This window comes from Staphylococcus sp. HMSC36A10 (assembly GCF_001838845.1).
Lineage (GTDB): Bacteria > Bacillota > Bacilli > Staphylococcales > Staphylococcaceae > Staphylococcus > Staphylococcus aureus.
In genome coordinates this window covers 94,075-151,745 of record NZ_KV839117.1, presented here as the reverse complement: position 1 = coordinate 151,745, position 57,671 = coordinate 94,075, and the positions used below count along the sequence as shown (strand labels likewise).

General features: G+C 32.1%; 60 protein-coding genes, 2 tRNA genes and 1 riboswitch (1 of these 63 running past the window's edge). Of the genes, 35 read left to right on the top strand and 27 right to left on the bottom strand.

Annotated elements, in window-relative coordinates; genetic code table 11:
• From HMPREF3247_RS08470 to HMPREF3247_RS08460, 3 genes are all read left to right on the top strand, one after another.
• Positions 1 to 764 carry the 3' portion of a S1C family serine protease gene (locus HMPREF3247_RS08470; RefSeq protein ID WP_072467399.1) on the top strand. The gene continues 1,561 nt to the left of window position 1, outside the view, so the window shows 764 of its 2,325 coding nt (coding positions 1,562-2,325); its start codon lies off the left edge, out of view; its stop codon occupies positions 762 to 764.
• Positions 765 to 780: 16 nt separating this feature from the next.
• A complete protein-coding gene (locus HMPREF3247_RS08465; protein ID WP_000021865.1) occupies positions 781 to 2,139 on the top strand; it encodes a TrkH family potassium uptake protein in 1,359 nt (452 codons plus the stop codon).
• A 138-nt stretch (positions 2,140 to 2,277) separates the two neighbouring features.
• Entirely contained in the window at positions 2,278 to 3,789 is a 1,512-nt protein-coding gene (locus HMPREF3247_RS08460) for a bifunctional metallophosphatase/5'-nucleotidase (protein WP_031866180.1), read from the top strand.
• A gap of 179 nt (positions 3,790 to 3,968) precedes the next feature.
• Here HMPREF3247_RS08460 and HMPREF3247_RS08455 read toward each other — a convergent pair.
• From HMPREF3247_RS08455 to HMPREF3247_RS08445, 3 genes are all read right to left on the bottom strand, one after another.
• Positions 3,969 to 4,057, bottom strand: a tRNA-Ser gene (locus tag HMPREF3247_RS08455).
• Positions 4,058 to 4,059: 2 nt separating this feature from the next.
• Positions 4,060 to 4,134 (bottom strand) — tRNA-Asn (locus tag HMPREF3247_RS08450).
• 141 nt (positions 4,135 to 4,275) lie between these two features.
• Positions 4,276 to 4,845, bottom strand: a complete 570-nt coding sequence (locus tag HMPREF3247_RS08445) for a competence protein ComK (protein ID WP_064130007.1) — start codon at positions 4,843 to 4,845, stop codon at positions 4,276 to 4,278.
• 209 nt (positions 4,846 to 5,054) lie between these two features.
• Here HMPREF3247_RS08445 and HMPREF3247_RS08440 point away from each other — a divergent pair, with 209 nt between their 5' ends.
• A complete protein-coding gene (locus HMPREF3247_RS08440; RefSeq protein WP_000876826.1) occupies positions 5,055 to 5,273 on the top strand; it encodes an IDEAL domain-containing protein in 219 nt (72 codons plus the stop codon).
• 80 nt (positions 5,274 to 5,353) lie between these two features.
• Here HMPREF3247_RS08440 and HMPREF3247_RS08435 read toward each other — a convergent pair whose 3' ends face one another.
• Positions 5,354 to 6,340 (bottom strand): lipoate--protein ligase, encoded by a 987-nt coding sequence (locus HMPREF3247_RS08435; RefSeq protein WP_000668815.1) that lies wholly within the window; start codon positions 6,338 to 6,340, stop codon positions 5,354 to 5,356.
• A gap of 198 nt (positions 6,341 to 6,538) precedes the next feature.
• Between HMPREF3247_RS08435 and HMPREF3247_RS08430 the strand changes: the two genes are divergently transcribed.
• The 8 genes from HMPREF3247_RS08430 (at position 6,539) to HMPREF3247_RS08400 (ending at position 11,603) form a co-directional block, all read left to right on the top strand.
• Positions 6,539 to 6,715, top strand: coding sequence for a YkvS family protein (locus HMPREF3247_RS08430; RefSeq protein WP_000214898.1), 177 nt, complete (start codon positions 6,539 to 6,541; stop codon positions 6,713 to 6,715).
• A 14-nt stretch (positions 6,716 to 6,729) separates the two neighbouring features.
• Entirely contained in the window at positions 6,730 to 7,332 is a 603-nt protein-coding gene (locus HMPREF3247_RS08425; RefSeq protein ID WP_001033867.1) for a CPBP family glutamic-type intramembrane protease, read from the top strand.
• A 302-nt stretch (positions 7,333 to 7,634) separates the two neighbouring features.
• A complete protein-coding gene (locus HMPREF3247_RS15145) occupies positions 7,635 to 7,712 on the top strand; it encodes a putative holin-like toxin (RefSeq protein WP_099112139.1) in 78 nt (25 codons plus the stop codon).
• 538 nt (positions 7,713 to 8,250) lie between these two features.
• Positions 8,251 to 8,352 carry a hypothetical protein gene (locus tag HMPREF3247_RS08415; protein ID WP_001790623.1) on the top strand — a complete coding sequence of 34 codons (102 nt, stop codon included), beginning with the start codon at positions 8,251 to 8,253 and terminating at the stop codon, positions 8,350 to 8,352.
• Positions 8,353 to 8,361: 9 nt separating this feature from the next.
• The gene (locus HMPREF3247_RS14435) at positions 8,362 to 8,634 is read left to right on the top strand and encodes a lactococcin 972 family bacteriocin (protein ID WP_072470685.1); all 273 of its coding nucleotides are present in this window, start codon (positions 8,362 to 8,364) and stop codon (positions 8,632 to 8,634) included.
• Between the two features lie 43 nt (positions 8,635 to 8,677).
• On the top strand, positions 8,678 to 10,642 hold the full coding sequence (locus HMPREF3247_RS08410; protein ID WP_000870808.1) for a bacteriocin-associated integral membrane family protein: 1,965 nt from the start codon (positions 8,678 to 8,680) through the stop codon (positions 10,640 to 10,642).
• Between the two features lie 2 nt (positions 10,643 to 10,644).
• The gene (locus HMPREF3247_RS08405) at positions 10,645 to 10,965 is read left to right on the top strand and encodes a YxeA family protein (protein ID WP_000668628.1); all 321 of its coding nucleotides are present in this window, start codon (positions 10,645 to 10,647) and stop codon (positions 10,963 to 10,965) included.
• Positions 10,962 to 11,603 (top strand): ABC transporter ATP-binding protein, encoded by a 642-nt coding sequence (locus tag HMPREF3247_RS08400; protein ID WP_000571174.1) that lies wholly within the window; start codon positions 10,962 to 10,964, stop codon positions 11,601 to 11,603. Before HMPREF3247_RS08405 ends, HMPREF3247_RS08400 begins: the two co-directional genes overlap by 4 nt.
• An 87-nt stretch (positions 11,604 to 11,690) precedes the next feature.
• Here the strand turns inward: HMPREF3247_RS08400 and HMPREF3247_RS14430 are convergent, their stop codons facing one another.
• Positions 11,691 to 11,981 carry a hypothetical protein gene (locus tag HMPREF3247_RS14430; RefSeq protein ID WP_001795266.1) on the bottom strand — a complete coding sequence of 97 codons (291 nt, stop codon included), beginning with the start codon at positions 11,979 to 11,981 and terminating at the stop codon, positions 11,691 to 11,693.
• Between the two features lie 140 nt (positions 11,982 to 12,121).
• Here HMPREF3247_RS14430 and HMPREF3247_RS15090 point away from each other — a divergent pair, with 140 nt between their 5' ends.
• Entirely contained in the window at positions 12,122 to 12,259 is a 138-nt protein-coding gene (locus HMPREF3247_RS15090; RefSeq protein ID WP_001792054.1) for a poly(glycerol-phosphate) alpha-glucosyltransferase, read from the top strand.
• An 88-nt stretch (positions 12,260 to 12,347) separates the two neighbouring features.
• Here the strand turns inward: HMPREF3247_RS15090 and HMPREF3247_RS08390 are convergent, their stop codons facing one another.
• Entirely contained in the window at positions 12,348 to 12,704 is a 357-nt protein-coding gene (locus HMPREF3247_RS08390; RefSeq protein ID WP_000766009.1) for a DoxX family protein, read from the bottom strand.
• 487 nt (positions 12,705 to 13,191) lie between these two features.
• Here HMPREF3247_RS08390 and HMPREF3247_RS08385 point away from each other — a divergent pair, with 487 nt between their 5' ends.
• The gene (locus tag HMPREF3247_RS08385) at positions 13,192 to 14,151 is read left to right on the top strand and encodes an ABC transporter substrate-binding protein (RefSeq protein WP_001081351.1); all 960 of its coding nucleotides are present in this window, start codon (positions 13,192 to 13,194) and stop codon (positions 14,149 to 14,151) included.
• 45 nt (positions 14,152 to 14,196) lie between these two features.
• Here HMPREF3247_RS08385 and HMPREF3247_RS08380 read toward each other — a convergent pair whose 3' ends face one another.
• Both HMPREF3247_RS08380 and HMPREF3247_RS08375 read right to left on the bottom strand, forming a co-directional pair.
• Positions 14,197 to 14,328, bottom strand: a complete 132-nt coding sequence (locus HMPREF3247_RS08380) for an SAR1012 family small protein (RefSeq protein WP_020978112.1) — start codon at positions 14,326 to 14,328, stop codon at positions 14,197 to 14,199.
• 63 nt (positions 14,329 to 14,391) lie between these two features.
• A complete protein-coding gene (locus HMPREF3247_RS08375) occupies positions 14,392 to 14,607 on the bottom strand; it encodes a TM2 domain-containing protein (RefSeq protein WP_000867357.1) in 216 nt (71 codons plus the stop codon).
• A gap of 164 nt (positions 14,608 to 14,771) precedes the next feature.
• On the opposite strand from HMPREF3247_RS08375, the gene HMPREF3247_RS08370 reads away from it, so the two are divergent.
• Positions 14,772 to 15,323 carry a GNAT family N-acetyltransferase gene (locus tag HMPREF3247_RS08370; RefSeq protein ID WP_000620949.1) on the top strand — a complete coding sequence of 184 codons (552 nt, stop codon included), beginning with the start codon at positions 14,772 to 14,774 and terminating at the stop codon, positions 15,321 to 15,323.
• 51 nt (positions 15,324 to 15,374) lie between these two features.
• Here HMPREF3247_RS08370 and HMPREF3247_RS08365 read toward each other — a convergent pair whose 3' ends face one another.
• On the bottom strand, positions 15,375 to 16,313 hold the full coding sequence (locus HMPREF3247_RS08365) for a 1,4-dihydroxy-2-naphthoate polyprenyltransferase (protein WP_000070970.1): 939 nt from the start codon (positions 16,311 to 16,313) through the stop codon (positions 15,375 to 15,377).
• Positions 16,314 to 16,463: 150 nt separating this feature from the next.
• Between HMPREF3247_RS08365 and HMPREF3247_RS14950 the strand changes: the two genes are divergently transcribed.
• The 5 genes from HMPREF3247_RS14950 to menB are packed head-to-tail and all read left to right on the top strand — an operon-like array spanning position 16,464 to position 21,120.
• On the top strand, positions 16,464 to 16,568 hold the full coding sequence (locus tag HMPREF3247_RS14950; RefSeq protein WP_001791731.1) for a hypothetical protein: 105 nt from the start codon (positions 16,464 to 16,466) through the stop codon (positions 16,566 to 16,568).
• The gene (locus HMPREF3247_RS08360) at positions 16,522 to 17,856 is read left to right on the top strand and encodes an isochorismate synthase (protein ID WP_223223602.1); all 1,335 of its coding nucleotides are present in this window, start codon (positions 16,522 to 16,524) and stop codon (positions 17,854 to 17,856) included. The genes HMPREF3247_RS14950 and HMPREF3247_RS08360 overlap by 47 nt, the downstream gene beginning before the upstream one ends.
• Positions 17,843 to 19,516 (top strand): 2-succinyl-5-enolpyruvyl-6-hydroxy-3-cyclohexene-1-carboxylic-acid synthase, encoded by a 1,674-nt coding sequence (gene menD, locus HMPREF3247_RS08355; protein WP_000526688.1) that lies wholly within the window; start codon positions 17,843 to 17,845, stop codon positions 19,514 to 19,516. Before HMPREF3247_RS08360 ends, menD begins: the two co-directional genes overlap by 14 nt.
• Positions 19,503 to 20,306: a 2-succinyl-6-hydroxy-2,4-cyclohexadiene-1-carboxylate synthase gene (gene menH, locus HMPREF3247_RS08350; protein ID WP_000150222.1), complete on the top strand. Its 804-nt coding sequence runs from the start codon at positions 19,503 to 19,505 to the stop codon at positions 20,304 to 20,306. The genes menD and menH overlap by 14 nt, the downstream gene beginning before the upstream one ends.
• Positions 20,299 to 21,120 (top strand): 1,4-dihydroxy-2-naphthoyl-CoA synthase, encoded by an 822-nt coding sequence (menB, locus tag HMPREF3247_RS08345; protein ID WP_000184947.1) that lies wholly within the window; start codon positions 20,299 to 20,301, stop codon positions 21,118 to 21,120. Before menH ends, menB begins: the two co-directional genes overlap by 8 nt.
• A gap of 237 nt (positions 21,121 to 21,357) precedes the next feature.
• On the opposite strand, the gene sspC is transcribed toward menB, so the two are convergent.
• The 5 genes from sspC to HMPREF3247_RS08320 all read right to left on the bottom strand — a co-directional run bounded on the left by sspC (position 21,358) and on the right by HMPREF3247_RS08320 (position 26,886).
• Positions 21,358 to 21,687, bottom strand: coding sequence for a staphostatin B (sspC, locus tag HMPREF3247_RS08340; protein ID WP_000284457.1), 330 nt, complete (start codon positions 21,685 to 21,687; stop codon positions 21,358 to 21,360).
• 37 nt (positions 21,688 to 21,724) lie between these two features.
• On the bottom strand, positions 21,725 to 22,906 hold the full coding sequence (gene sspB / locus HMPREF3247_RS08335; RefSeq protein ID WP_001089095.1) for a cysteine protease staphopain B: 1,182 nt from the start codon (positions 22,904 to 22,906) through the stop codon (positions 21,725 to 21,727).
• Between the two features lie 81 nt (positions 22,907 to 22,987).
• Positions 22,988 to 23,998, bottom strand: coding sequence for a Glu-specific serine endopeptidase SspA (sspA, locus tag HMPREF3247_RS08330; protein WP_000676528.1), 1,011 nt, complete (start codon positions 23,996 to 23,998; stop codon positions 22,988 to 22,990).
• Positions 23,999 to 24,525: 527 nt separating this feature from the next.
• Entirely contained in the window at positions 24,526 to 25,680 is a 1,155-nt protein-coding gene (locus HMPREF3247_RS08325; protein ID WP_000777577.1) for an aminotransferase class I/II-fold pyridoxal phosphate-dependent enzyme, read from the bottom strand.
• A 195-nt stretch (positions 25,681 to 25,875) separates the two neighbouring features.
• The gene (locus HMPREF3247_RS08320) at positions 25,876 to 26,886 is read right to left on the bottom strand and encodes an acyltransferase family protein (RefSeq protein WP_000202433.1); all 1,011 of its coding nucleotides are present in this window, start codon (positions 26,884 to 26,886) and stop codon (positions 25,876 to 25,878) included.
• 152 nt (positions 26,887 to 27,038) lie between these two features.
• Here HMPREF3247_RS08320 and HMPREF3247_RS08315 point away from each other — a divergent pair, with 152 nt between their 5' ends.
• Both HMPREF3247_RS08315 and HMPREF3247_RS08310 read left to right on the top strand, forming a co-directional pair.
• The gene (locus HMPREF3247_RS08315) at positions 27,039 to 27,458 is read left to right on the top strand and encodes a MarR family transcriptional regulator (protein WP_000278012.1); all 420 of its coding nucleotides are present in this window, start codon (positions 27,039 to 27,041) and stop codon (positions 27,456 to 27,458) included.
• A gap of 26 nt (positions 27,459 to 27,484) precedes the next feature.
• Entirely contained in the window at positions 27,485 to 27,595 is a 111-nt protein-coding gene (locus HMPREF3247_RS08310) for a hypothetical protein (RefSeq protein ID WP_001788579.1), read from the top strand.
• A 69-nt stretch (positions 27,596 to 27,664) separates the two neighbouring features.
• Here HMPREF3247_RS08310 and atl read toward each other — a convergent pair whose 3' ends face one another.
• The 4 genes from atl to HMPREF3247_RS08290 form a co-directional block, all read right to left on the bottom strand.
• Positions 27,665 to 31,435 carry a bifunctional autolysin gene (atl, locus tag HMPREF3247_RS08305; RefSeq protein ID WP_001074561.1) on the bottom strand — a complete coding sequence of 1,257 codons (3,771 nt, stop codon included), beginning with the start codon at positions 31,433 to 31,435 and terminating at the stop codon, positions 27,665 to 27,667.
• 227 nt (positions 31,436 to 31,662) lie between these two features.
• On the bottom strand, positions 31,663 to 32,097 hold the full coding sequence (locus HMPREF3247_RS08300) for a GNAT family N-acetyltransferase (protein ID WP_000491985.1): 435 nt from the start codon (positions 32,095 to 32,097) through the stop codon (positions 31,663 to 31,665).
• A gap of 154 nt (positions 32,098 to 32,251) precedes the next feature.
• A complete protein-coding gene (locus HMPREF3247_RS08295) occupies positions 32,252 to 32,722 on the bottom strand; it encodes an osmotic stress response protein (protein ID WP_000088431.1) in 471 nt (156 codons plus the stop codon).
• A 47-nt stretch (positions 32,723 to 32,769) separates the two neighbouring features.
• Positions 32,770 to 33,987 (bottom strand): polyisoprenyl-teichoic acid--peptidoglycan teichoic acid transferase, encoded by a 1,218-nt coding sequence (locus HMPREF3247_RS08290; RefSeq protein ID WP_001031979.1) that lies wholly within the window; start codon positions 33,985 to 33,987, stop codon positions 32,770 to 32,772.
• Positions 33,988 to 34,437: 450 nt separating this feature from the next.
• Between HMPREF3247_RS08290 and fmtA the strand changes: the two genes are divergently transcribed.
• Positions 34,438 to 35,631 (top strand): teichoic acid D-Ala esterase FmtA, encoded by a 1,194-nt coding sequence (gene fmtA, locus HMPREF3247_RS08285; protein WP_000671245.1) that lies wholly within the window; start codon positions 34,438 to 34,440, stop codon positions 35,629 to 35,631.
• Between the two features lie 536 nt (positions 35,632 to 36,167).
• On the opposite strand, the gene qoxD is transcribed toward fmtA, so the two are convergent.
• The 4 genes from qoxD to qoxA are packed head-to-tail and all read right to left on the bottom strand — an operon-like array spanning position 36,168 to position 40,138.
• Positions 36,168 to 36,446, bottom strand: a complete 279-nt coding sequence (gene qoxD, locus HMPREF3247_RS08280) for a cytochrome aa3 quinol oxidase subunit IV (protein WP_001797236.1) — start codon at positions 36,444 to 36,446, stop codon at positions 36,168 to 36,170.
• An 8-nt stretch (positions 36,447 to 36,454) separates the two neighbouring features.
• Complete coding sequence (gene qoxC / locus HMPREF3247_RS08275) at positions 36,455 to 37,060, bottom strand: cytochrome aa3 quinol oxidase subunit III (protein ID WP_000017736.1); 606 nt, start codon at positions 37,058 to 37,060, stop codon at positions 36,455 to 36,457.
• A complete protein-coding gene (gene qoxB, locus HMPREF3247_RS08270) occupies positions 37,050 to 39,038 on the bottom strand; it encodes a cytochrome aa3 quinol oxidase subunit I (RefSeq protein ID WP_001010762.1) in 1,989 nt (662 codons plus the stop codon). Before qoxB ends, qoxC begins: the two co-directional genes overlap by 11 nt.
• On the bottom strand, positions 39,038 to 40,138 hold the full coding sequence (gene qoxA / locus HMPREF3247_RS08265; protein WP_000032836.1) for a cytochrome aa3 quinol oxidase subunit II: 1,101 nt from the start codon (positions 40,136 to 40,138) through the stop codon (positions 39,038 to 39,040). Before qoxA ends, qoxB begins: the two co-directional genes overlap by 1 nt.
• Before the next feature lie 304 nt (positions 40,139 to 40,442).
• On the opposite strand from qoxA, the gene HMPREF3247_RS08260 reads away from it, so the two are divergent.
• Positions 40,443 to 40,562: a hypothetical protein gene (locus tag HMPREF3247_RS08260; protein ID WP_031866211.1), complete on the top strand. Its 120-nt coding sequence runs from the start codon at positions 40,443 to 40,445 to the stop codon at positions 40,560 to 40,562.
• A gap of 147 nt (positions 40,563 to 40,709) precedes the next feature.
• On the opposite strand, the gene HMPREF3247_RS08255 is transcribed toward HMPREF3247_RS08260, so the two are convergent.
• Positions 40,710 to 41,027: a DUF5011 domain-containing protein gene (locus HMPREF3247_RS08255; RefSeq protein WP_001037831.1), complete on the bottom strand. Its 318-nt coding sequence runs from the start codon at positions 41,025 to 41,027 to the stop codon at positions 40,710 to 40,712.
• A gap of 808 nt (positions 41,028 to 41,835) precedes the next feature.
• Positions 41,836 to 42,696 (bottom strand): bifunctional methylenetetrahydrofolate dehydrogenase/methenyltetrahydrofolate cyclohydrolase FolD, encoded by an 861-nt coding sequence (gene folD, locus HMPREF3247_RS08250; RefSeq protein ID WP_000225837.1) that lies wholly within the window; start codon positions 42,694 to 42,696, stop codon positions 41,836 to 41,838.
• Positions 42,697 to 42,896: 200 nt separating this feature from the next.
• Here folD and purE point away from each other — a divergent pair, with 200 nt between their 5' ends.
• The 11 genes from purE to purD are packed head-to-tail and all read left to right on the top strand — an operon-like array spanning position 42,897 to position 54,131.
• Positions 42,897 to 43,379: a 5-(carboxyamino)imidazole ribonucleotide mutase gene (purE, locus tag HMPREF3247_RS08245; RefSeq protein ID WP_000861572.1), complete on the top strand. Its 483-nt coding sequence runs from the start codon at positions 42,897 to 42,899 to the stop codon at positions 43,377 to 43,379.
• Positions 43,366 to 44,490: a 5-(carboxyamino)imidazole ribonucleotide synthase gene (gene purK, locus HMPREF3247_RS08240; RefSeq protein WP_001010406.1), complete on the top strand. Its 1,125-nt coding sequence runs from the start codon at positions 43,366 to 43,368 to the stop codon at positions 44,488 to 44,490. Before purE ends, purK begins: the two co-directional genes overlap by 14 nt.
• Positions 44,491 to 44,493: 3 nt before the next feature.
• A complete protein-coding gene (purC, locus tag HMPREF3247_RS08235; protein WP_000174053.1) occupies positions 44,494 to 45,198 on the top strand; it encodes a phosphoribosylaminoimidazolesuccinocarboxamide synthase in 705 nt (234 codons plus the stop codon).
• The gene (purS, locus tag HMPREF3247_RS08230; protein WP_000848350.1) at positions 45,198 to 45,461 is read left to right on the top strand and encodes a phosphoribosylformylglycinamidine synthase subunit PurS; all 264 of its coding nucleotides are present in this window, start codon (positions 45,198 to 45,200) and stop codon (positions 45,459 to 45,461) included. Before purC ends, purS begins: the two co-directional genes overlap by 1 nt.
• A gap of 1 nt (position 45,462) precedes the next feature.
• Positions 45,463 to 46,134 (top strand): phosphoribosylformylglycinamidine synthase I, encoded by a 672-nt coding sequence (gene purQ / locus HMPREF3247_RS08225; protein ID WP_000666799.1) that lies wholly within the window; start codon positions 45,463 to 45,465, stop codon positions 46,132 to 46,134.
• Entirely contained in the window at positions 46,127 to 48,316 is a 2,190-nt protein-coding gene (gene purL, locus HMPREF3247_RS08220) for a phosphoribosylformylglycinamidine synthase subunit PurL (protein WP_070866227.1), read from the top strand. The genes purQ and purL overlap by 8 nt, the downstream gene beginning before the upstream one ends.
• Positions 48,295 to 49,779, top strand: coding sequence for an amidophosphoribosyltransferase (gene purF, locus HMPREF3247_RS08215; protein WP_000483712.1), 1,485 nt, complete (start codon positions 48,295 to 48,297; stop codon positions 49,777 to 49,779). Before purL ends, purF begins: the two co-directional genes overlap by 22 nt.
• A complete protein-coding gene (gene purM, locus HMPREF3247_RS08210; protein ID WP_000030811.1) occupies positions 49,772 to 50,800 on the top strand; it encodes a phosphoribosylformylglycinamidine cyclo-ligase in 1,029 nt (342 codons plus the stop codon). Before purF ends, purM begins: the two co-directional genes overlap by 8 nt.
• Before the next feature lie 2 nt (positions 50,801 to 50,802).
• Complete coding sequence (gene purN / locus HMPREF3247_RS08205) at positions 50,803 to 51,369, top strand: phosphoribosylglycinamide formyltransferase (RefSeq protein WP_000238670.1); 567 nt, start codon at positions 50,803 to 50,805, stop codon at positions 51,367 to 51,369.
• Between the two features lie 14 nt (positions 51,370 to 51,383).
• Positions 51,384 to 52,862: a bifunctional phosphoribosylaminoimidazolecarboxamide formyltransferase/IMP cyclohydrolase gene (gene purH / locus HMPREF3247_RS08200; protein WP_000709282.1), complete on the top strand. Its 1,479-nt coding sequence runs from the start codon at positions 51,384 to 51,386 to the stop codon at positions 52,860 to 52,862.
• A 21-nt stretch (positions 52,863 to 52,883) separates the two neighbouring features.
• Positions 52,884 to 54,131: a phosphoribosylamine--glycine ligase gene (gene purD, locus HMPREF3247_RS08195; RefSeq protein WP_001101920.1), complete on the top strand. Its 1,248-nt coding sequence runs from the start codon at positions 52,884 to 52,886 to the stop codon at positions 54,129 to 54,131.
• Between the two features lie 264 nt (positions 54,132 to 54,395).
• Here purD and HMPREF3247_RS08190 read toward each other — a convergent pair whose 3' ends face one another.
• Genes HMPREF3247_RS08190 through HMPREF3247_RS08180 form a run of 3 tightly spaced genes read right to left on the bottom strand, consistent with a single transcriptional unit; the run spans position 54,396 to position 57,185 of the window.
• A complete protein-coding gene (locus HMPREF3247_RS08190) occupies positions 54,396 to 55,202 on the bottom strand; it encodes an energy-coupling factor transporter transmembrane component T family protein (RefSeq protein WP_000273253.1) in 807 nt (268 codons plus the stop codon).
• Positions 55,195 to 56,595, bottom strand: a complete 1,401-nt coding sequence (locus tag HMPREF3247_RS08185; protein WP_000921973.1) for an ABC transporter ATP-binding protein — start codon at positions 56,593 to 56,595, stop codon at positions 55,195 to 55,197. The genes HMPREF3247_RS08190 and HMPREF3247_RS08185 overlap by 8 nt, the downstream gene beginning before the upstream one ends.
• A 14-nt stretch (positions 56,596 to 56,609) precedes the next feature.
• Positions 56,610 to 57,185, bottom strand: coding sequence for an ECF transporter S component (locus tag HMPREF3247_RS08180; RefSeq protein WP_000033477.1), 576 nt, complete (start codon positions 57,183 to 57,185; stop codon positions 56,610 to 56,612).
• A 76-nt stretch (positions 57,186 to 57,261) separates the two neighbouring features.
• Positions 57,262 to 57,362, bottom strand: a riboswitch (TPP riboswitch).
• Positions 57,363 to 57,671: the final 309 nt, after the last annotated feature.

Here is a 57,671-nt window from a genome sequence, read left to right as displayed (position 1 = left end):
TCTCGAATAATAAAAGTGTTGTTGGGAAAGTGCTTGGTAAAGATAAATGGTCAGATTTAGCTGTTGTTAAAGCAACTTCTTCAGACAGTTCAGTGAAAGAGATAGCTATTGGAGATTCAAATAATTTAGTGTTAGGAGAGCCAATATTAGTCGTAGGTAATCCACTTGGTGTAGACTTTAAAGGCACTGTAACAGAAGGTATTATTTCAGGTCTGAACAGAAATGTTCCTATTGATTTCGATAAAGATAATAAATATGATATGTTGATGAAAGCTTTCCAAATTGATGCATCAGTAAATCCAGGTAACTCGGGTGGTGCTGTCGTCAATAGAGAAGGAAAATTAATAGGTGTAGTTGCAGCTAAAATTAGTATGCCAAACGTTGAAAATATGTCATTTGCAATACCTGTTAATGAAGTACAAAAGATTGTAAAAGATTTAGAAACAAAAGGTAAAATTGACTATCCCGATGTAGGTGTTAAAATGAAGAATATTGCCAGTCTAAATAGTTTTGAAAGACAAGCAGTTAAATTGCCAGGAAAAGTTAAGAATGGTGTTGTTGTAGATCAAGTTGACAACAATGGTTTAGCAGATCAATCTGGTCTGAAAAAAGGTGATGTAATTACTGAATTAGATGGCAAACTTTTAGAAGATGATTTACGCTTTAGACAGATTATATTTAGTCATAAAGATGACTTGAAATCAATTACAGCGAAGATTTATAGAGATGGTAAAGAGAAAGAAATTAATATTAAACTAAAATAATGTTGAGGTGAACAACGTGTCAATTTTTAGCCAGTTTTTAAAAAGATCAAGCCCTCAACAAGGTATTGTATTGTACTATATCGTCGCAATTGTCATTGCATTTTTATTATTAAACTTACCGTATGTTCATAAACCAGGTGTAGAAGTAAATCCAATTGACACATTATTTGTTGCCGTATCCGGAATTAGTGTTACTGGATTGTCTCCGATAAGTATTGTCGATACCTATTCTACATTTGGACAATTAATTATCCTCGTGATATTAAATATTGGTGGAATTGGCGTCATGGCAATTGGTACGATGTTATGGGTGGTACTAGGTAAACATATTGGAATTAGAGAACGTCAGTTAATTATGTTAGATAATAACAAAAACACAATGAGTGGTACCGTCAAATTGATTATTGATATTGTAAAATCAATATTTGTAATCGAACTCGTAGGAGCCATGTTATTAGCATTTTACTTTTATCGAGATAATCCAGATTTAAAATATGCAATCATGCAAGGTGTTTTTGTTTCTATTTCTGCCACTACCAATGGTGGATTAGATATTACAGGTAAGTCATTAATTCCTTATGCACATGATTATTTTGTACAAGCGATAGTTATATTTTTAATAATTTTAGGATCAATCGGCTTCCCAGTATTATTAGAAGTTAAAGCTTATATTCAAAATAGGGTTACTAATTTTAGATTTTCATTATTTACTAAAATTACGACATCAACATATTTATTCCTATTTATTGTTGGGGTATTAGCCATTCTATTATTTGAACATAACCATGCGTTCAAAGGATTAAGTTGGCATCAATCGTTATTCTATTCGCTGTTTCAATCAGCGACTACAAGAAGTGCGGGTCTTCAAACAATTGATGTGACAACACTAAGTGACCCCACTAATATTATCATGGGTATTTTAATGTTTATAGGATCTTCGCCAAGTTCGGTTGGTGGCGGTATTCGTACAACAACTTTCGCTATTTTAATTTTGTTTTTAATTAACTTTAGTAATAATGCCGATAAAACATCCATTAAAGTTTACAATAGAGAAGTACACATTATGGATATTCAACGTTCATTTGCAGTATTTACAATGGCGACAATTTTAACATTTTTAGGAATGCTAATTATATCAGCTACTGAAAATGGTAAGCTTACATTTTTACAAGTATTTTTTGAAGTCATGTCTGCATTTGGAACTTGTGGACTATCGCTTGGTGTCACAAGTGATATTAGTGATATTTCTAAGGTCGTACTAATGGTACTCATGTTTATAGGACGTGTTGGCTTAATATCATTTATCATTATGATAGCAGGACGTCGAGAACCAGATAAATTCCATTATCCAAAAGAACGTATTCAAATAGGATAATATAATAGCAATCTAAGTTTAGTTAATGTAGATTTTAACTGGAACTTAGATTGCTTTTTTAGTTTGTATTTTTAACTTATTTTATAAGACGATTGGTTTTGAAAATGGTAAACTAGTAACAATGAGAGGTGTAACATGATGGAAAAAAATGAAAACATTAATGTAGAGATTTTAACTACGTCAGATATGCATAGTCATTTCTTAAATGGTGATTATGGTTCAAATATTTATAGAGCTGGTACTTATGTTAACCAAGTAAGAGCACAAAATCATCGCGTCATTTTATTAGATAGTGGCGGAAGTTTAGCTGGCTCGTTAGCGGCCTATTATTATGCTATTGTTGCACCTTATAAACGACATCCAATGATAAAGTTAATGAACAGAATGCATTATGATGCTAGCGGTGTGAGTCCAAGTGAATTCAAGTTTGGTTTATCATTTTTAACTCGTTCAATTGCTTTGGCACGTTTTCCATGGTTATCAGCAAATATTGAATACAATGTTACTAAGGAGCCTTATTTTTCAACTCCATATTGTATTAAACATTTTGGTGACTTAAAAATTGCTATCGTAGGCGTCACAGCAGATGGTTTAATGGAAAATGAGTATTCTGAAATGGAGCAAGATGTATCTATTGAAAAGACATTAGTGGCATCAAAACGTTGGATTAGATATATCCATGAAGTTGAAGAGCCAGATTTTTTGATTGTAATTTATCATGGTGGATTGAATAAAATTAGTAATAGTACGAAAAATAAAAAGGCAAGTTCGAATGAAGCTGAAAAATTAATGGAAGAACTCGGTGTTATAGATTTAATGATTACAGCTCATCAGCATCAAACAATAGTAGGTCAAGATCATGAAACGTATTATGTTCAGGCTGGTCAAGATGCAAAAGAGCTTGTACATCTTTCGATTAATTTTAAAAAGAGAACAACAACTTATGATGTTGAAAGCATTGATTCTAAAGTGATTGACTTAAATGAGTATGAAGAGGATCAAGAATTATTAGATTTAACATTCTATGATAGAAAAGCAGTAGCTTATTGGTCACAGGAAATCATAAGTGATAAAGGTTTGATGTTATCAGTAAATGGGTTACAAGATTTAGTCTGTCAAACACATCCATTTTCGCAATTATTACATGATGCAATTCACCTTGCATTTGATAATGATATAACATGTGTCCACGTGCCTATGAACGGAGAGAAGGGGTTGAGTGGACAGATTCGAAATGAAGATTTGTATCATGCATACCCATATCCAGATAAGCCAATGGATATGACAATTAGTGGTCAAAATATCAAAGATATATTGGAGTATAGTTATTCACATTTAGATTTTGTTAACGAGCAATTAAGCTTAACAATTATTGATGAAACGTTATGTACAATGTGGCAAGGATTCAATTATGAGATTGATATGAATCAAGAACCTGGGCAACGAGTAATGTTAGATCAAATTGATTTGACTAAGAGTTATAGAGTTACAATGACTGACTATTGTTATCGTAACTACAAGAATTATTTAAAAAATGCTATTATACATGAATCATACGATGAAACAATGAGTACATTAATTGCAGAGAAGTTAAGAGATCCGAATTATCGTATTTCATGTAGGGATAATTTTGTAGTTAAAAACAGGTAAATATTGCTATGTAATAAATTAATTAAAAGTTCAACAAGTATAAAAACCTTTCTTAGAGAAGATTATCTAGGAAAGGTTTTTAGAATTTTAAAATTTATATATAAGAACAGCGAAATACTCATTCATTATATATAAGTAAACAAAAAAGCTTAAATGGTATATACCATTTAAGCAAGTAACGGAAACGGAGGGATTCGAACCCTCGCGCCGCTTTCGCGACCTACACCCTTAGCAGGGGCGCCTCTTCAGCCAACTTGAGTACGTTTCCAATGGCTCCACAGGTAGGACTCGAACCTACGACCGATCGGTTAACAGCCGATAGCTCTACCACTGAGCTACTGTGGATTAATTTGTATGTGTTTGAATATCAAGCACAAATATTATTATAACAAGATTAAGTTAATTTGCAATAGATACCTTAAAAAAATATGCAGAACATTTACACTATATTTATAAAACATTCCGCATATTTTAAAAATAAACAATTTATTTATCTTCAAATAAAGAATAGCGTGTCAATGCTTCAAACACATTCAATGTGGCTTTATTATAATCTATTGGTTGGTCGGGATTTTTTGATATCATGCGAGATTGTTTATCTACCATGTAATAGTAAAAAATGGAATTGCTATATTGATGCCATAAACTGTGGTATGAAACATGAAGAATGATTGATTCATTATTAATAAATGTCACTTTACATTTACGATTTTTTAATTCTTTAATACTTTCGATATAATGCATATTTAACCAAATATTTTCATTTTGTCTGTCAGAATGTGTTGGGAAAAAATAAGTTGGAAATAATGGTGTTAGTAAAATAGGTGGTTTACTAGAAATGCCAGTAATGCGGTTTGTCTCTGCTTTCTTGCCAAGATAAGTATTACCATAAAATTTGCAAGAGCGTTCAATGATTTTCTGGACTTTAAAAGGATTTTGAATACGCGTTTTGTCAAACCGAATTATTTCACTACCATTTCTTTGATCGTCATCATCAAATGCTGGTCGAATAACCATGTCTCCTTTGCGTATCACATAAATATTTTGAGAATACATAAGCAAAACCTCGCTTTATTAAGTTTTAAACCATTAATATAAAAATACAATTAATGATATAGAGATATTTTATAATAAAATTCTGAGTTGTCAAGTTATTATTTTGGTGAAAATGTACAATATTTTTTAACTAATAGTCAGAATATTCATTGATTTCAAAATTAGAAAAATGTATACTTATTATAAATTAAAGAAAGGTAGTGGTTTCTATGAAATACAATACTAATGTCAAACATACAACTTTAGAAGCGTTTGTCACAACCGTCAATGATTTGGGTATTGAATTAATTATCAATGAAGCACTTCGAGAGGTAAGAAAACGACAGCTCATAGAACTTATAGATGACGCACTCGTCAATAAAGATGAAGCAGCATTTAATCAATATACGGCAGAATACAAAAATTTGGAGGCATTTCTCGGTGAATAACATTGATTCGAATTCCATAACGCAATCATAAAAGGACTATTCTTAACATCTCATACATGTAAGAATAGTCCTTTAATCGTTTATGACATTAATCTAATTAATTCATGTCTATCTATGTCACCGAAATAATGATATAAATCATATTCTGATAGTGCTTCTTCTATGTGCTCAAAGTCGTGTAGACAGCCAACTAATCCATTTTCAAGATCAGTGACATCTCCGACACCAAAGAAATCACCGAAAATTTTTGCATGTTCGATTTTACCTCGTTTAACATCAAACTTAATTTGTACAAATCCTTTTTCAAATTTTTCCTCGCGTTCAAAGTTATATTTAGGGTTTCTTCCATAATTCCATTCCCAAGTTCTATATTTGTCGTTACTTAACTTTTCAATATTTTTCCAATCTTCATCCGTTAATTTATATTCTTCTACTTCAGTTTCTCCAAAGATAGTTTTCAAGATGATTTTTTTAAATTCTTCAATTTCTAAAGGGGCATTTAAAAATTCTTGAATGTTTGCTACTCGTTTACGAACTGATTTAATACCTTTTGATTTAATCTTAGCTGGATTAACTTTTAGTGCATTCTGAACTTCGTCTAAATCACTATTTAACATCAACGTACCATGACTAAACATTCTATTTTTAACTTTAACCATGGCATTCCCTGAGATTTTCGCTTGTCCAACTTGAATATCGTTACGACCAGTTAATTCAGCATTTACGCCTAAAGATTGTAATGCTTGAACAATTGGTTCAGTGAATTTTTGGAAATTGTGGAAACTGTTACCATCATCATCTGTTATAAAACTAAAGTTTAAATTGCCAGTATCATGATAAACAGCGCCACCACCAGAAATTCTTCTAACTACATCGATGTTGTGAGCATCGATATATGTCTGATTTACTTCCTCAATCGTATTTTGATTCTTTCCAACAATGATAGATGGTCTATTTATGTAAAATAAAAAGTAACTTTCTTCTGCTGGTAAATTTTTTAAAACATATTCTTCCATTGCTAAGTTTAAAGTTGGATCTGTAATATTATTATTACTAATGAATTTCATTACAATCTCTCCCTTATATCTATATATATTCTCTACTTATTTATGCCTTAACTTTGCTCAAAATGCCAATTATATACTCACAAATCATTCTAAATATCGGCTTAAAGTTACATTTTATTATTTTTGATTGTTAATAGTTTATTTGTTAAGTGAATTTTAGTACAATATAATTTAGTTATGATTTAAGGAGGACTTAAAATGACTGTTGCAGAAGTGGGTAACATTGTTGAGTTTATGGATGGATTAAGAGGTCGTGTTGAAAAAATCAACGATAACTCTGTTATTGTTGACTTAACAATTATGGAAAATTTTAATGACCTTGATTTACCGGAAAAAACTGTTATCAATCATAAACGATATAAGATTGTTGAATAAGAAGGTAAGTTATAATGAATAAAATCTCGAAGGCTTTAACTTGGTTTATTATAAGTTTCATTATATTTCATCTCATATTATTTATTATGTGGGGCGAACACCAAGAATACTGGTATTTATATACAGGTATAATGCTAATTGCTGGTATCAGTTATGTATTTTATCAAAGAGATATTGAATCTAAGCGGTTGCTTACATCAATTGGTGTTGGTATTATTACGGCAATTATTTTAATTATGCTTCAACTTTTATTCTCACTTATAACTTCTAATTTAAGTTATAGTTCATTAATTAAAGAATTAGCAAGAACAGGTGTCAATTGGAAGTGGCAAATGTTAGTAACTTTACTTTTTGTCATTCCATGTCACGAGTTATATATGAGAACTGTTTTACAAAAAGAATTAACACATTTTTCAATACCGAAATGGGTAGCTATATTAATAACTGCAATTTGTTCTAGTTCATTATTTATTTATTTAGATAATTGGTGGATAGTAACATTTATATTTGTTGCACAAGTGATATTATCATTAAGTTATGAGTATACTCGACGTATAGCAACAACATCCGTTGCACAAATTGTAGCTATTATATTGTTATTAATTTTTAATGCTTAAATAAGCTTTTCTTAGACGTATGTGTTCTAAGAAAAGCTTTTTTGCTTAAGAATAGCAATACGAAGATTCGAGGCATGCTTCATTATAGTGGTAATATTTTTTAACAGCAAGCGGTTATTATTGAGATTAGGTTTTAGTCAGTTTTTATTACTAAATATTTTATAAAAATGGTATAATATTTTTTTGAGCAAGTTGAATTGATGGTGGCTATCTGAGTAAAGGGGGGTGGTGCCTATGGCATTACTTAACACTTTTGAAAGGAAAAGCCTATTGTGATATCTATTGCAAACGCATTACATTTAATGTTAAGTTTCGGTATGTTTATCGTCACTTTCATTGGTATAGTAGTAGCAATAATAAATTTAAGCAATAAAAAATAACCATCATTTCAAAACTTTGACATAGAATGATGGTTAAAGAAAATCTCATTTAGTCACCGTCTTTTTAACGGGCTCATTAGGCGACATGTTCCTGCATGTCGTCTTTTTACATTTTTATAGTAACATATCTTTTATTTAATTGTCTATTTTTATTAGATGTGTAACAAAATTTTGAAGTATTTTCCGTATATTGCCTGCTAAACATGTCAGATTTGAAAGGAAAATCATACTGTGGTAGAAATCAATTATGATTATATGGTAGTACTTATAAATAAGTGATTTCTATTGAATATGTAATGAAGTTCATATATTAATATAACTTTCATTGATATAGAAGTCGCAATGATTAATTTAAACAATATAAAACAACCATCATTTCCAAACTTTGACAAAGAATAATGGTTAAAGCAAATCTCATTTAGTCACCGTCTATTTAACGGGTTCAATAGGCGACATGTTCCTGCATATCGTCTATTTATGCACTGCGCAATTTAATAATAATACAATTATACTTTGATGTCCATTTAACATGAAGTAGTTGAAATTTGCAGCGAATAAATTAACCTTGACTATTTTCAGAAAATTCTGTATAAATAACGAAAAAGAGATATGGATTAAATATGAAGAGGTGTTTTTATAGAAGAACAAAATTTTTGGCGCTATATTATATTTATCTTTAGCACTTGGATTATCAACAGCAACTTATGCATCTACAGAATACGCAGAAGGAGGCACTTGGAGTCACGGTGTCGGCAGTAAGTATGTTTGGTCATATTATTATCATGGTCATAAAGGTCATGGTGCAACAGCTATTGGAAAATATAGATCATTTAGTGGTTATACAAGAGCTGGTGTAAAAGCAAAAGCATCAGCTACTAAACATAATTGCTGGGTCAATAGAGCGTATTATAACATTTATTAAATACTAAAAAATCATAGAAAATAAACAACGCAAGAGGTACAACATGAAATGGTTCAAATTAATACTTGATGTTACAATCTTCATTCTGATTGCTATATTGTTATTTGTTTATACATATAAAGAAAACGAAGAAATATTGCCTGATACTAAATACCCTATAGCGGTAACTGACTGGAATAAAAAATATAGTAAAAATGAGATTTATAAACGTATAGATCAATTCGCTAAAAATGAGAACGTAGCAATCTATAAATCAACTTCAAATTATACAAACAAAAACGTAGATAAAGATATATATGTATTTAATAAATCAAAAGCAACAACTATCACTCCTTTTAATGCTAAATATAACATTCATTATTTAAGTGATGACGAATTATTAAAAAAAGATATCAAAGGGAGTTATTTTGTAAAAGACAAAAATTTTGACGTATCTAAATTCATAAATTTTTTAAAAGAATATGGTGTTACTGCTGAATCATACAAAATAGATCATATGATGATTGCCGTTGGTGTCATTAAACAAATGAATATAGAAGTTCCGTTATCCGCACTTTTAATCGTTTATTTTATTTATTATATTTTCGAAAAGAACATTAATTTCAAAGCGTATGCGATTAAGTATTTAAATGGTTTTACATTAAGAAAAATAATTTTTGAAAATTTTTCAAAAAAATGCACGTATTGGGTAACGTTAATCATAAGTCAAATTCTTTTAACTACAAGTGTACTTTGGATATTAAATTACACGGGTAATTTAGATTTATTCATATTAAGATTAGTTCTGCTTTCATGTCTTTTCATTTTAACGATTAGTGTTATTAATTTATGGACTTTCTTAATGTTACTAAATTTAAATATTGCCAATATGATTAAAGGTAAGCAGCACTTTAAAACAATTCGTTTTATTAATACAGTTTGTAAAAGTATTCTCTTAGTACTAATAGCTAGTGTAATGATAGAAAATACTAGTGTTATTAAAGATTTGAATAAAATAAAGGAAACTGAGAAATATTGGAATGTATTAGATGATTATTACACGATTGAATTTGCACCTTATCACGAAACGAAACAAAGTTTGATTGATAATATGCTGCGATCAGAACAATTAGTAAAGGCTAGTGAAGCAGAAAATAATGCGATTTTATTCAAACCAAAGGGTGACTCCGTAGACAATGACAACTTTTCGCCTGATGAGGGGAATGTAATATTAGTAAATAATCAGTTCTGGTCGATTTATTACAAGCAGTTTCAACCTGATATTCCGATAAAAAATCAAAAAAATAATGTCGAAGTAATTATTCCACAAAAGTTTCATGCAATGCGTAATGAAATCAATCAAGCATATCATTCATGGTTTGAATTTGTACAAAATAAAAATAATAAAGAGAATAAGTTATCTATACAGTTTATCAACAAAAATGATTATCGAATTTTTACATTTGATGCACGAGATAGTCGCCATTTGTCATTTATAGAGGCGCCAATCATTGTGAATGTTCAGGCATCAGATTTATCGAATGATTTTTATTATGCCATGATCAGTCAAGGCGGGTATTTATTCAAAAATTATGACGCGCTAGTAAAAAATATTGAAAAGTATCATCTTGATGGGGAAATCAGTGGAATAACCAATTATAAAGATAGCGTGATGGAAATGTATCATGAAAACAATTTGAAATTAACAGTACTCAACTTTTCACAAATCATTATCGCAATCATTTTAATAATTATTATTTTATTTGATGTGAAATATTATTTTGAACAACATCGAAAATTACTCGTAATCAAAAAGCTATATGGTTATTCAACATTAAGAGCTAATTACCAATACTTATTAATAAATAATATAGTAGTTGTTTTTATTGGAATATTGACGAATGTAATTTTACATTCTCAGTATATAATGATGATATTTGCAACGATTATTGTCGTTCAAATATTATTGCAGATTTGCAGCCTATACTATCATGGCCGACGTTTTAATGAAGTTATCAAGGAGTTTTAACTATGAAATTTATCATTGCAATATTATTAGGATTAATCGTATCCATTACTATTGCTTTTACAATCATACATCATCCTATACTTGATCGTTTTAATCCTTTCTTAAAAACGGAGTATAGTTATGCCAAAGTGCCAAAAGGTACGCAACAATATGTTAATATTACGGCTTATAGTGAAAGAGGGGAAAAGCTTGATTATAAATTAACATTTAATGGATTTTCTCCTAGTAGAACGTATGTCGAAATAAAGCATAAAGGGCAATATGTCATATCGATCACATATGTTGAAAAAGAGGATACACCAAAAGAGGTAAGACAAGAATGATAGAATTAAAAGATTTAACCATACAAAAAGGTAATACACATATTTTGAAGAAACTTAATTTGAAATTTCAATGTGGAAAATCATATGCACTTATTGGTAAAAGTGGATGCGGTAAATCTACATTATTAAATACTATTGCTGGACTTGAAAAAACGGGGAAACAATATGTCTATTGTAATGGTCAATTAGAACAATTTAAATCTAATTTTTACAGAGATAAATTAGGATATTTATTTCAAAATTATGGATTAATCGATAATTTGACAGTAAATGAAAATTTAGATATTGGATTAGCATATAAAAAAATAAGTAAGAAAGAAAAAGAACAATTAAAGATACGTTATATAGAACAGTTTGGTCTGTCAAACAGTTTAAAAAGAAAAGTTCATACGCTAAGTGGAGGTGAACAACAACGTGTCGCTTTAATTAGAATGATGTTAAAAGATCCGATTGTTATGTTAGCTGATGAACCAACGGGTGCGTTAGATCCTAAAACAGGACAGATGATTATTCAATCATTATTTGATTTGGTCGATGAAAATAAAGTGCTGATTTTAGCAACACATGATATGGCTATTGCAAATCAATGTGACGAAATAATAGATTTAGAACAGTATAGTAAAGTAGCATCTATGTGATATCCAAAAGATAAAATTAAAAGCCAATCAATGGGAAATGTTGACTTCAACACTCCGTTTGATTGGCTTTTATAATGTGTTACTAAGTTATGAAAGTAACAACGGTAAACTGAAAAAAAGCAATATAATAATATTTAATACGATTAGTAATAAATGTAATTGATTTTTCGTTTTAATATAGCAAAAAACAATGACTAAAGATAACAACAATATCATGATTGCACCTGGGAAGAACCATAATGCTGAAGCTGTGTACCAAATCATTGGTAACGCCATAATAATAAAAGATATAAGACAAGAAAGGATACCAATAATATTATAAGTTCTAGTCAAAATTACACCTCCAATTTTCATTTTAAAATGACATGCGTAAAACAATCATTTTAAATACATCATACAATAAAATTAAATTGTGCGCTAGAAGAATTTGAAATTAAATTGAATTGGCTTGATTAAAAGGTGATTTTATAGAAGTTAATAAAAATGGTTATTTAATAGAAAAACATAATATTAAAGACATGGCTGATAAAATACTAAAGCTTGTTAATAATGATGTTTTAGCAGAGGAGTTTGGTTCGAAAGCGAGAGAAAACATTATAGAAAAATATTCAACGGAATCAATATTAGAAAAATGGTTAAATCTTTTCAATAGCTAAATGAAAAAATCCTAGGTATTCATGAGTACCTAGGATTTTTACGCATGATATATACAAAAAAAGAGAGGATAGTCCTCTCAAATAATAGTTAATAAAATTGTAGCCATTTCTTCCAGCTGTAACTACTAATACAAGCTAAGTTCATTACGATATGTATGATTTCAAATTCATAACCACTTACATATCCTCTTGTAAGTTTAAGTGTGAAGATTGAGCCTAACATAACACAAATATAAAAAACATTAACATAAGGCGTTAAAAAGCCGATAATAAGTGCTAAACCTCCAACAACTTCACCAATTGACATCAATACTGCGATGGTAGGTGGTAAACCTAAAGAGCCTAAGAAGTGAATTGTTCCATCTAAATCAACAAATTTCAAAGTACCATGCACTAAGAATGATGTTGCTAACATCCATCTAATTAAAAGCATACCTAATTTCATCATGTCACCTCCAACATTCATATTTTTAAAACATAGTCCAAATTATATTTGTAAACATGTGGAAAGTAAAGATTTTTTATAAGATTAATTATTAAATATTTATTAAATATTCTATTGTATTGAACAATTGTTGTAGAAAGATGTTTAAGTCATCAGTTACTTTTTGTATTTATAAATAAAGATTAGTACAGCATAGTGCAAAGATTATAGGGAAATGAATTAACTATTGCATCGCTATTTATGAATCGTAAACACTATTATGAAATTGCGAGAGTAGTATGGATAATTAGAATGATGGTTTGAGATAAATGAGTATTATTAACCAGTGCGTCATCTTCAAAATTAGAGGCCATTTGCTGTTTATAATAAGAAGATTTGATAATAAACTATGATAAGAAAAAATAATAGCATACCAAATATATCATAAACAAATTAAATGATAAAATAATAATGTAGTTTTCTATTAAAGTTGTTTGGAGGTAAATATGTGAATAGGAATATCGTTAAATTAGTTGTGTTTATGCTAATCTTAGTTGTAGCAGTAGCGGGTTGTGGTCAAAAAGATACTGAAGAGAAAACTGAAATGACGACAATAAAAGATGAATTAGGAACTGAAAAAATTAAGAAAAATCCTAAACGTGTTGTTGTATTAGAATATAGTTTTGCTGATTATTTAGCAGCATTAGATATGAAACCTGTTGGTATTGCAGATGATGGCAGCACTAAAAATATAACAAAGTCAGTAAGAGATAAGATTGGGGCATATGAATCGGTTGGATCTAGACCGCAACCGAATATGGAAGTGATAAGTAAATTAAAACCGGATTTGATCATTGCAGATGTTAGCAGACATAAGAAAATCAAATCAGAATTGAGCAAAATTGCTCCGACAATCATGTTAGTTAGCGGTACGGGAGATTATAATGCAAATATTGAAGCATTTAAAACAGTCGCTAAAGCAGTAGGCAAAGAGAAAGAAGGCGAGAAGCGTCTGGAAAAGCATGATAAAATATTAGCGGAGATTAGAAAGAAAATTGAACAGAGTACGTTAAAATCTGCATTTGCATTCGGTATCTCAAGAGCAGGTATGTTTATTAATAATGAAGATACATTTATGGGACAATTCTTAATTAAAATGGGTATTCAACCTGAAGTCACAAAAGACAAAACTACGCATGTTGGTGAACGCAAGGGTGGTCCTTATATATATTTAAATAATGAAGAACTTGCCAATATCAATCCAAAAGTTATGATTTTAGCCACTGACGGAAAAACGGACAAAAATAGAACGAAATTCATTGATCCTGCAGTTTGGAAATCATTAAAAGCTGTGAAAGATAACAAAGTTTATGACGTTGACCGAAATAAGTGGTTGAAATCAAGGGGGATTATCGCAAGTGAAAGTATGGCAGAAGATTTAGAAAAAATTGCAGAAAAAGCAAAATAAAAATACAGCGCTACTCGTAAATCATATAAGAGTGGCGCTGTATTTTTAATTATGTTTATTATCTGTCGGATGTGATGATTTACCTGAAAGTTTATTTCGAATAAATTTAATTACATAACCGACAAGGATTGTTTTAACAATTCTTTTAATGAATTGGCGCATCGTTACATACCTCATTTCTCTATATCTTACGAACTATATACCCATTCATATATGCTTTTTAAACGTCATTGTCACAATTTAATTTTTAGGGAATATAATATAACCATCTTTATCTGCTTTTTTAGTAAAAATGACAAAAATTGCATGTATTATTGAGATGATGGTAGGGATACCTGTCCAGAAAAATAATAAGTGAAAAAGACCTTGTCCAAATTTATCAGCATAAAATTTATGAATACCTAAACCTCCAAGAAATAATGCAACAATAACATAAATGGCTTTATTGACTTTCATTTGTAAATCCTCCTTAACTATAATTCTACTTAAATTCGTTGTGAAAACCAATATTTCTAACTTTAGAATTTTCAAACTTTCTAAAATTATAAGTATATCTTTTTAAAATAAGCTAGAATTTCTATATAATAAATGTTAATAACGTAAAAGGGAATGATGACATAGTGATACGTCAAGCACGTCCAGAGGACCGATTTGATATTGCGAAGTTAGTTTATATGGTTTGGGATGATATGGAATTAGAATTGGTAAAGCATCTACCTAAAGACATGGTATTAGATGCAATTGAAAAAAGCTGTGTTGATGCAACATATCGAACTTTTTATCAGCATATTTTAGTTTATGAAGTAGAAAATAAAGTAGCAGGTTGTATTATTAGCTATAGTGGTGAAAATGAATTGAAATACGAAAAAGCATGGGAACTACTTGACTTGCCAGAAGAAATAAAACAATATGGCACGCCATTACCTGTAAAAGAAGCTAAAGACGATGAGTATTATATAGAAACAATTGCGACATTTGCAGCATATAGAGGTAGAGGCATCGCGACAAAGTTATTAACGTCATTACTTGAATCAAATACACATGTTAAATGGAGTTTGAATTGCGATATTAATAATGAAGCAGCATTAAAGTTATATAAAAAAGTAGGCTTTATATCTGATGGACAGATTGAATTATACAAGCACATGTATCATCATTTAATTGTTAAATAAAAAAACTCGACAGTTCGATGTAAGTCGATTGCCGAGTAGTATCATTTTCTATTAAATGCCTGCAAATAATGCACTAATATAAATACCTAATGCATATAATAAACCGAAAAATGTATTTGTTTTACCAGCAGCAGCCATTGCTGGCATCATTGTAGGCGGTGTATCATTCTTCTTGAAACGTCTGATAACTTTAACAGGCATTGGGAATGATAACAACGCAAGTAAGTAAAATAATGAGCCACCAGGTTTAATAATGATCGTAAGTACAATAAAGGCATAAGCGATAAAGTACATGATTGCCATAAATGTTAAAGAAGCATTTTTACTTAATAGAATGGGTAAAGTTTTGCGACCACTTGCTTTATCTTTGACACGGTCGCGAATATTGTTAGCCATATTAATTAAACCGATAGTGATTACTATAGGTACACTTAACCAAATTACATAACTTTGAATATTGCCAGTTTGAATAAAGAATGCAATAACGATAATAAACATACCCATAAATACGCCTGAGAATAATTCACCGAAAGGCGTCCATGAAATAGGGAAAGGGCCACCTGTATATAGGTAACCAACAGCCATACATACTAATCCAACTGGTAATAACCAAAATGAAGAGTTAGCAGCTAAAAACAAACCTAATATTGCTGCTAAGATGTAAAATGCAATGGCTAATCGTAGCACAAGCTCTGGGCTCATACCGTTGCGAACAATGGCACCACCAATGCCTACAGATTCATGATCATCAAGGCCTTTTTTATAATCATAGTATTCATTAAACATATTAGTTGCTGCTTGAATAAGTAAGCATGCTAGTAACATGGCAATGAATAGGCTGATTTTAATATGATCTTCGCTACCAAGAAAATATATTTTAGATGCTGCTGTACCAACTAAAACGGGTACTACGGAAGCAGTTAATGTATGAGGACGCATTAAATGCCAATATTTCTTAACTGTAGAATATTGCTGATATTGATTACTCATTGAATACAAAACCTCTTTAAATCATATTTTTTATAACAAAGATATTTTAATAGAAAGTAGCATAAAGGTCAATTGACGTGAAAAATTGCAAGATAAGTTTAAGCAATTCTTGTAACACAATTATCCAAAAATGATACAATATAATAATGAGTGAAAAAAGACGAAGAAAGAAGTGAAATGGATGGCTACGGGCGTATTAGAGGACGATATTGTCAAAGAGATATATGGCAGCTCAAAGGAATGGGTTTCAGTTGAAGTGAAATTATCACAGTCACTAGACCCGAGCACATTATTTCATCTCACTGACAATGAGGCAGGAGATCGCTTTTATATGCGTTTGAATGATAATCGAACGTCATATTTTGGCTACAAAGCAATTCAATTATTCAAAAATAATTCTAAAAATAAACAATCTATTTTTAAAGACTGGGAAAAATTAAAACATAACATCACATTTATACATCCGCAATCTGAGAAACATCATCTTCGAGTTGTTGGAGGGTTCCAATTTTCAAGTCATAAATCAGATGATGAATGGCGAGAGTTTGGACTAAATCATTTTGTATTACCTGAAGTTTTAATTTCAACTGATAAAAATGGGACATTTTTAACTTATACAGTTAAAAGGGAAAGTTTTACTGTTGAGGCATTGAACGATTTAATGGATTTGTTCAACAATATATCGGACATAGATGTGGACGAGCAAATTGGGGAAATTACTAGAAATGAAGATATTTATAAAGATGACTGGCGTCAACTTGTAGTAGAAGCTATAGAATCTATTAATAATGAAGAAAAAATTGTACTAGCACGTAGACGGTTAATAAAGTTCGATAAAGATATCAGTATTCCATATATTCTAAAGCAAGCATATTCTAAAGAAAAAAACAGTTATATATTCTTGTTAGAATCACAAGATTCTATATTCTTTTCACAAACACCTGAACAATTAATAAAGGTCAATAATAAAATACTATCGACTAAAGCTGTAGCAGGTACAATTAAACGTTCACAAGATGAGGACGAAGATACAAAAAATGTTGAAGCATTTTTAAAAGATAATAAAAACTTAATCGAACATCGATTTGTTGTTGACAGTATTTTACATGATATTAAACCTTATATCACTGAATTACATTATGATAAGACGCCTAAAATTCTAAAAAATGATCATTTATATCACTTGTACACTGAAATAAAGGCGCCACTGAAGGATGATTCGTATATTAGTTTAATTGATAATTTACATCCAACACCTGCTTTAGGTGGCTATCCAAAAGAATTTGCGATGGATTTTATTGAACAGAAAGAATTTGGTACACGAGGATTATATGGTGCGCCGGTTGGCTATATAGATATATATGATGATTGTGAATTTATTGTTGCAATTCGTTCGATGCTTATTAAGAAAGCACAAGCAACTTTATTTGCAGGGTGTGGCATTGTTAAAGATTCTGATCCAGATAGTGAATTGGCAGAAACGAACCTTAAGTTCACACCAATGATGAATGCATTAGGAGTCGATATGAATGGGAAATCATAAAGCAGCTTTAACGAAGCAAGTTTTTACATTTGCATCTGAGTTATATGCGTACGGCGTAAGGGAAGTAGTTATCAGTCCGGGATCACGCTCAACGCCACTTGCACTTGCATTTGAAGCACATCCAAATATTAAAACATGGATACACCCCGATGAGCGAAGTGCAGCGTTTTTTGCAGTTGGGTTAATTAAAGGCAGTGAAAGACCTGTTGCTATATTATGTACGTCAGGTACAGCAGCAGCGAATTATACGCCTGCAATTGCTGAAAGCCAAATTAGTAGAATTCCATTAATCGTTTTAACAAGTGACCGTCCGCATGAATTAAGAAGTGTAGGCGCACCACAAGCGATTAATCAAGTAAATATGTTTAATAATTATGTAAGTTATGAGTTCGATATGCCTATTGCGGATGATAGTAAAGAGACCATTGATGCAATTTATTATCAAATGCAAATTGCTAGTCAATATTTATATGGACCACATAAAGGGCCAATTCATTTTAACTTGCCATTTAGAGATCCGTTAACACCTGATTTAAATGCAACAGAATTGTTAACTTCTGAGATGAAGATTTTACCGCACTATCAAAAAAGTATAGATGCATCGGCATTAAGACACATTTTAAATAAGAAAAAAGGTTTAATTATTGTAGGGGATATGCAGCACCAAGAAGTTGATCAAATACTGACGTATTCAACGATATATGATTTGCCTATTTTAGCTGATCCTTTAAGTCATTTAAGAAAATTTGATCATCCGAATGTTATCTGTACATATGATTTGCTGTTTAGAAGCGGCTTAGACTTAAATGTGGATTTCGTAATTCGTGTTGGAAAACCAGTGATTTCTAAAAAGTTGAATCAATGGTTAAAGAAAACTGATGCATTTCAAATATTAGTGCAAAACAATGATAAGATTGATGTCTTTCCGATAGCACCAGATATTTCATATGAGATTTCTGCGAATGATTTCTTTAGGTCATTAATGGAAGACACGACAGTTAATCGCGTAAGTTGGTTAGAAAAATGGCAACGCTTAGAGAAAAAAGGGCGTAAAGAAATTAAATGTTATTTGGAACAAGCTACAGATGAGAGTGCATTCGTTGGTGAATTGATTAAGAAAACATCTGAAAAAGATGCATTATTTATTAGTAATAGTATGCCTATCAGAGATGTAGATAACTTGTTATTGAATAAAAATATAGATGTCTATGCGAATCGTGGTGCGAATGGTATTGATGGTATCGTTTCAACTGCACTGGGTATGGCTGTGCATAAACGAATAACATTATTGATAGGTGATTTATCATTTTATCATGATATGAATGGACTATTAATGTCAAAATTAAATAATATTCAGATGAATATTGTATTATTGAACAACGATGGTGGCGGTATTTTTTCATATTTACCACAAAAAGAAAGTGCAACTGACTATTTTGAACGGTTGTTTGGCACACCGACGGGATTGGATTTCGAGTATACAGCTAAGTTATATCAATTCGATTTTAAACGTTTTAACAGTGTTTCAGAATTTAAAAATGCCACATTGTTATCTGAAACTTCGACGATTTATGAATTGATAACGAATCGCGAAGATAACTTTAAACAGCATCAAATTTTATATCAGAAATTGAGTGAAATGATTCATGACACATTATAATTACTATGAAGCAAACGTTGAGACCAATCAAGTTTTAGTATTACTGCATGGTTTTCTTAGCGACAGTCGTACTTATTATAATCACATCGATAAATATACTGATATCTGTCATGTCATCACTATAGACTTACCAGGACATGGCGAAGATCAGTCTTCAATGGATGAAACGTGGAATTTTGATTATATTACTACGTTGTTAGACCGAATTTTAGATAAATATAAAGATAAATCAATAACATTGTTTGGATATTCAATGGGTGGACGTGTTGCATTATATTATGCAATTAATGGTCACATCCCTATATCTAATTTGATATTAGAAAGTACGTCACCAGGTATTAAAGAAGAAGCAAATCAATTGGAACGCCGTCTTGTTGATGATGCACGTGCTAAAGTATTAGACATAGCAGGTATTGAATTATTTGTTAATGATTGGGAAAAGTTGCCATTATTTCAATCGCAACTAGAATTACCAGTTGAAATACAACATCAAATAAGACTACAACGATTGTCTCAATCGCCACAGAAAATGGCCAAAGCATTAAGAGATTATGGTACAGGTCAAATGCCAAACTTATGGCCGCGCCTGAAAGAAATTAAAGTACCAACATTAATATTAGCTGGAGAATATGATGAAAAATTTGTACAGATTGCGAAAAAAATGGCAAATTTAATTCCTAATAGTAAATGTAAATTAATTTCTGCTACAGGTCATACAATTCATGTGGAAGATAGTGATGAATTTGATACAATGATATTAGGATTTTTAAAGGAGGAGCAAAATGACTAACAGACAATGGGAAACACTTAGAGAATATGATGAAATCAAATATGAATTTTACGAAGGGATTGCTAAGGTAACAATAAATCGCCCTGAAGTACGCAATGCGTTTACACCTAAAACAGTTGCTGAAATGATTGACGCATTTTCACGTGCACGTGATGATCAAAACGTTTCAGTTATCGTATTAACTGGTGAAGGTGATTTAGCATTCTGTTCTGGTGGTGACCAGAAGAAACGTGGACATGGTGGTTATGTAGGTGAAGACCAAATCCCTCGCTTAAATGTATTAGATTTACAACGTTTAATTCGTATTATTCCAAAACCGGTTATCGCGATGGTAAAAGGTTATGCTGTAGGTGGCGGTAATGTACTAAATGTTGTTTGTGACTTAACGATTGCTGCTGATAATGCTATTTTTGGACAAACTGGTCCTAAAGTAGGTTCATTTGATGCGGGTTATGGTTCAGGATATTTAGCACGTATCGTTGGACATAAGAAAGCACGTGAAATTTGGTACTTATGTCGTCAATACAATGCACAAGAAGCTTTAGATATGGGTCTAGTAAATACAGTGGTACCTTTAGAGAAAGTTGAAGATGAAACTGTGCAATGGTGTAAAGAGATTATGAAACACTCACCAACAGCGTTACGATTCCTTAAAGCAGCTATGAATGCTGACACAGATGGTTTAGCTGGTTTACAACAAATGGCTGGGGATGCAACACTGCTTTATTACACAACTGATGAAGCGAAAGAAGGCCGTGATGCGTTTAAAGAAAAACGTGATCCTGACTTCGATCAATTCCCTAAATTCCCATAAGTTATTTTGAATATGATATTAAGTCACTTGCGTCGTTTATTAGCGACGATAGGTGGCTTTTTTATTTTATAAGAATTTAAAAGGGGCTTTTAATTAATTATCATAAATATAAGATAGTTTGAGAAAATTAATAGAGAAAAAATAAATGTTAAAGATTATTATTACAATCAAAAAACGAGCTGGTGAGAAATTGAATTCTCGCCAACCCGCTTTATGAAGTGAAATCATTTAAATTAGTTATACTAAGCGCTCATAAACGATTGGGCGCGAAGTGCCAATACCTTGTTTGGATGACGTTTGCATGAGGATATGCTGTGTATCATCATAATCAAGAATATAAATGATTTCTTCATTATCAATAGATGAAAATTTAATGCGTTGATGTGCCGTATCTATAAAAAGAATATGATATTGATTGTGACTTGTATCATCGCCATGACGTATACAAATTGATTTTTGTAATTGATGATTACTCCAATTACCAATGAATAAATTGATATTGGTTTGTTCTAGATGTGTGAGTTTGGTTGTGTCGTAAACTAAATTTATAAATTGTAGTTGATACATAGTTTTACCTGCCTTTAATCAATATCTATATTACTTTTTAGTAACCTATCATTGAACCATACCAGTTATAATCACGATTGAATGATAAATGTAATAGGCTTGAATCTGCATCTTGGATTGATAATTCTGTATCCCAAGGATTCCAGTAAATAAGTTTTTCTTGGTCATTAATTTTAGCATTACCAACAACTGCTAGGGCATGTCCTAAATGTGGATCATTAGGGTTTTGAGATACACTTTGTGCAAGAATCATAATTCCTACATTATCTTTTGTAAGTTGATCAACTTGTTCATATGATGGTACGCCTTCTTGATAATGAATATCTCTGCCTTGTGATTTACCGTATTCAATCATTTGATTAGGGAATGTTGAGCAATTAGGAAGGTCTTGCTCACTTACTTCAGGGTATAATGTACGCATAATATCATGTGCATTATAAGTGTCTGTATTTTTAGTTGCATTTAATAATGCTGCCATACTAAATCCTGCACACCATGAGTTATCGAATTGTTGTTCTCTAATTTTGAAGTTTTTTAATGTATTTTCATATTGAACTTGATCTTCTTGTATCGCTTCGTTTTCTTCAACTTTAGCAGGTGTTACTGTATTTTTTAACTCTTGTTTCAATTTTGATGAAACTGTTTTAGCACTTTCTTTTTCTTTTACATTACCAGGTAGTGGCGTAGCTTTTACTAATCTAACTTTGCCATCTTCTTCAAAATAAAATCCTTTTTCATCAGTAAGAACAGTGATATTTGAATTTTTATCTTTAATTTGGTCTAAATCTTTAGCGATGAAGTTTGAAATTTTAACACTGTAATTCATGTCTTCTTTTGATTTGTTTAAATCATCTTTATTTTTAGGGCTAAGTGTTAAAGTATAAACAATTTTACCGTCTTTTATAACTGGATAATAGTAACTATTATCTTCTTCACCATTAAATTTATAAATTTTAAAAGCTTCGCCAAGTTCATATTTACCAGTTTTTGCATTACTTTGTTTATCTAATGCTTTAGCATAACCAGCAAATTGTTGTTGTGCTAGATCTTTTACTTTTTGAGGTACTTTGTCACTCTTAACATTAATTTCTAGCTGTTTAGAGTGTGAATCGGCTTTGGCTTTATTGTTATTAGCAAATGCGCCTAGTGATAAAATAAGCATTGAAACCATTATGATGCTTATAATATTGAATACTCTAGATTTATATGAACTATTCATATAATACCCTCCATTTAAATCAAAATATTTTGCGTTGCTAAGACTTTGCTTCTATTTACTAAATCTAAATTAAGATGAAGTTTATGCAGCGTCAGGGTTGTCTGAATTATTGTTATCGCCATTGTCTGGATTATCAGGGTTGTTAGGGTTGTCCGGATTATTTGGTTCATCTGGGTTGTTAGGGTTATCAGGATTGTTAGGGTTATCAGGATTATCTGGGTTATTAGGTTGGTCATCGTTGGCAAAATGGATATCTTCAATATTTTGTTTTAAGAAGTTGCGTACATTTTCATTAATAAATACCGCACCATTAAATTCATTTGGTACACCGCCCCAATGAATTCCGATCACTTCATTTTTTTCATTAAATACAGGTGAACCTGAGTTACCACCAGTTGTACTTAAATCATATTGCATAGCTTCGCCTTTGAGGTAAGTGATTTTTCCTTTACTTTCCCACATTGTTGCTACAGGTTTATCACCAGGATATCCTGTTACAGTAATATTTTGGTTAACTTGTGTTTCAGCATTATTACTCATTGTTGCTGGTTTAACTACTTCACCAATATGTTTGTTTTGCTCATTAGGGGAGAATTTAACTATTGCTAAATCACCTTCGCCTGAATATTTAGTGATTTGTTCAGCAGTGAAACCACCATTTGGATAATTGTCTTGGTTAATTGCAGAAGGGAATGCTTTTAAAGCATGAGGATCACCGTGCGTAGCATCTACGACGTGTTTATTTGTTAAAAGAGTATCTTTACCTACAACTACACCGGAAGCAATAAATGTACCAGTAGGTGCTTCAACTTGAATATAAGTTACGGGTGCATAATGACCATTCGTTGTATCTGTGATTTGGTGACGATCGTTATTTGGTAATATAACATTTGCGTGTTCACGTTGTTCTAATGGTTTAAGGTTACCGCCTTTTTGAATCTTAGGTGTTTGCTGTTTGCTTGACTGTGATTGTTGCGGATGATTGTCCATAGCCTTTGAAGATAACGCGTTTGCTGCTGGAGAACTCACAAGTGTCGCTGTTGTCAAAGTTGCAACGAATAAAGAACTAACTTTTAAAAATTTACCTTTCATCTAAAAACCTCCAAAAAATTTATTTACAAGTTAAATATAACACTAAAAATTTTTAAGTCAATAAGAATATATAAATAAATTAAAAAGTTTTTGTAAAGATTAGAGTTTACAAAAACATTAAGGGAATTAAAATTGAATTGTATTATACTTTATTAAATTGAGTTAAATTGATAAGATCGTCAATTGTTTGCATTTATCTAAAAGAATAAATAAGAAAGGAATTGAGAGCGAATGGAAAGTATTTGTTTATAATAATAAATAGTAACTTTTGAATAATAATTGTTTGGCCAAAGGTAGATTAATATGAATGGTGATATATTATTTGAGTGCTTAAGTTTCGAAGAACAATTATAAGTTAGCATATTAAAACCTTTTGATAGAATCATTTTGAGTGAGGTGTTTAAAGGAGAGGAATATAACTCGGTAGTATTTACAGTCTCTATAGAGTATTATTTAAAACTTATAGAATATAAAAAACTGAACGTACTATGAATTTAGTTCACGACGTCCAGTTCAACATATCATTTTTATTTAGTATTTAAATATTTAGCAAGTCTCTTCATACCTTCTTTTAAAACATCCATTTCATAAGCATAGGAAATCCTTACAAATCCTTTACCGAATTCTGTAAAGGATGAGCCTGGAACGATTGCTAAATGTGTTGATTCAAGTAAATCGACACAAAATTCGAAATCGTCATCGGTGATATGTTTAATACTTGGGAAAATATAAAACGCGCCTTCAGGTTGAGCGGTAATCTCAAAACCTAATTTAGTTAATTCAGATACTAAATAATTTCTTCGTTCTACATAAGCTTCGTTCATATATTTAGGAGCTTCTAATCCTTCGTTAAGTGCTGTTATACATGCTATTTGAGCTGGAACATTGGCACAAATACAATTATAGGCGTGCATAAATGTTAATTTATCAATCAAATATTGAGGTCCTAATAGAAAACCAATTCTTATTCCGGTTGCTGAGTGTGATTTACTTAAACCACCAATTAATATTAATTGATCACGAATGTCTTCAAATTCAGCGAAGGATACATGTTTACCACTAAATGTATTTTCAGCATAAATCTCATCGCTAATAATAAATATCGGATATTTTTTTAATACATTTACGATATTTAAAACTTCATTTCTTTTTAAAACTACGCCAGTTGGATTAGTCGGATAATTTAACAAGACAGCTTTTGTCTTTGGAGAAATATGACTTTCTAATGCATCAGGTGTAATTTTAAATTGTGTTGCTGTTGTATCAATATAAATTGGTTTACCACCTAGTACTTCGATGAGTGGTATGTAGCCTGCATAAATTGGTCCCGGTATTATAATTTCATCTCCAGGCTCTATGATAGAACGTAACGTTGTGTCTATTGCTTCACTTGCTCCATTTGTCACAATAATTTCTTCAGGATCATAGGAAAAATGATAACGATTTTTGAAGTATTGACTAATTGCTTCGCGAGTTTCTAATAACCCTTTATTGTGAGAGTATGATGTCTTGTCATTGTTAATAGCATCAATATATGCCTTTTTCACAACATCAGGCATCGGGAAGTCTGGTTGGCCAATAGTTAAATTAACACAATCATCCAAATTATTCATACGATTTGAAAATTGGCGAATACTTGGTGCTCTTAAATATTTAGAATTAGAATTTAAAGAAAGTTTCATTTGTGACACCTCAAATATAAATCAAATATTGTCTAAAAATTTAGAAATTAATAATATCATAACATACTTTTAAAGCAAAAAAGGGTAAATTACTTAAGCTTTATTTGAAAAACGAAAAATGTCTAAATACACTGTAGTAACTACTTTTCAAAATGAATAAAGTGGTTACAGTTAATGTACTTAGACAGTATAAAATTAAGAATCTTTAAACTGTGATGGTCTTTGTAAATTAATTATTGGATTTGTCCATTTACAAACAAAGTTTGTAGATAATACATATACGATGATTACAGATATACTTATTAAATAAAGATAAGTCATTAATGATATAGGATTATCGAATGGGTACCATTCAAATCCTCTAACAATGCCAATAATTAAACCATGTAATAAATATACGTATAGCGTACGACTACCAATATAAGTATATAATTTTTTCTTTGTTGACATTAAATTTAGAAACGCAGTCATTGCGATTAATATAATTCCATATAATATAAGTCGTTTAAAAGGACTGAATATACTCTGTCCTTCATTTTCAAGTGAAGTATATGGTGAACTTCCCAATAACCAATCTGCATTGATAGGATGAATCACGTAAATGATAAAAAACAAAATAAAGGTAATGATAGATACTGGTATTAGTTTTTTATTTTTAAAAATAGCCGTATGTTTTTTGGTGAAAATGTAACCTAGGTAAAATATTGGGAAAAATACGATTGTCCTTGAAATGCTCAAGTAGCTATCGATGTTATCTGAAAAACCTGCTCCAATAGATATAATAATTGAAACTGATAGCACTTTATATGGATTAAATCTTCTAACTATTACTAAAATGACATGAAAGAAAAATAGCGTGATCAAAAACCATAACGCAAATACTGGGTTAAAAGGATCAAGTTGTAATTCGTCACTTTTACCTGTTAAGAAATAATATATTGAAAAGAATGCAAAAAATATCATATAAGGTACTATCAAACGTTTTGAAATTTTTTCTAAATAGTATGGTTTATCAATATTTTTCGCGAAATAACCAGATATAAACAAAAATGTTGGCATATGGAAACTATAAATAACTAGGTATAATGCTGATAAATATTTATCGCCACTAGTGTAGGGTTGTAACATATGTCCAAATACGACTAATAATATTAAAATTGCTCTTGCGTTGTCAAAAAAATAATCTCTCTCTTTTAATGAAGTCATATTTTATCTCCTTTATGTCCATAAGACTCTTACTAATTTATTATATTTTGTATTAGTTATGCAACAAATTTGTCTATTGTGTCGAATAGTATTGTAAAAATTATAAAAAAAGCATATAATATTATAAATAATATGTAGTGGAGTAGAACAACATGTATAAACAACTTGAAAAACTTATTACACTGACTAACAATGACTTAAACTTAGTGAATAGAAGATTTGGACAACGCACGGATATCACATCTGAACAGCTAGAACTTCTCCGTATTTTATTTAATTACGATCGCTTATCACAGTATGATTTGACGATGAAGATTAGCAGGGAACAATCTATAGTTTCAAGGTGGATTAAGAAATTAGTTTTGAAAGGGTACATCACAAGTCAACAATCTAGCGATGATTTAAGATGTAAAGAATTAATTTTGACTGATCAAGCACGTACATTAATTTCACAAATAAATAATGCACGTTGCGAATTGATTGAAGCAAGATGTCAATGTTTATCGGAAGTCGAATTAGACAATTTAAATCAATTACTTGATAAGTTAAATCAACGACGCATATCGTTGTAACACGGCAATAGCAAACACATAATTTAGTGTCATTGTGCACACAACAAAAATTGAATCATGAATTACAAGCAAAAGTAGCGGTGATTGTTAAAATTGATGGTAAACAATCACCGCTATTTTTGCTTGTGTATGTATAAAAAAGGGATCAAAGGTCATCCCCCATGATTGATAGTGGGGGATGACTTTTGATCCTATGTTCATGTTGCTTATTTATATTGTGGGATGTCGAAGTATTTGCCGACTTCGCCAATTTTATCATAGTAGCCTTTGATGATTTTAGCATTGATGTTAGCCCAATCTACATCTGTAGCATATTGGTGTGTTCCTGGATGTGCAGGATTCCATCTCATTTTGTAAAGTGTATTTTGACCAGCTTTTACATATGAGTTGCCGATGAATTTAGCACCACCAACGATTGCTTTTGATACTGTGTCCCAACCAGCTTGTTTAGCATATTTAATACCTTCACGTAAAGGATCGTTATCATATGCAGCAATACCAAATACGTTATGGTATTTCGTGTTTGAGTTAGTTACAACTTTGTTGTTCACTACATCTGCACCTTTCGCTAATTGAGAAGTACCGTTACCTGTTTCTAATAGGGCATGTGAGATAAGATAAACTTCATTAATGCCATACATTTGAGCAGCTTTGTTAAATGCAGCACCTTGGTTTTCTAATACACCTTTACCTTTTAAGAATTGATTAATTTTATCAATAGAAATATTTTGTGGTTGGTCTAAGCGTAAGAATTGATATTTTAATGCTGGATCTTGAGCTAAACGCTTCGTATCCATTGCATGCTTAACATCATTAAAGTTAGCATCTGTCCACTTACCTGGTACACGTTGTACTTGTGGTTTATATTGTAAACCAGCTTGTATTTGAGCAACTTGGTTTAATGTCATACCTGTTTGATTATACTTAATTAATTCTTTAGCTAAATCAGTTGATTTAATCCATGCTAATTTACCGTTAGATAATTTACCATAGTACCAAGTTTGTCCATTAATGACTTGTTCTTTAACAACTGCGAATGGTTGTTCATTAAATGCTTTTAATGAGTATTTAGCTGTATCAGAATTTGGTGTTACATAGTAATAACCATTACCATTTTTAATTACATAAGTGTAGTTATAATCTTTGGCAGCTGATGTAGTTGGTTTCACAGCAGTTGGTGCAGTTAAATCTTTTGCATTTACCCAACCAGTGCGGTTATTAATAGTACCGTATAAATAAACATCTTTGCCTACAGATACTTGTTTCGTTGCATTAAATGTACCTTGAGCAATGTTATTGCCTGTTAAAATGACTTGGTTTTTAGTACCCCAAGGAACCATTGATAAGCCGTTATTTGATTTATTAACAGTATATTTTTGAGTCGTTTTAACTTCTTTGCCTAAGTTTTGAACATTTAAGTCTTTTACATTGAACCAACCTAATGGGATGTTATGGCTTGTATTGTTTAATAATACATACGTTTCATTACCATGAGCACGCTCTTTTGTTACATAGAACGTACGGTCTGCATATTTCGCACCGTTTTTCGCTGTTTTTTCATAAACAGAAGCACGAATACCAGTGTTGTTTGGTTTAACTTGAGCAATCTTGCTAACTGTTTGAGTCGTTTGTGGTTTAGTAACAGTATAAGCTTTTACAGCTGTTTTTGGTTGTGCTACTGCTTTTTTAGGTGCAGCAGGTACAGCTAAATATGCTTTACTTACCCAACCAGATTTACCATTTACAGTTCCAAATAAATAGATAGATTTATCAATTTGTTGTTGCTTAGTCGCTTTAAAAGTTTGGTTACCTGTACCAGAAACCGCACCAGCTTCTTGTTTATAAGTGCCCCAAGGTACTGAATATAATTTAGTGCCTGGTTTTACTGTATATGTTTGCATTACATTTACAGGTGATTTTGCATTGTTATAAATAACGTCACCTTGTTTAACCCAACCAATTAAAGTTGGACTATTGTAATCTTTAACTAAGTAGAATTTGTTTCCACCTAGACTTGCTTCTTTTGTTACAGCAAATGTTTTTTGAACTTCTTTCGTTGGCTTACCAGTTTTGTCATAAACTGTAGTGAATAAGCCATTGTTTTTAGCATTAATTTGAGCAACACCGTTTAATGATGAAACTGTTAATTTATTATTTGTTGTAGGTGTTGATGGCTTAGGTGTTGGTGTAGGCGTAGGTTTAGCAGTATCAACTAAATATGCTTTACTTACCCAACCAGATTTACCATTCACAGAGCCATATAAATAAATTGATTTATCAATTTGTTGTTGCTTTGAAGCCTTAAATGTTTGGTTTCCAGAGCCAGACACACTACCAGCAACTTGTTTAGATGTACCCCAAGGTACTGTATAAAGTTTCGTACCAGGTTTGATTGAATATGATTGATTTACATTTACAGGTGATTTAGCTGTGTTGTAAACCACATCGCCTTCTTTAACCCAACCAAATTTATTACCAGAATTGTAATCTTGAACAAGATAGAATTTTTGATTACCTAATGTAGCTGTTTTAGATACAGCAAATGTTTTTTGAACTTCATTAGTTGCTTTACCAGTTTTGTCGTATACAGTAGTATATAAACCACTATTTGTTGGTTTGATTTGTGCGACACCATTGTTTGCAGCAACTGTTAATTTACCAGTTGATGGTTTCGACGGTGTTGTTGGTTTTGATGGTGTAGTAGGGGTAGTTGTAGATTGCGTACCCCATGGCGCCACTTTACCCATTTTTATTAAATATTTTTCATTAATTAAGTCATATAATTGATCATAACTATAATTATGACTTCTTAAATATCCATGTGGATCGGCATGGTCAGTACCACCTAAATATTTACTTACAGCGTAGTGAGTCCATACTGTACCATTTCCATCATACTCAGCACTGTCTGGTTTTAAACCATAATATTGTAATTGTGTAGCTGCATAGTCAGCATAGTTATTCATTGAACGTGCAAATGAAGCATAGTCGTGTGTGTGTACGATTTCAACATTGATGAATCTAGGGTTACCGACTGCACCGACACCCCAAGATAAGTAATCCGTTGGTGCTGTTTCGATTATACGATCCCCATCAACAAATGCATGTACGAATGCGTTTTGATAGTTATTTTTCATATAACTAATTTCACCATTTATCGTCGAACGATCATTAGCTGTATCATGAACTACGATACCTTCAGGACGACCTACGCCGTTACGGTATGCGTATTTAGGGAAGTAAGATGTATAATCTTCTTCAATTTTAGGTGCTTTTAAGTTATTTTTACGAATGTAATCGTTAATTGAAGAGTTTACTTGTGGTTTATATTTTGGCAAACTCGTTTTTGGTGTTGCAGCAACTGATCTTGGTTGTGCTGAAGCGCTAAATGTAGTTACTTTAGGTGTCGCTTCAGTTTTAGCTTTAGGTGCTGTTGTAGTTGCAGCTTTAGGTGCTGCGGCTTTATATTGCGTTTCAAGAGCTACAGGTTTAGCAGCTGATTTAATTAATTCTGGATTAATTTGATTTTCTGAATTATCATCTTCATCATCAACTAAACTATAACCAGCATTTGTAACATTAGTGTTAGTTTTAGGTGCTGTAGTGCTTGTTGACTTTGCAACAGGCTGCGTATTATTTGTAGTCGCTGATTGATTAGCACGAGTGTCACCATTTACTTGTGCAGTATCAACTTTTTGACTTACTTGAGCATTGCCTGTTTTGTTATTTGCTGTTTTTGGTTGGACAATAGCAGGGTCTTGATATACTTGAGTGCCAGAAATGTTTTGCGTTGGATTTTTTACCTCAGCTTTTGCTTGTTCAGTAGTTGCTTTAACTTTATTACTATCTAAAACGTTTTTATTAGTAGTTTGATCTTGTGTCGTCTCAGCTGCTTGAACTTGATGTGCAGTGACTGCTGAACCTACAAGCGTTAATGCAACCATTGATGGTAGTTTGTAATTGAATTTTTTCGCCATTCTATTTATTACTCCTAACATTTATTAATTATTACTAACATTATAGTACCTGTTTTATATACCTGTGCGTATTTAACCAATTTGTAATATACTCTTAATTTACATTTTCACTGTAAAAAAATGAAAAAATTTTTGAATCTCAATGGTGACGTGACAAATCAAATAGAATTGATGTCAATTTAAGAATTGGTTTATTACAAATGTTTCTAAAATAGATACAACTTTTTTTAATTAAGCGAGGTTAACTTTTTTGTCATTTCAATATGCTCGATGCCTTCCTCAAGAAATATATTACCTCTCATTTTAAAGTTTAAACTTTCATAAAATGGGATAGCATGACATTGGGCATTCATAGTAGCTACGTAAAAACCTTCATCTTTAGCTAATGATTCTACAGCTTGCATAAGTATTCTACCCATTCCTTGTCCACGATGTGATTTCATCACAGCTACTCGTTCTATTTTGACAGTTGTTTCATTAATAGGGCGTATTCGAGCAGTGGCAACTGGCTGTCCATTATCATATCCAATGAGGTGAATAGATTCAGATTCATATTCATCAATTTCACTTTCCTCAGGGACGCCTTGTTCTTCTACAAACACTTTCTTTCTTATATAGAAGCAATCTTCTAACATCTTTTGATTGTTTACTTTTGAAAACATAAAATTCCTCCACATCCTAACAAAATCATTTACATTTAATTTACTAATAATAACATAGAATAACGATTGTTATTTTCCTCAAAAATAATTAGACATAAAAAAGCTATAAAGATGATTGTTGTGAATCATCTTTATAGCTAATTAATTATTAATGTTATAGTGCTTCTTTTCTAATAATTGCTGTATATTGCCAAAAGATTCGCATTTGAGCAATATTCCAATTATTCATTCCCATTGTAAATCCTGAAGGCTTAAATATATTCACATCAGTTACTTCTAATGCTGCTGCAACTAAATATTGTAATGGAATGCTTAGTGATTTCATTGTTTCGGTAATGCCATTTTCATCATATACCCATGAAAATGGTAACTCTGATTCGAAAACATCAACACTATTGAAAATTTCAGGTAGGGCTAAAATATAACATGCACCATCTACAATAGGATTGTCGATACTATTTTTGTAATAAATTAGGAGTGCTTCATAGTTTTCTCGATGCTCATGATTGACGTAAAAAAATTCACTTCTAAAATGAGCCATATCTTGGCTATGAATGATTTGTTGTTCTAACATATTAAACATGCCATTTATATTTGCAATCTTTTCGTATGTTTTTCTACTCATGTATGATGCTCCTTTCATAAATAGTAAATGTTAATCGTCATATAATATTAATTTACAACACCATTTTGGTTATTTGAAGCTTGTGGCGCTTGTTGTGTGCCACCTTGATTTTGATTTAAGTTTTGATCTGTAGCAGGTTGTTGTTGATTGCTGGAATCACTGTTATTAGTTGAATCATTGTTCTCGTAAGATGTCTTATCTTTATCTGTCGTATCATTTTGTTCTTTTCTCAATAAACTACTATCTAAAGGCGTTAACGGTATTAATGAACCATAATGATTAATGACACGTTGATCTAAGAAATCATTTTTATCATTAATAGGTGATAATTCTAAGTCTTTACGAAGTAAGTTTGCATATTTTTGAATGCTTTCAACACTTGGATGATAATAGTAAATACCATTTAACATATCATCTTTACCTTTTAATTGCGCAGTTTTAATTTCAACATCATTTGTTAAGTACATTTTTGCTAAAGCTTTAATTTCAGAGTTAGTTAAATTATGCTTTGCATTTTTACCTACAATTTGAATCACGTTATCAAGTTTATCAATAGAATCAACTTCCTGTGCTTTTTGGAATAAAATCTTAATTAATTCCATTTGACGTTGTCCACGTTTTAAGTCTGAATCATGATGTCTAGTTCTAGCAACTGCTAAAGCCTCATCACCATTTAATTTTTGGTACCCTTTTTTAATTTTAATCTTACCAGTATCATCTGTGTTAGGTTCATTTAAGTCGTATGGCACATCATAGTATATGCCACCAAGCTCATTTACAGCCTCGACAAATGCTTTCATATTGACTCTCACATAATAATCAACAGGTACATTCATGGTAGCTTCTACCGAATCCATTGCGGCAATTGGACCACCATATGCATGTGCATGGGTAATCTTATCGTAATAGCCAACTTTAGGAATGTAGCTGATAGTATCACGTGGAATACTAAGCATTCTAATTTGATGTTTTGATTGATTAAAAGTAGTTAAAATCATAGCGTCTGATCTAGAGTGTTCAGCATCCTGTCCTTTTTTTCTTCTTCCATCGTTATCATCGATACCTAAGAAAAGAATAGAGATAGGTTGTTCTTCGGGATTGACTTTATTATCTCTTAAGTTGGATTGACGATTAGCATTTTTGCTGTCTTGAGAAGATTCGAATGCATCTTGGGACGTTTTAAAAAGTAACGTAGCGAAGACTATTGGAACAACAATGAGAACCAATGCTAGAAGGATCAAAAAGTATTTTAAAAATTTATTCATGATTGATGCTCCTATATTAAATTTTTGTTAAATCATAATCATAATTTTAAAATATAATTAGTTGAACGATATTTATACAACTTCATTACTAATACATTATAGCCTTAAATTGTAGTACTTTATAGTAAAAAATACAAATGTTATGTCAAAGTTCCTTGTAATTTGAATGTTTTGTTAAAATCAAAAAGCATTTTTAAAAATATAATGCGACTTTAGTATGATGTCTTAAAAAATTTAAAGGCGTAATATAAATTCGAGTGATTTATACAAAGTGATAAGGTATAATTAATTTTGTTGTATAGATAACATATTAGAAAAACTTATTACTATGTAGCGTAAAGCATAAATGAATGATAAGTTAATTTTTGTAAGTTGTATTATTAGGCATCTAGGTTCAAATTTTTAACGATTTAAATATATAAAATGAATACATTGTGAGGCAATTATCAAATGAAATTTAATAAAGTAAAACTAGTTATTCATGCGTGTGTACTATTATTTATCATTATTTCTATAGCGTTAATTTTTCATCGATTACAGACGAAGACACATTCTATAGACCCAATACATAAGGAAACAAAATTATCAGACAATGAAAAATATTTAGTGGATCGTAATAAGGAAAAGGTTGCGCCGTCTAAACTAAAAGAGGTATATAATAGCAAGGATCCTAAATATAAGAAAATTGACAAGTATTTACAAAGTTCATTATTTAACGGTTCAGTAGCTATATATGAAAATGGCAAATTGAAAATGAGTAAAGGTTATGGATATCAAGATTTTGAAAAAGGTATTAAAAACACACCGAATACGATGTTTTTAATAGGTTCAGCTCAAAAATTTTCAACAGGGTTACTGTTAAAACAGTTAGAAGAAGAACATAAAATAAATATCAATGATCCAGTAAGTAAATACCTTCCATGGTTTAAAACATCTAAGCCTATCCCATTGAAAGATTTGATGTTGCATCAAAGTGGATTATATAAATATAAATCCTCAAAAGATTATAAAAACTTAGATCAAGCAGTTAAAGCGATTCAAAAACGTGGTATTGATCCTAAGAAATACAAAAAGCATATGTATAACGATGGGAATTATTTAGTACTTGCGAAAGTTATTGAAGAAGTTACAGGTAAATCTTATGCTGAGAATTATTATACAAAAATAGGAGATCCTTTAAAACTTCAGCACACAGCATTTTATGATGAACAACCTTTTAAAAAATATCTAGCAAAAGGTTATGCTTATAATAGTACAGGACTTTCATTCTTAAGACCTAATATTTTGGACCAATACTATGGTGCAGGTAATTTATATATGACACCAACAGATATGGGTAAATTAATTACTCAAATACAACAATATAAATTATTCAGTCCTAAAATAACCAATCCATTATTACATGAGTTTGGTACGAAACAGTATCCAGATGAATATCGATATGGTTTCTATGCTAAGCCAACATTGAATAGACTTAACGGGGGATTCTTTGGACAAGTCTTTACTGTTTACTATAATGATAAGTATGTAGTTGTACTTGCATTAAATGTAAAAGGAAACAATGAAGTTCGAATCAAACATATTTATAATGATATTTTAAAACAAAATAAACCTTACAATACGAAGGGTGTTATTGTTCAATAATTAATATAGAAGATATAACATGTATATGGCATTAAGGCATCGACCTTATCTTACCAGTATACGAGTTATATCTTCTTTTTTATAGTGGTAAAAAGTTTAAAGTATAATGTTGAAGAAGGATGAGTTTAAAAATATGTGTTAACTGATAAAAGGAGAAAACATTTGATGAGTTGGCATCAGACTAAAATAAATGAAGACGAATACGTTGGTCCATGCGTGGTCTGAATGTTTTCTAAATCTAACTGGAAATGATAATTTAATAATGTACATTTTTGATTGTTTAAACATGTACAATTTTTAAAAACCTAGGGATAATTTTATTGACGTGAACAACATTGAGATTATCTTTAGACATAAATATGGATTTTGAAGTTACTATATTTATTAGTTGTGGTTGTTAATGTATTAATTGAATTGATTATAATGATTGTCTTATAAGATATAGAAGGGGACTTAACCATTTAAAAATTGAAGGAAAATAAAAACCAGCTAACAAAAGTGTTAGCTGGTTAAACTTTACATTATTAAAATGTTGTTTATAAGTGTGAAGAGTGACCGCCTTGCATAACCCAATATGTTCCGACAACGAAACAAAGTGTAATTACAAGAGCAAAGATAACTTTGAATGTTTGTAAACGTCCATCTTTACCTTCAGTTAAATGCATGAACATTAATAATTGAAGTCCTGCTTGGACGAATGCAAAGCCAAAGATAATTGTCAACTTCGCGTGGAATGTTAATGACGTGTATAGTGTTACGTAAACTGCTAAAAGCGTTAATACGATAGATGCGATAAATCCTACAGTATGTTTCATTATTGTACTCATCCGCTATACACCATCCCTATCATATATACGGCAGTAAAGATGAAAACCCAAACAACATCTAAGAAGTGCCAGTATAAACTTACTATAAATAATTTTGGCGCATTATATTTGTCTAATCCGCGTCGTTGGATTTGGATTAATAAACAAATGGCCCAAACGATACCTAGCGATACGTGACAACCATGCGTTCCTAATAGGATAAAGAAACTAGACCAGTAAGAACCAATTGTTGGGTTAACGCCTTCTGATGCATAGTGTGCGAATTCATAAATTTCGAATCCAACAAAGACTAAACCTAAAAGTAACGTAATGATCATCCAAAACATCATTAACTTTTGTTTTTCTTGGCGCATGTAGTAAATAGCAATACCACATGTGTAAGAACTGAATAATAATGCAAACGTCATTATTAAAACAAGAGGCAATTCAAATAACTCAGTAGTCATTTTACCTGCATAATCGCCACCATGTTGCAAAGTTAATAGTGTCGCAAATAGGGTACCGAATAACGCAAATTCGGCTGTAATGAAAATCCAAAAGCCAAGCTTATTTAATTCGCCTTCATGTGTGCGTGAATCAATAGTGTTTGTATCATGACTCATGACTTACAGCCTCCCTTTCTTTAATACGCGCTTCTCTTAATCTAGCTTCAGTTTCAGCAACTTCAGCAGCAGGGATATGATATCCGTGATCGATTTGGAAACTGCGATAAATCATAGTACCAAAAATACCGAATAAACAAATTAATGCTGGAATTACAGTTTCGAATATTAAGAAGAAACCGCCGATAGTCATAAAGATACCAATCCAGAATCCAACAGGAGTATTGTTTGGCATATGAATGTCTTTGTAATTATGGTTGTCTAAGTAATGACGACCATGTTCTTTCATATCAACAAATGTGTCGTAGTCATTCCAATCTGGTGTAATGGCAAAGTTGTATTTAGGTGGAATTGCTGATGCAGTAGTCCACTCTAGAGTACGACCAAGGCCATCCCAGTTATCTCCAGTTGCTTCACGTGGAGATTTGAAGTGACTGTATACGATACTAACAACAAGGAATAAGAATCCGATTGCCATTAATAATGCACCGATAGTTGAAATTAAGTTTAATAAGAACCAACCATCTGATGGCATATAAGTGTATAAACGACGTGGCATACCATCTAATCCAAGAATGAATTGTGGTAAGAAACAAACGTTAAATCCGATCATGAAGAACCAGAAGCACCATTTGTTTAATGTTTCGTTTAATTTGTAACCCATCATCTTTGGATACCAGAAGATTAAACCAGCTAAGCAGGCAAATACAACACCAGTAACCAATGTATAGTGGAAGTGAGCTACTAAGAAGTACGTATTGTGATATTGATAGTCAGCAGATGCCATTGCTAACATTACACCCGTAACACCACCTAAAAGGAAGTTAGGGATAAATGCTAATGAGAATAACATTGGTGACTCAAATGTAATACGTCCTTTATATAATGTTAATAACCAGTTAAACAATTTCACACCAGTTGGAATACCAATCAGCATTGTTGAAATTGAGAAGAATGAGTTGATTAACGCACCATTACCCATTGTGAAGAAATGGTGAACCCAAACTAAGAAACTAAGGAACGCGATACCGGCAGTTGCCCATACCATACTTTGATGTCCGAATAAACGCTTACGAGCGAATGTCGGGATAATTTCTGAGTAAATACCAAATGCTGGAAGGATAACGATATAAACTTCAGGGTGCCCCCATACCCAGAAGAAGTTAGCCCAAAGCATTGGCATACCGCCATGTGCAACTGTGAAGAATGCTGTGTCAAATATTCTATCAGTTGTCATTAATGCTAACGCTACTGTTAAAGGAGGGAAAGCAAGAATAACAATTAATGTAGTAATAAATGTTGTTACTGTAAACATTGGCATTTGCATAAACTTCATAGTTGGTGTTTTACATCTTAAAATTGTTACAAAGAAGTTGATACCTGTAGCTAAGGTACCAAGCCCTGAAATTTGTATAGCTATTAAGTAATAGTTAACACCCGGACCAGGACTGAATTCACCTGCTAGTGGCGCATAGTTTGTCCAACCAGCTGCTGGTGAACCACCAATAATAAATGACAGGTTGAATAAAATCATACCTGCAAAGAATAGCCAGAAACTTACGTTGTTTAATACTGGGAATGCAACATCACGTGCTCCAATTTGTAATGGAACAACGATATTCCATAAACCAAAGATAAATGGCATTGCCATGAAGATAATCATGATTACACCATGTGTACTAAAAATTTCGTTATAGTGGTTAGATTCTAAAAATTTGTTATCAGGTACTGTTAATTGCGCACGAATAAGTAACGCATCAATACCACCACGGACGAACATTAATACGGCACAGATTAAATACATAATACCGATTTTCTTATGGTCTACAGATGTGAACCATTCTTTGTAAAGATATTTCCATAATTTAAAGTAAGTAATTACTGCGATTAAACCAATAACTAAGAATGGGGCACCAATTTGTGCCATTGTAATCATCCAGTTACCTTTAACTAGTAATTGATCCCATGGAAAATTCATTAATGTCCACCTCCATGATCATCATTGTCTTGATCTTGCGCATCTTTTGAAATTTTCTTCATTTCTTTCGCATTTTTCGATTCATCTTTCTTGAACTCATTGTTATATGGTTCGTCATTTCCAAGAATCATCAACTTCATACCATGTCGTTTATAGTTCGCATTTGTAATTTGAGCTTTACGAGCAGGTATTAATGGTTTGTCTGATACATCTTTAAACATATTTTCTTCACTAGTGAAGTTTGGATCTTTCAATTCGAAATTGAAACGTTTATATGCATAGAAGATGTATTCTGGATCGGCTGCTGGATCAACAAACGCCATATGTGTACCATTAAATTCTAAAGCTTTATTAGGTGTGCTTGGTAATAATTGTTTATCAAATGTATCTTGATCTAACGTTTTCTTACCTTTAACTTCTTTCACCCATTTGTCGTAGTCTTTTTGACTAACGGCATTTACTTTAAATGTTTGACGTGAGAATCCTTCACCATTGAAGTTAGAGTTACGACCTCTGAACGTACCAGTTTGAGATGCTTCTAACGTCCAATTCATTGTCATGCCAGTCATGGCATATTTTTGACCACCTAATTGTGGAATCCAGAAACTTGTCATTGTATCCATAGCTTGAAGCTTAAATACAACAGGACGATCTTTAGGGATTGTTAATGTATTAACAGTCTCTATATGTTCATCTGGATAAGCAAAGAACCATTTGTATCCTGCACTTACTGCATATACAACCATTGGATCTTTCTCACTCTTCGGTGGTTTTTCGTAATCGTATAAAGTTTTAACTGTAGGAATAGCTAAAGCAGCAACGATTATGATAGGTATTACAAACCATATTGTTTCAATGATGGCATTATGGTGCATCTTACCAGATTCGGCATTCTTATTATAACTATACTTGTAAATAAAAATGGCGAACATGCCAAGTACAACGAAACAAATAACAAGCATGAAGACGATTGAATAAAGAATCAAGAACTTCTGACTACTTGCTACTGGCCCTTTTGCGTTGAAAATTTCTATATTTGAACAACCACTAAGTAAAATTAGTGTGCCAAATAATAGAAGCAAAGACTTAAATTTTGACACTTTTTTGACCTCCTAATACTACAAATGTAGGGCTTAACATTAATTTTAAGTTATTACACAATATTTACAAGGGCTTATGGGAAAAAAATTAATAAAATTGTATCAAAAATGTTGATAAATCAAGGTGTGACGTGGGTTCACACATTTGTTAAAATTATGTGTACATTTTGTGACTAATAGCGTTTTTGAAAAAATTGCTTCATATTTAAAAGGAAAGTTGAGAATAGCTTTCAATTAAAGGTTAATTGAATGAAAATAAAAAAAGTTTGAAATTGTCTAATAAATTGAAAATGATGGCTAGTTCATTGAAAGGAAGCGCAAACATTTTAATAAGGAATTTGCCAAAAGTAATTTATCGTTAAACAATGAAAAGTGGAGATTTGTTTGTTCAAAATCAAAACATTCTTTTAAAAAGAGCAGTTAAGTTTTAATAATTTGATAGGTAGTTCTTTGGTATACAGAAAAAATACAATATTTGGGTTAAAGTTGCAGATGAAGTTAGAATAACAAATAAAATGGTAGCAAAACATGTTCGTTTGCTACCATTTTATTTGCAGTATAGTGATGAGGGCTATTTAACCTCAATATACCTAGTGGAAATTTTAATTGCACCATCTGAATCAGTGACATGATATTTAATTTGATATTTACCAGATTTAGATGTATCAATTTGGCCATCGACTTTAATTTTATCGGTTAAATCTCCATCTTCTTTATCAAATGCACTTATGCCGTTTAGAAGGTTATAATCTTGACCTTTCTTAATAACGATATCATTAGCGCCTTTAATTTGTGGTGTAGTATTCGTCGTTGCATCTGCATTTAAATTTGGTGTTACTAGTGTAGCAGAAACACCGAGGGCTGATAATGACTGTAATAGTTTATTCATAATGTAACCTCCGAATGATAAGTCATTTCTGAGTTAGCTTTACTATACCTTAATTTATATTATTTACACATCATACTATAGTCCTAATCTTACCCTATAAAGAATGAAATTTAAATATAAATTTATAAATAATGAGGAAATAATTATTATTTTGAAAATCTGCCACAATTGTAAAATTAATAATTCTGGGATAATTTGAAATCAAATATAACTTTATTCGACAGTTTGAACTTAAATTTTTGTGAATCAAAACAATAAGAAAAGGGAGGCGAAAATGATAAAGAACCACTAATGATTAATTATGTAGTAGTACTTTATCATAGTCACAGCTTCTGTGTTGGGGCCCATCCCCAACTTGCACATTATTGTAAGCTGACTTTTCGTCAGCTTCTTTGTTGGGGCCCCGGACTAAAATTGAAAAATGCTTGTTACAAGCTTATTTTCATTCAATTAACTACTGTCTATATAAAATTGTTGAGCCAAGAACAAAGTGAAATGCTCCCTTCAAAGACTTCATTTATTCAATGTCTACTTTGAAGGGAGCATTTGATTGATTAATGTCCCAGATTTTTCTTGTTATTCATTGCAATTGCAAAATAATATTTAATGTGGGTTAAAAGACTTCATTAAAACTCAGTTATTAGGGAGTGGGACAGAAATGATATTTTCGTAAAATTTATTTCGTCGTCCCACCCCGGCAAGGTTGACTAGAATTGAAAAAAGCTTGTTACAAGCGAATTTTCGTTCAGTCAACTACTGCCATTATAACTTTGTAGAGCATAGAACATTGATTTATGTCTCAGGCTCTTTACGAATCAATACCTCGACGCATTTTTTCTGCAAGCAAAGTATTATTTAATACCATAGTAATTGTTAATGGACCAACGCCACCAGGAACTGGTGTAATAGCTCCAGCAATTTCTTTAACCGCATCATAATCAACGTCACCTTTTAATTTGCCATTTTCATCTGGCGTATTGCCAACATCGATAATTACTGCTCCTTCTTTGACCACATCTTTTGTTACTAAACCAGGCTTACCAACTGCACTGACAATGACATCAGCATCCTTTAAATATGATGCCATATCTTTTGAACGAGAATGTAAGATTGTTACTGATGCATTTTTTTGAAGTAGTAACTTAGAAACTGGTTGTCCGACAATATGACTTCGTCCAATTACAACTGCATTTTTACCTTCTAAATCAATATCAGCATGTTTTAATATTTCCATGATGCCGAGCGGTGTGCAAGGTACAAAAGTTTGTTCATCGATATATAATTTCCCTATATTTATTGGATGAAATCCGTCCACATCTTTTTCAGGATTGATTGCTTCTAATATTTTCTGTTCACTAACTTGTTTTGGTAATGGTACTTGCACCAAAATACCACTTACAGAATCATCATTATTTAATCTATTTAGTTCGTTTAATACTTCTTCTTCAGTAGCTGTTTCTTCCAAATGTACGATTTCTGAAATCATACCAATTTTTTCAGCTGCTTTCTTTTTTGATCTAACATAACTTTGACTAGCGCCATCATTACCAACTAATATAACGGATAATTTAGGTGTAAAACCCTTTTCTTTTAGCGCTTCAACTTGATCTTGTAACCCCTGTCTGTAGTCTTTGGCAATTTGTTTACCATCTAAAATTTTAGCAACCATAAAAACTTCTCCTCCTATTGTCAATATCCTAACTTTGTTAGTTCATAAAACTAATTTACATAGCAAAAGACGTAAATTCAAACAAAAAATCAAAATAAAGTTCGATTTTTGATTGAAAAAGCAGAAATTGCTTGTTATGCTATATCTATAATATACAACTAAAGTAATTCACAATTCAAACTTTTGAAAGGGTGTACAAAGTGAAAGTAGCAGTCATTATGGGCAGTTCTTCCGATTGGAAAATTATGCAAGAGAGTTGTAACATGTTGGATTATTTTGAAATTCCGTACGAAAAACAAGTAGTATCCGCACATCGTACGCCAAAAATGATGGTTCAATTTGCTTCTGAAGCGAGAGAAAGAGGTATAAACATTATCATTGCAGGCGCTGGCGGTGCGGCACATTTACCAGGTATGGTTGCATCATTAACGACGCTACCAGTTATTGGAGTGCCGATTGAAACAAAAAGTTTAAAGGGTATAGATTCTTTATTATCAATTGTTCAAATGCCAGGAGGTATTCCGGTTGCAACGACTGCAATTGGTGCAGCAGGTGCTAAAAACGCAGGTATACTTGCAGCAAGAATGTTAAGTATTCAAAATCCTTCTTTAGTTGAAAAACTAAATCAGTATGAATCTTCGTTAATTCAAAAAGTGGAGGACATGCAAAATGAACTTCAATAAATTAAAGTTTGGTGCGACTATTGGCATTATTGGTGGTGGTCAGCTTGGAAAGATGATGGCACAATCAGCTCAAAAAATGGGTTATAAAGTGGTTGTATTGGATCCTGCTGAAGATTGTCCATGTAGATACGTTGCACACGAATTTATACAAGCCAAGTATGACGATGAAAAGGCACTCAATCAATTAGGACAAAAATGTGATGTGATTACTTATGAATTTGAAAACATTTCAGCCCAACAATTAAAACTATTATGTGAAAAGTACAATATTCCGCAAGGTTACCAAGCTATACAGTTATTACAAGACCGCTTAACTGAAAAAGAAACATTAAAAAGTGCTGGTACCAAAGTTGTCCCGTTCATTTCAGTAAAAGAATCTACAGATATTGACAAAGCAATTGAAACATTAGGATATCCTTTTATTGTAAAAACTAGATTTGGTGGCTACGATGGCAAAGGTCAAGTTTTAATTAACAACGAAAAAGACTTACAAGAAGGTTTTAAATTAATTGAAACTAGTGAATGCGTAGCTGAAAAATATTTGAATATCAAGAAAGAAGTATCTCTTACTGTTACAAGAGGAAACAACAATCAAATCACTTTTTTCCCATTACAAGAAAATGAGCATAGAAATCAAATACTTTTCAAAACAATTGTTCCAGCGAGAATAGATAAAACAGCTGAGGCGAAAGAGCAAGTTAATAAAATTATCCAATCGATTCATTTCATTGGAACATTTACAGTGGAATTTTTTATAGATAGTAACAACCAATTGTATGTGAACGAGATTGCACCAAGGCCTCACAATTCCGGACATTATTCAATTGAAGCATGTGATTATTCACAATTTGATACTCATATTTTAGCAGTTACCGGACAATCATTACCAAATTCAATTGAATTATTAAAGCCTGCAGTCATGATGAACTTACTAGGTAAAGACTTAGATTTATTGGAAAATGAATTTAATGAACATCCAGAGTGGCACTTACATATTTATGGTAAGTCTGAGCGTAAAGATAGCAGAAAAATGGGGCATATGACTGTACTAACGAATGATGTAAACCAAACTGAACAAGATATGTACGCTAAATTTGAGGGGAGTAATTAAAGCATGACATTATTATATGAAGGAAAAGCGAAGCGCATTTTCTCAACAAATCAAGAAAATGAATTAAGAGTTGAATATAAAGATGAAGTTACTGCTGGAAACGGGGCTAAGAAAGACACAATGGCAGGTAAGGGGCGATTAAATAATCAAATTACTTCTATTATATTTAAATATTTACAAGAAAATGGAATAGAAAGTCACTTTATTAAACAATTATCTGAAACAGAACAATTAGTTAAGCCTGTGAAAATAATTCCATTAGAAGTAGTTGTTCGTAATATTGCTAGTGGATCTATTACAAAGCGTTTAGGTTTTGAAAATGGTGAAGTTTTTAGAGAACCACTTGTGGAATTTTTCTATAAAAATGATGCGTTAAATGATCCGTTGATAACGGATGACCATGTTAAATTGCTCAATATAGCATCAGATGAAGATATTGAAATACTAAAATCCAAAGCATTAAAGATTAATAATGTGTTGAAACAATTAATGGATGCTATGAATTTAAAATTAGTAGATTTTAAAATCGAATTTGGAAAGACTGAGACTGGTCAAATTTTGTTAGCGGATGAAATATCTCCAGATACATGTCGAATTTGGGATAAAGCTACCAATGCAAACTTTGATAAAGATGTATATAGAAATAACACTGGATCACTGATTGAAACATATCAAATATTTTTAAACAAATTGGAGGATTTAAAATAATGAAAACAATTGAACTACATATCACATTACAACCACAAGTATTAGATACGCAAGGACAAACGCTTACTCGAGCTGTACATGACTTAGGTTATGCACAAGTGAATGATATTCGTGTAGGAAAAGTATTATATATGACAGTGGATGAGGTTAGTGATGAAAAGGTACACAACATTATTACAACTCTAAGTGAAAAATTGTTTGCAAATACAGTGATTGAAGAATATAGCTATAAAGTGTTAGATGATGAAAAGGAGAATGCATAAAATGAAATTTGCGGTTCTTGTTTTTCCAGGTTCGAATTGTGATAGAGACATGTTTAATGCTGCTATTAAAAGTGGTGTTGAAGCGGAATATGTAGATTATAGAGAAACATCACTAAGTGGATTTGATGGCGTACTTATTCCTGGTGGATTTTCATTCGGGGATTACTTAAGATCTGGGGCAATGGCTAGTGTAGCGCCGATTATTTCGGAAGTTAAACGTCTTGCAGCAGAAGGTAAGCCAGTATTAGGTGTTTGTAATGGGTTTCAAATTTTAACTGAAATAGGCTTATTACCTGGTGCATTATTGCATAACGATTCACATTTATTTATTAGTAGAAATGAAGAGTTAGAAATAGTGAATAATCAAACGGCATTTACAAATCTTTATGAACAAGGTGAAAAAGTTATATATCCTGTAGCTCACGGTGAAGGTCATTATTATTGTACTGATGAAATATATCAACAATTAAAAGCTAACAATCAAATTATTCTGAAATATGTGAATAATCCGAACGGTTCATATGATGATATTGCAGGAATTGTTAACGAAAAAGGCAATGTATGTGGCATGATGCCACATCCTGAAAGAGCTTTAGAAACGTTGTTAGGTACTGATAGTGGTGTGAAATTATTTGAAGCGATGGTAAAAAGTTGGAGGGAACAACATGTCTAAATTTATCGAACCAAGCGTTGAAGAAATTAAACTTGAAAAAGTATATCAAGATATGGGATTAAGTGATCAAGAATATGAAAAAGTTTGCGATATTTTAGGCAGACAACCTAACTTTACAGAAACAGGTATCTTTTCTGTTATGTGGAGTGAACATTGCTCTTATAAACATTCTAAACCGTTTTTAAAGCAATTTCCTACATCAGGTGACCATGTGCTTATGGGGCCTGGTGAAGGTGCAGGGGTAGTCGATATAGGTGATAATCAAGCCGTAGTATTTAAAGTAGAGTCTCACAATCATCCATCAGCAATTGAACCATATCAAGGGGCTGCTACAGGCGTTGGTGGAATCATTCGTGACATTGTCTCTATTGGGGCTAGACCTATTAATTTGTTAAACAGTCTTAGATTTGGAGAATTAGATAATAAACAAAACCAAAGATTACTTAAAGGTGTTGTAAAGGGTATCGGAGGTTATGGTAACTGCATTGGTATTCCAACAACTGCTGGTGAAATCGAATTTGATGAACGTTATGATGGCAATCCACTTGTTAATGCAATGTGTGTTGGTGTTATCAATCACGACATGATTCAAAAAGGCACAGCAAAAGGTGTAGGTAATTCGGTCATTTATGTTGGTTTGAAAACTGGTCGAGATGGTATTCATGGTGCTACTTTTGCATCTGAAGAATTGACGGAAGAAAGCGAAAGTAAACGACCTTCTGTACAAATCGGTGATCCATTTGTAGGTAAAAAATTAATGGAAGCAACACTTGAAGCAATTACATTTGATGAATTAGTTGGTATTCAAGATATGGGTGCTGCTGGTTTAACATCTTCATCGTCTGAAATGGCGGCAAAAGGTGGTAGTGGGTTACATTTGAGATTAGAACAAGTGCCAACACGTGAGCCAGGTATTTCTCCTTATGAAATGATGCTTTCAGAAACTCAAGAACGTATGTTACTAGTTGTTGAAAAAGGTACTGAACAAAAATTCTTAGATTTATTTGATAAGCACGAATTTGATAGTGCTGTTATAGGTGAAGTTACAGATACAAATCGTTTTGTTTTAACATATGATGACGAAGTTTATGCTGACATTCCAGTTGAACCACTAGCTGATGAAGCACCTGTATATATTTTAGAAGGAGAAGAAAAAGATTATAATACTTCTAAAAATGATTATACACACATCGATGTTAAAGATACTTTCTTTAAATTACTTAAGCATCCGACTATAGCATCTAAACACTATTTATATGATCAATACGACCAACAAGTTGGTGCCAATACGATAATTAAGCCAGGACTTCAAGCATCGGTAGTACGTGTGGAAGGCACAAATAAGGCAATTGCTTCAACAATTGATGGTGAAGCGCGTTATGTATATAACAATCCATATGAAGGTGGAAAGATGGTAGTAGCTGAAGCTTATCGAAATTTAATTGCCGTGGGTGCAACACCATTAGCAATGACAGATTGTTTAAATTATGGTTCTCCTGAAAAGAAAGAAATCTATCAACAGTTGATAGATTCAACGAAAGGTATGGCAGAAGCATGCGACATTCTTAAGACACCAGTAGTTTCTGGTAATGTATCTTTATATAACGAAACGAAAGGTACTTCTATTTTCCCAACACCAGTTGTTGGAATGGTAGGTTTGATTGAAAATGTAAATTATTTAAATGATTTTGAACCTCAAGTTGGAGATAAATTATATTTAATCGGTGATACTAAGGACGACTTTGGTGGTAGTCAACTTGAAAAGTTAATTTATGGCAAAGTTAATCATGAATTTGAGTCATTAGATTTGAGTTCAGAAGTTGAAAAAGGTGAATCAATCAAGACCGCTATTCGTGAAGGACTATTATCACATGTTCAAACAGTTGGTAAAGGTGGCTTACTGATTACCTTAGCTAAACTAAGTGCGCATTACGGTTTAGGATTAAAATCTTCAATAGATATAACAAATGCACAATTGTTTAGTGAGACGCAAGGCCGATATGTTGTTTCTGTTAAATCAGGTAAAACTTTAAATATTGATAATGCAATAGAAATTGGACTTTTAACAGATAGTGATAATTTCAAGGTAACAACACCATATACAGAGATTAGTGAAAATGTTTCAGATATTAAACAAATATGGGAAGGGGCAATTGCTCAATGTTTAACTACTCAGGATTAAACGAAGAATGTGGCGTGTTTGGTATTTGGAATCATCCTGAAGCAGCGCAACTAACATATATGGGACTTCATAGTTTGCAACATCGTGGTCAAGAAGGTGCAGGTATAGTTGTTTCTGATCAAAATGAATTAAAAGGCGAGCGAGGATTAGGCTTACTAACTGAAGCGATTAAAGATGATCAAATGGAACGATTAAAAGGATATCAACATGCAATTGGTCACGTCCGTTATGCTACTTCAGGTAATAAAGGTATTGAAAATATTCAACCGTTTCTGTATCACTTTTATGATATGAGTGTAGGTATTTGTCATAATGGTAACCTCATTAATGCTAAATCATTGCGTCAGAATTTAGAAAAACAAGGTGCTATCTTCCATTCGTCTTCTGATACTGAAGTCATTATGCATTTGATACGTCGAAGTAAAGCTCCTACTTTTGAGGAAGCGTTGAAAGAAAGTTTGCGAAAAGTTAAAGGCGGTTTTACATTTGCGATTTTAACTAAAGATGCGTTATATGGCGCAGTAGATCCAAATGCTATCAGACCACTTGTTGTAGGTAAAATGAAAGATGGGACATACATCCTTGCAAGTGAAACATGTGCAATAGATGTGTTAGGTGCAGAATTTGTTCAAGATATTCATGCAGGTGAATATGTCGTGATTAACGATAAAGGTATTACAGTTAAATCTTATACACATCATACGACAACTGCAATTTCTGCGATGGAATATATTTATTTTGCTAGACCAGACTCAACAATAGCTGGTAAAAATGTCCATGCAGTACGTAAAGCTTCTGGTAAAAAATTAGCCCAAGAAAGCCCTGTAAATGCTGATATGGTCATCGGTGTACCCAATTCATCGCTATCAGCTGCGAGTGGTTATGCTGAAGAAATAGGTTTGCCATATGAAATGGGACTAGTTAAAAATCAATATGTTGCAAGAACATTTATTCAACCAACTCAAGAATTACGTGAGCAAGGTGTGAGAGTGAAGTTATCTGCGGTAAAAGATATAGTAGATGGGAAAAATATCATTCTTGTTGATGATTCCATTGTTCGCGGTACGACAATTCGACGCATTGTGAAAATGTTAAAAGATTCTGGTGCAAATAAAGTGCATGTGCGTATAGCATCACCGGAATTTATGTTTCCAAGTTTTTACGGAATCGATGTTTCAACTACGGCAGAATTAATTTCTGCAAGCAAATCACCTGAAGAAATTAAAGATTATATTGGCGCTGATTCATTAGCATATCTATCTCTAGATGGGTTAATTGAATCAATTGGTTTAGATTATGACGCGCCATATAGTGGCTTATGTGTAGAAAGTTTCACTGGAGATTATCCTGCAGGGTTATATGATTATGAAGCAAATTATAAAGCGCATTTAAGTCATCGACAAAAGCAATATATTTCTAAAAACAAACACTTTTTTGATAGCGAGGGAAATTTAAATGTCTAAAGCATATGAACAATCTGGTGTAAATATTCATGCTGGTTATGAAGCTGTAGAAAGAATGTCTAGTCATGTTAAACGTACGATGCGTAAAGAAGTTATCGGTGGTTTAGGTGGATTCGGTGCTACATTTGATTTATCACAATTAAATATGACAGCGCCAGTTTTAGTTTCTGGAACAGACGGAGTAGGTACGAAATTAAAACTAGCTATCGACTATGGTAAACATGATTCGATAGGTATCGATGCAGTCGCAATGTGTGTTAATGATATTTTAACGACAGGTGCAGAACCATTATATTTTTTAGATTACATTGCTACAAACAAAGTTGTTCCTGAAGTTATTGAACAAATTGTTAAAGGTATTAGTGATGCATGTGTTGAAACGAATACTGCACTTATCGGTGGAGAGACTGCTGAAATGGGTGAAATGTATCACGAAGGCGAATATGATGTAGCTGGATTTGCTGTTGGAGCAGTTGAAAAGGATGACTATGTAGATGGTTCAGAAGTGAAAGAGGGACAAGTTGTTATAGGGCTTGCGTCAAGTGGCATTCATTCAAATGGATACAGTTTAGTGCGCAAATTAATTAATGAATCAGGCATTGATTTGGCATCAAACTTCGATAATCGTCCATTTATAGATGTCTTTTTAGAACCAACTAAATTATATGTCAAACCTGTACTTGCTTTAAAAAAAGAAGTTTCTATTAAGGCAATGAATCATATTACTGGTGGAGGCTTTTATGAAAATATTCCACGTGCATTGCCAGCCGGATATGCTGCTAGAATTGATACTACATCATTTCCAACGCCAAAAATATTTGATTGGTTACAACAACAAGGCAATATAGACACAAATGAAATGTATAACATTTTTAACATGGGTATTGGCTATACGGTTATCGTTGATGAAAAAGATGCATCACGCGCTTTGAAGATTTTAGCAGAACAAAATGTGGAAGCCTATCAAATTGGTCATATTGTGAAAAATGAGTCAACTGCAATTGAATTGTTGGGGGTATAACAATGGTTAAAATTGCGATTTTTGCATCAGGTTCAGGAAGTAACTTTGAAAATATAGTTGAGCATGTTGAATCAGGAAAACTTGAAAATATTGAAGTTACGGCGCTATATACGGATCATCAAAATGCGTTTTGTATAGATAGAGCAAAAAAGCACGATATTCCTGTTTATATTAATGAACCAAAACAATTTGATTCAAAAGCAGCGTATGAACAACATTTAGTAACACTATTAAATAAAGATAAGGTAGAGTGGATTATTTTAGCTGGCTACATGCGTCTAATAGGTCCAGACTTATTAGCATCATTTGAAGGTAAAATATTGAATATACATCCATCTCTATTGCCGAAATATAAGGGGATTGACGCAATAGGCCAAGCATATCATAGTGGCGATACTATTACTGGTTCGACAGTACATTATGTTGATAGTGGTATGGATACGGGAGAAATTATTGAACAGAGACAATGTGATATTAGACCGGACGATTCAAAAGAACAATTAGAAGAGAAAGTAAAAAAATTGGAATATGAATTATATCCAAGTGTTATTGCTAAAATTGTAAAATAAGGAGTATGTATGTGATGAAGAAAGCTATTTTGAGCGTATCAAATAAAACAGGTATTGTAGAGTTTGCTAAAGCGTTAACGCAATTAAATTATGAATTATATTCAACAGGTGGTACTAAACGTATATTAGATGAAGCAAATGTACCAGTTCGTTCTGTTTCAGACTTAACACATTTTCCAGAAATAATGGATGGCCGTGTTAAAACATTACATCCGGCTGTTCATGGTGGCATTTTAGCTGATCGAAATAAACCGCAGCATTTAAATGAATTATCAGAACAACATATAGATTTAATTGATATGGTAGTAGTTAATTTATATCCATTCCAACAAACTGTTGCAAACCCTGATGTAACGATGGACGAAGCAATTGAAAATATTGATATTGGTGGTCCAACAATGTTACGTGCTGCAGCTAAAAACTATAAACATGTAACAACAATTGTACATCCTGCAGATTATCAAGAAGTATTGACGCGATTAAGAAACGATTCGTTAGATGAGTCATATAGACAGTCATTAATGATCAAAGTTTTTGAGCATACTGCAGAATATGATGAAGCGATTGTACGTTTCTTTAAAGGGGATAAAGAAACTTTAAGATATGGAGAAAATCCACAACAATCAGCGTATTTTGTGAGAACTTCGAATGCTAAGCACACGATTGCAGGCGCTAAACAATTACATGGGAAACAATTAAGCTATAACAATATTAAAGATGCAGATGCTACACTAGCTTTAGTTAAAAAGTTTGATACACCTGCTGCAGTTGCGGTTAAACACATGAATCCATGTGGTGTTGGTATCGGTGACACGATAGAACAAGCATTTCAACATGCGTATGAAGCGGATAGTCAATCAATATTTGGTGGAATTGTTGCATTAAACCGAGCTGTAACACCTGAGTTAGCAGAGCAATTGCATAGTATCTTTTTGGAAGTCATTATTGCACCAAAATTTACAGATGAAGCATTAGATATTTTAAAACAAAAGAAGAATGTAAGATTATTAGAAATTGATATGACTATAGACAGTAACGAAGAAGAGTTTGTTTCAGTATCTGGCGGATATTTAGTTCAAGATAAAGACAATTATGTCGTGCCAAAAGAAGAAATGAAAGTTGTTACAGAAGTAGCACCTACTGATGAACAATGGGAAGCAATGTTATTAGGATGGAAAGTTGTACCATCAGTAAAAAGTAATGCAATTATTTTAAGTAATAATAAACAAACTGTAGGTATAGGTGCTGGACAAATGAATCGTGTCGGTGCTGCTAAAATTGCGTTAGAGAGAGCTATTGAAATCAATGATCATGTAGCGTTAGTATCTGATGGATTTTTCCCTATGGGAGATACAGTTGAACTTGCAGCACAACATGGTATAAAGGCAATTATCCAACCGGGTGGTTCGATTAAAGATCAAGATTCAATTGATATGGCTAATAAACATGGTATTGCAATGGTAGTCACAGGCACTCGACATTTTAAACACTAATTTTAAAGGGGCGTAACATAAATGAATGTATTAGTAATTGGTGCTGGTGGACGAGAACATGCACTTGCATATAAACTTAATCAATCGAATCTAGTTAAACAAGTGTTTGTCATTCCAGGTAATGAGGCAATGACACCTATAGCTGAAGTACACACTGAAATTTCAGAATCTGATCATCAAGGGATACTAGATTTTGCTAAACAGCAAAATGTTGATTGGGTAGTTATAGGTCCAGAACAGCCGCTAATTGATGGATTAGCAGACATTTTACGAGCGAATGGTTTCAAAGTGTTTGGTCCAAATAAGCAAGCAGCTCAAATCGAAGGCTCAAAATTATTTGCTAAAAAGATAATGGAAAAATATAATATTCCAACTGCTGATTATAAAGAAGTTGAGCGAAAAAAGGATGCTTTAACATATATTGAAAACTGTGAATTGCCCGTTGTTGTCAAGAAAGATGGGTTAGCTGCTGGGAAAGGCGTTATTATTGCAGATACTATTGAAGCAGCCAGAAGTGCTATTGAGATTATGTATGGTGATGAAGAAGAAGGTACTGTTGTATTTGAAACGTTTTTAGAAGGTGAAGAGTTCTCGCTAATGACATTTGTTAATGGTGATTTAGCAGTTCCTTTCGACTGTATTGCACAAGATCATAAACGCGCATTTGATCATGATGAAGGACCAAATACTGGTGGTATGGGGGCTTATTGTCCAGTACCACATATTAGTGACGATGTTTTAAAACTTACAAATGAAACAATTGCACAACCCATTGCAAAGGCAATGCTTAATGAAGGTTATCAATTCTTCGGTGTATTATACATTGGTGCTATTTTAACTAAAGATGGTCCAAAAGTAATAGAATTTAATGCCCGTTTTGGTGATCCTGAAGCTCAAGTATTATTAAGTCGCATGGAAAGTGATTTAATGCAGCATATTATTGATTTAGATGAAGGAAAACGTACTGAATTCAAATGGAAAAATGAATCTATTGTAGGGGTCATGTTGGCATCAAAAGGATATCCTGATGCATATGAAAAAGGGCATAAAGTAAGTGGCTTTGATTTAAATGAAAACTATTTTGTTAGTGGATTAAAGAAGCAAGGTGATACCTTTGTTACTTCAGGTGGTAGAGTTATACTTGCCATCGGAAAAGGTGACAATGTACAAGATGCACAGCGAGACGCATACAAAAAAGTATCACAAATACAAAGTGACCATTTATTCTATCGTCATGACATTGCGAATAAAGCACTACAACTTAAATAAGTAAATTTAAAATACTAAGATTAGCTATGAACGAATCTATAACGATAGATTTTTTCATAGCTTTTTTAGTTGTAGAGTCTAGGACATTGATTTCTGTACCAAATTTGTGATTATGCATATGTAATACAAAAGAGGCGCCACAACATGTTTGGATGAACAAAATAACATGTTTGTGGCACCTCTTTTGTTTAGTATGGAATAAATGGTTTTCTTTTTCTATACAATGAATTTCTAATTTAGTATCTATACAATTATGGATAAAATTTAACCTACACGACCAAGACGAACATCATCTATGCCCGTGATGGGTAAGGTGATTGAACAATAATATGCCATAGTAATAATGGCAATTAAAACTATAATAAAGATTATATCTTTATATGAGAAAGGTACGTTGTAATAGTAAGTACGAGGACCATCTCTAAATCCTTTCGACTCCATCGCAACTGATAATTGATGTGCCTTTCTAATATTTTGGCTTAATAGAGGTATAATTAAATGCTTAAATCGCTTTAACCCTCTATAATTTGCCGCGTCTATCATCTGATAGCGCATTTTTAAAGATCTGCGAAGCTGTATTAAAGAACTAATCATTAAAGGTATCATACGAATGGCAGCCATGAATGCATAAGCAACTTTTGATTTAACCTTTAAATGTTGCATTAAACTATAAAATATCATGACAACCTGAGATGTAAGTGCGATTAAGATACCGAAAAATGAAATAGCAATGGTTCTTAATGATACATGTAAACCACGAACTAAACTTTCTGTTGTAATATGGATAAATCCGAATTTCAAAATTGTATGGCTACCATTCCCGTATAAAATCATGAACAGGGAAGAGAGTAATGCAAAGCCAATACTTATAGTTATAAAAATTGCTGTAATTTTAAACTGAGTACCATTAAACATCAATAAGAAAACTAACATTAAGATAGTGATATAAAGCATAAAATCGAAATTATGCACAAATATAATAAAGAAAAATAGTATAATTCCAAGAAATAGTTTCGTTATAATGTTGACATCATCAACAAATGATTGCCGAACTTTCCATTGCTCATACATTCGTATCACCATCACAATCTAGTAACGCACCATCTGAAATTTTAAGTCTTCTTGATGGATAACGTTCAATTATTTCATCGTCATGTGTAACCATGACAATACTTTGTCCCAAATTAATTCGCTTTTGGAAAAGTTTGATCAACTGGAATGTATTATGGCTATCAAGTCCAAATGTCGGTTCATCTAAAAAGATAATATCAGCTTTAGAACTTAGTGCGGTAGCTACGCTAAGGCGTCGTTTTTGACCAATAGACAACTCATAAGGATGTTGATCTTTTACATTTTGTAAATCTAAAAGTTTTAAAAGTTGTATCGTTTCATCATCACTTTGATCTTTAGAAAGGTGATTAAAATGAATGTTAATTTCATCATAAACCGAATTTGTTATAAATTGTAATTCTGGGTTTTGATAAACTAGGTACATGTGTTTTGCTGCATGTTTAATTTTTGTTAAACGCTGATTTTCAAAATAAACATCACCTTGATATTTAATCAATTGCATAATTGATTCAAGCAAGGTTGTTTTACCACTACCATTTGCCCCTGTAATTGTAATCCACTCACCTAGACCAATTTCTAAATCTGAGAATGAGAGCAATGTTGATTTACCGCGAATAATACGTCCATTTTTAAATTGTAATAAGTGTGAGTTTGTTGTTGGAAAGTCAACACGACTTGGTGCGAATTCCCATGCACGTGGATGCCACACACCATATTCACTGAGTAAATGAACATACTTCTGTAATATGATTTCAGGACATTCATCGGCAATGATATTTCCGTTATAATCCATCAAAATGACGCGGTCGACATGATTCCAGATGTGTTTAACTTTATGTTCAACGATTACAACCGTTTGATCTTCCCAAAGTTCAATTAGTTTAGTCCATAAATCTTCTGTTGCTTGAACATCTAACATTGCTGTCGGTTCATCTAAAAACAATGTTTTTGATTGTTGAAGAATGGTTTCAACAATTGCCAATTTCTGTTTCATCCCGCCACTTAAATCTTTGATATACGTTTCAGGGGTAACATTTAAATTGACCATATTTAAAGCATTGATAATTAACGCATCCATGTCTTCACGTGGTACTTGTCTATTTTCTAAAACGAATGCAAGTTCTTCGTATACTTTTGGCATACAAAACTGGCTATCAGGGTCTTGGAAAATAACGCCACTTAATGGGTCAACGATTAGTTCATCATATTTCATAGGTAATTCAATTAAATTAGGAACAATACCACTTAATACATTCAGAAGTGTACTTTTACCGCAACCAGAAGGACCGAGTAAAAGTACTTTTTCTTTGTCTTGAATAGTGATATTTAAATGATCGAAAATTTTACGCTGACCACTTGGATATTTTAATCGTAAATCACTTACTTTTAACACTCTGAATGCTCCTCTTATAAGTTGTCGTAATCTTCTTTAGCAGCTGGTCTAAATAATTTTGTTACGCCTGTCTTATCTAAAGCTTTTACTAAAAGGTAAGATAGGACGCCGGCGACTACTGCACCACTAATTAATCTAAATACGATGAATAATGTTAAGTTCCAACCTGCAACTTCATTTAAATAACCATAGAAATAATCTATAGGGAAAGCCGCGATTGCTGTACAAAAACCTGCTAACATAGCTACCATAACTGAACGAGATTGATATTTAAAAATTGCAAAGACAAGTTCACACGCTAAACCTTGTATAAAAGCGTAAACGATTGTCGGAATATCGAAACGACCCATAATGATAGTTTCGCCGGCACCTGCAGCAAATTCAGCCAGTAAAGCAATACCTGGTTTTGGAATAATTAGATAGCAGACAATCGCTGCCATGAACCAAACCCCGTTTGTTAATTGTTCGAGGTGAAGGCCTGTAGCTTGCACACCATTGTAAACAAACCACCATAAATTGTAAATAACTGCGAATACTACTGAAATAAGTACGGTTACTAGTATTTCAGATAGCTTTAAACCTTTTGACATTTTTACATCCTCCTAATAAAAAAACGCACAACCATCCATAGGAAAGTTATGCGTTCACAATATATATTAGTAAAACATATGTATAGTAACACTTTCCTACGCTAGTTCAAGCTAGATCAGGTTCAAAGGGTTTGAGGGCAAGCCTCATCTCAGTATAAAACACCCCTAGTGTGTGCGATTTATTTAATTAATTATACTGTAAGACGTTTGTAAACTTATGTCAATAGGTTGTCTTCATGAAATTTCGTTTAATTCGATTTAAAATTTATAATATTAGCATTGGATTTAAATTGAAGATGTAGTAGGAATGTTAGTAATTAAAGATATAAAAATATGTGACATGTAATAAGATTGAGCTGATAAATGAAGAGGGATACTTATCAATCATACCTCTTTAACAACAGTGAAGAACCCGTGCATAATGGCTTACGAATTATAGTTTGTAGGGTAAAAGAGGGATACATGCGCCGAGCACATGCAAAAAAG

Bases quoted from the DNA above. Each gene is read 5' to 3' on its own strand.
- sspC (WP_000284457.1), bottom strand. From the start codon at position 21,687: ATGTATCAACTACAATTTATAAATTTAGTTTACGACACAACCAAACTC.
- HMPREF3247_RS08445 (WP_064130007.1), bottom strand. From the start codon at position 4,845: ATGTATTCTCAAAATATTTATGTGATACGCAAAGGAGACATGGTTATT.
- HMPREF3247_RS08180 (WP_000033477.1), bottom strand. From the start codon at position 57,185: ATGTCAAAAGGTTTAAAGCTATCTGAAATACTAGTAACCGTACTTATT.
- HMPREF3247_RS08300 (WP_000491985.1), bottom strand. From the start codon at position 32,097: ATGTTTTCAAAAGTAAACAATCAAAAGATGTTAGAAGATTGCTTCTAT.
- HMPREF3247_RS15090 (WP_001792054.1), top strand. From the start codon at position 12,122: ATGGCTGATAAAATACTAAAGCTTGTTAATAATGATGTTTTAGCAGAG.
- HMPREF3247_RS08390 (WP_000766009.1), bottom strand. From the start codon at position 12,704: ATGAAATTAGGTATGCTTTTAATTAGATGGATGTTAGCAACATCATTC.
- menH (WP_000150222.1), top strand. From the start codon at position 19,503: ATGACACATTATAATTACTATGAAGCAAACGTTGAGACCAATCAAGTT.
- HMPREF3247_RS08295 (WP_000088431.1), bottom strand. From the start codon at position 32,722: ATGAGTAGAAAAACATACGAAAAGATTGCAAATATAAATGGCATGTTT.
- qoxC (WP_000017736.1), bottom strand. From the start codon at position 37,060: ATGAGTCATGATACAAACACTATTGATTCACGCACACATGAAGGCGAA.
- HMPREF3247_RS08400 (WP_000571174.1), top strand. From the start codon at position 10,962: ATGATAGAATTAAAAGATTTAACCATACAAAAAGGTAATACACATATT.
- purQ (WP_000666799.1), top strand. From the start codon at position 45,463: ATGAAATTTGCGGTTCTTGTTTTTCCAGGTTCGAATTGTGATAGAGAC.
- qoxB (WP_001010762.1), bottom strand. From the start codon at position 39,038: ATGAATTTTCCATGGGATCAATTACTAGTTAAAGGTAACTGGATGATT.
- HMPREF3247_RS08425 (WP_001033867.1), top strand. From the start codon at position 6,730: ATGAATAAAATCTCGAAGGCTTTAACTTGGTTTATTATAAGTTTCATT.
- HMPREF3247_RS08440 (WP_000876826.1), top strand. From the start codon at position 5,055: ATGAAATACAATACTAATGTCAAACATACAACTTTAGAAGCGTTTGTC.
- menB (WP_000184947.1), top strand. From the start codon at position 20,299: ATGACTAACAGACAATGGGAAACACTTAGAGAATATGATGAAATCAAA.
- purF (WP_000483712.1), top strand. From the start codon at position 48,295: ATGTTTAACTACTCAGGATTAAACGAAGAATGTGGCGTGTTTGGTATT.
- purL (WP_070866227.1), top strand. From the start codon at position 46,127: ATGTCTAAATTTATCGAACCAAGCGTTGAAGAAATTAAACTTGAAAAA.
- HMPREF3247_RS08410 (WP_000870808.1), top strand. From the start codon at position 8,678: ATGAAATGGTTCAAATTAATACTTGATGTTACAATCTTCATTCTGATT.
- HMPREF3247_RS08460 (WP_031866180.1), top strand. From the start codon at position 2,278: ATGGAAAAAAATGAAAACATTAATGTAGAGATTTTAACTACGTCAGAT.
- HMPREF3247_RS08380 (WP_020978112.1), bottom strand. From the start codon at position 14,328: ATGAGGTATGTAACGATGCGCCAATTCATTAAAAGAATTGTTAAAACA.
- HMPREF3247_RS08365 (WP_000070970.1), bottom strand. From the start codon at position 16,313: ATGAGTAATCAATATCAGCAATATTCTACAGTTAAGAAATATTGGCAT.
- purN (WP_000238670.1), top strand. From the start codon at position 50,803: ATGGTTAAAATTGCGATTTTTGCATCAGGTTCAGGAAGTAACTTTGAA.
- purK (WP_001010406.1), top strand. From the start codon at position 43,366: ATGAACTTCAATAAATTAAAGTTTGGTGCGACTATTGGCATTATTGGT.
- purH (WP_000709282.1), top strand. From the start codon at position 51,384: ATGAAGAAAGCTATTTTGAGCGTATCAAATAAAACAGGTATTGTAGAG.
- HMPREF3247_RS08255 (WP_001037831.1), bottom strand. From the start codon at position 41,027: ATGAATAAACTATTACAGTCATTATCAGCCCTCGGTGTTTCTGCTACA.
- purD (WP_001101920.1), top strand. From the start codon at position 52,884: ATGAATGTATTAGTAATTGGTGCTGGTGGACGAGAACATGCACTTGCA.
- sspB (WP_001089095.1), bottom strand. From the start codon at position 22,906: ATGAATAGTTCATATAAATCTAGAGTATTCAATATTATAAGCATCATA.
- HMPREF3247_RS08375 (WP_000867357.1), bottom strand. From the start codon at position 14,607: ATGAAAGTCAATAAAGCCATTTATGTTATTGTTGCATTATTTCTTGGA.
- HMPREF3247_RS08320 (WP_000202433.1), bottom strand. From the start codon at position 26,886: ATGACTTCATTAAAAGAGAGAGATTATTTTTTTGACAACGCAAGAGCA.
- HMPREF3247_RS08325 (WP_000777577.1), bottom strand. From the start codon at position 25,680: ATGAAACTTTCTTTAAATTCTAATTCTAAATATTTAAGAGCACCAAGT.
- atl (WP_001074561.1), bottom strand. From the start codon at position 31,435: ATGGCGAAAAAATTCAATTACAAACTACCATCAATGGTTGCATTAACG.
- qoxD (WP_001797236.1), bottom strand. From the start codon at position 36,446: ATGAAACATACTGTAGGATTTATCGCATCTATCGTATTAACGCTTTTA.
- sspA (WP_000676528.1), bottom strand. From the start codon at position 23,998: ATGAAAGGTAAATTTTTAAAAGTTAGTTCTTTATTCGTTGCAACTTTG.
- HMPREF3247_RS15145 (WP_099112139.1), top strand. From the start codon at position 7,635: ATGTTAAGTTTCGGTATGTTTATCGTCACTTTCATTGGTATAGTAGTA.
- HMPREF3247_RS08190 (WP_000273253.1), bottom strand. From the start codon at position 55,202: ATGTATGAGCAATGGAAAGTTCGGCAATCATTTGTTGATGATGTCAAC.
- HMPREF3247_RS08435 (WP_000668815.1), bottom strand. From the start codon at position 6,340: ATGAAATTCATTAGTAATAATAATATTACAGATCCAACTTTAAACTTA.
- folD (WP_000225837.1), bottom strand. From the start codon at position 42,696: ATGGTTGCTAAAATTTTAGATGGTAAACAAATTGCCAAAGACTACAGA.
- HMPREF3247_RS08405 (WP_000668628.1), top strand. From the start codon at position 10,645: ATGAAATTTATCATTGCAATATTATTAGGATTAATCGTATCCATTACT.
- purM (WP_000030811.1), top strand. From the start codon at position 49,772: ATGTCTAAAGCATATGAACAATCTGGTGTAAATATTCATGCTGGTTAT.
- menD (WP_000526688.1), top strand. From the start codon at position 17,843: ATGGGAAATCATAAAGCAGCTTTAACGAAGCAAGTTTTTACATTTGCA.
- purS (WP_000848350.1), top strand. From the start codon at position 45,198: ATGAAAACAATTGAACTACATATCACATTACAACCACAAGTATTAGAT.
- purC (WP_000174053.1), top strand. From the start codon at position 44,494: ATGACATTATTATATGAAGGAAAAGCGAAGCGCATTTTCTCAACAAAT.
- HMPREF3247_RS08315 (WP_000278012.1), top strand. From the start codon at position 27,039: ATGTATAAACAACTTGAAAAACTTATTACACTGACTAACAATGACTTA.
- HMPREF3247_RS08430 (WP_000214898.1), top strand. From the start codon at position 6,539: ATGACTGTTGCAGAAGTGGGTAACATTGTTGAGTTTATGGATGGATTA.
- HMPREF3247_RS08290 (WP_001031979.1), bottom strand. From the start codon at position 33,987: ATGAATAAATTTTTAAAATACTTTTTGATCCTTCTAGCATTGGTTCTC.
- fmtA (WP_000671245.1), top strand. From the start codon at position 34,438: ATGAAATTTAATAAAGTAAAACTAGTTATTCATGCGTGTGTACTATTA.